The 56225-nt window shown below is 71.5% G+C and carries 51 protein-coding genes (2 of these 51 running past the window's edge); 24 read left to right on the plus strand and 27 right to left on the minus strand.

Annotated features, from left to right (window positions below; all coding sequences use genetic code 11):
• Positions 1-146: the start of a monocarboxylic acid transporter gene (locus QQ657_RS06865; RefSeq protein WP_284741207.1), read on the minus strand. 1447 nt of this gene lie to the left of the window's left edge; only the first 146 of its 1593 coding nucleotides appear in the window; it begins with the start codon at positions 144-146; its stop codon lies beyond the left edge, outside the window.
• Positions 143-580 (minus strand): DUF485 domain-containing protein, encoded by a 438-nt coding sequence (locus QQ657_RS06870; RefSeq protein WP_284741208.1) that lies wholly within the window; start codon positions 578-580, stop codon positions 143-145. The genes QQ657_RS06865 and QQ657_RS06870 overlap by 4 nt, the downstream gene beginning before the upstream one ends.
• A gap of 1017 nt (positions 581-1597) precedes the next feature.
• Here QQ657_RS06870 and QQ657_RS06875 point away from each other — a divergent pair.
• The 4 genes from QQ657_RS06875 to QQ657_RS06890 are packed head-to-tail and all read left to right on the plus strand — an operon-like array spanning position 1598 to position 7394.
• Complete coding sequence (locus QQ657_RS06875; protein ID WP_284741295.1) at positions 1598-5629, plus strand: sensor histidine kinase; 4032 nt, start codon at positions 1598-1600, stop codon at positions 5627-5629.
• Positions 5626-6078, plus strand: a complete 453-nt coding sequence (locus QQ657_RS06880) for a roadblock/LC7 domain-containing protein (protein WP_284741209.1) — start codon at positions 5626-5628, stop codon at positions 6076-6078. The genes QQ657_RS06875 and QQ657_RS06880 overlap by 4 nt, the downstream gene beginning before the upstream one ends.
• A gap of 7 nt (positions 6079-6085) precedes the next feature.
• A complete protein-coding gene (locus QQ657_RS06885) occupies positions 6086-6802 on the plus strand; it encodes a DUF742 domain-containing protein (RefSeq protein ID WP_284741210.1) in 717 nt (238 codons plus the stop codon).
• Between the two features lie 28 nt (positions 6803-6830).
• Entirely contained in the window at positions 6831-7394 is a 564-nt protein-coding gene (locus QQ657_RS06890) for a GTP-binding protein (RefSeq protein ID WP_284741211.1), read from the plus strand.
• A gap of 130 nt (positions 7395-7524) precedes the next feature.
• Here QQ657_RS06890 and QQ657_RS06895 read toward each other — a convergent pair whose 3' ends face one another.
• Genes QQ657_RS06895 through QQ657_RS06905 form a run of 3 tightly spaced genes read right to left on the minus strand, consistent with a single transcriptional unit; the run spans position 7525 to position 8925 of the window.
• Positions 7525-8175 (minus strand): DUF899 domain-containing protein, encoded by a 651-nt coding sequence (locus QQ657_RS06895; RefSeq protein WP_284741212.1) that lies wholly within the window; start codon positions 8173-8175, stop codon positions 7525-7527.
• Positions 8172-8603 carry an SRPBCC family protein gene (locus QQ657_RS06900; RefSeq protein ID WP_284741213.1) on the minus strand — a complete coding sequence of 144 codons (432 nt, stop codon included), beginning with the start codon at positions 8601-8603 and terminating at the stop codon, positions 8172-8174. Before QQ657_RS06900 ends, QQ657_RS06895 begins: the two co-directional genes overlap by 4 nt.
• Positions 8596-8925, minus strand: a complete 330-nt coding sequence (locus tag QQ657_RS06905) for an ArsR/SmtB family transcription factor (protein ID WP_284741214.1) — start codon at positions 8923-8925, stop codon at positions 8596-8598. The genes QQ657_RS06900 and QQ657_RS06905 overlap by 8 nt, the downstream gene beginning before the upstream one ends.
• Positions 8926-9062: 137 nt before the next feature.
• On the opposite strand from QQ657_RS06905, the gene icmF reads away from it, so the two are divergent.
• Entirely contained in the window at positions 9063-12296 is a 3234-nt protein-coding gene (gene icmF, locus QQ657_RS06910) for a fused isobutyryl-CoA mutase/GTPase IcmF (RefSeq protein ID WP_284741215.1), read from the plus strand.
• Here the strand turns inward: icmF and QQ657_RS06915 are convergent.
• Entirely contained in the window at positions 12293-12976 is a 684-nt protein-coding gene (locus tag QQ657_RS06915) for a class I SAM-dependent methyltransferase (protein ID WP_284741216.1), read from the minus strand. The two genes, icmF and QQ657_RS06915, sit on opposite strands and share 4 nt — an antisense overlap.
• Before the next feature lie 76 nt (positions 12977-13052).
• Between QQ657_RS06915 and QQ657_RS06920 the strand changes: the two genes are divergently transcribed.
• Positions 13053-13883, plus strand: coding sequence for an LLM class F420-dependent oxidoreductase (locus tag QQ657_RS06920; RefSeq protein ID WP_284741217.1), 831 nt, complete (start codon positions 13053-13055; stop codon positions 13881-13883).
• On the opposite strand, the gene QQ657_RS06925 is transcribed toward QQ657_RS06920, so the two are convergent.
• Both QQ657_RS06925 and kstR read right to left on the minus strand, forming a co-directional pair.
• Positions 13837-14529 carry a maleylpyruvate isomerase family mycothiol-dependent enzyme gene (locus QQ657_RS06925; protein WP_284741218.1) on the minus strand — a complete coding sequence of 231 codons (693 nt, stop codon included), beginning with the start codon at positions 14527-14529 and terminating at the stop codon, positions 13837-13839. The genes QQ657_RS06920 and QQ657_RS06925 overlap by 47 nt on opposite strands.
• Positions 14526-15164: a cholesterol catabolism transcriptional regulator KstR gene (kstR, locus tag QQ657_RS06930; protein ID WP_284741219.1), complete on the minus strand. Its 639-nt coding sequence runs from the start codon at positions 15162-15164 to the stop codon at positions 14526-14528. Before kstR ends, QQ657_RS06925 begins: the two co-directional genes overlap by 4 nt.
• A gap of 140 nt (positions 15165-15304) precedes the next feature.
• Between kstR and QQ657_RS06935 the strand changes: the two genes are divergently transcribed.
• From QQ657_RS06935 to QQ657_RS06945, 3 genes are all read left to right on the plus strand, one after another.
• Positions 15305-17347 carry an acyl-CoA dehydrogenase family protein gene (locus QQ657_RS06935; protein ID WP_284741220.1) on the plus strand — a complete coding sequence of 681 codons (2043 nt, stop codon included), beginning with the start codon at positions 15305-15307 and terminating at the stop codon, positions 17345-17347.
• Between the two features lie 197 nt (positions 17348-17544).
• Positions 17545-20592, plus strand: a complete 3048-nt coding sequence (locus QQ657_RS06940) for a DEAD/DEAH box helicase (RefSeq protein WP_284741221.1) — start codon at positions 17545-17547, stop codon at positions 20590-20592.
• Positions 20592-21752, plus strand: coding sequence for an SWIM zinc finger family protein (locus tag QQ657_RS06945; protein ID WP_284741222.1), 1161 nt, complete (start codon positions 20592-20594; stop codon positions 21750-21752). Before QQ657_RS06940 ends, QQ657_RS06945 begins: the two co-directional genes overlap by 1 nt.
• 52 nt (positions 21753-21804) lie before the next feature.
• Here the strand turns inward: QQ657_RS06945 and QQ657_RS06950 are convergent, their stop codons facing one another.
• Complete coding sequence (locus tag QQ657_RS06950; protein WP_284741223.1) at positions 21805-23040, minus strand: alpha/beta hydrolase; 1236 nt, start codon at positions 23038-23040, stop codon at positions 21805-21807.
• Between the two features lie 65 nt (positions 23041-23105).
• Between QQ657_RS06950 and QQ657_RS06955 the strand changes: the two genes are divergently transcribed.
• Positions 23106-24491, plus strand: a complete 1386-nt coding sequence (locus tag QQ657_RS06955; RefSeq protein WP_284741224.1) for a WS/DGAT/MGAT family O-acyltransferase — start codon at positions 23106-23108, stop codon at positions 24489-24491.
• Here the strand turns inward: QQ657_RS06955 and QQ657_RS06960 are convergent.
• Positions 24475-24972 carry a nitroreductase family deazaflavin-dependent oxidoreductase gene (locus tag QQ657_RS06960; protein ID WP_284741225.1) on the minus strand — a complete coding sequence of 166 codons (498 nt, stop codon included), beginning with the start codon at positions 24970-24972 and terminating at the stop codon, positions 24475-24477. The two genes, QQ657_RS06955 and QQ657_RS06960, sit on opposite strands and share 17 nt — an antisense overlap.
• Before the next feature lie 14 nt (positions 24973-24986).
• Positions 24987-25844 (minus strand): alpha/beta fold hydrolase, encoded by an 858-nt coding sequence (locus tag QQ657_RS06965; protein WP_284741226.1) that lies wholly within the window; start codon positions 25842-25844, stop codon positions 24987-24989.
• A 103-nt stretch (positions 25845-25947) separates the two neighbouring features.
• Between QQ657_RS06965 and QQ657_RS06970 the strand changes: the two genes are divergently transcribed.
• From QQ657_RS06970 to QQ657_RS06995, 6 genes are all read left to right on the plus strand, one after another.
• Positions 25948-27018, plus strand: coding sequence for an acyl-CoA dehydrogenase family protein (locus QQ657_RS06970; protein ID WP_284741227.1), 1071 nt, complete (start codon positions 25948-25950; stop codon positions 27016-27018).
• Positions 27003-28157, plus strand: coding sequence for an acyl-CoA dehydrogenase family protein (locus QQ657_RS06975; protein ID WP_284741228.1), 1155 nt, complete (start codon positions 27003-27005; stop codon positions 28155-28157). Before QQ657_RS06970 ends, QQ657_RS06975 begins: the two co-directional genes overlap by 16 nt.
• Complete coding sequence (locus tag QQ657_RS06980; RefSeq protein WP_284741229.1) at positions 28154-29062, plus strand: bifunctional MaoC family dehydratase N-terminal/OB-fold nucleic acid binding domain-containing protein; 909 nt, start codon at positions 28154-28156, stop codon at positions 29060-29062. Before QQ657_RS06975 ends, QQ657_RS06980 begins: the two co-directional genes overlap by 4 nt.
• The gene (locus QQ657_RS06985) at positions 29059-29445 is read left to right on the plus strand and encodes a MaoC family dehydratase (RefSeq protein WP_284741230.1); all 387 of its coding nucleotides are present in this window, start codon (positions 29059-29061) and stop codon (positions 29443-29445) included. Before QQ657_RS06980 ends, QQ657_RS06985 begins: the two co-directional genes overlap by 4 nt.
• Positions 29442-30611, plus strand: a complete 1170-nt coding sequence (locus QQ657_RS06990) for a lipid-transfer protein (RefSeq protein WP_284741231.1) — start codon at positions 29442-29444, stop codon at positions 30609-30611. Before QQ657_RS06985 ends, QQ657_RS06990 begins: the two co-directional genes overlap by 4 nt.
• 88 nt (positions 30612-30699) lie before the next feature.
• The gene (locus QQ657_RS06995; protein WP_284741232.1) at positions 30700-31251 is read left to right on the plus strand and encodes a DUF5134 domain-containing protein; all 552 of its coding nucleotides are present in this window, start codon (positions 30700-30702) and stop codon (positions 31249-31251) included.
• A 444-nt stretch (positions 31252-31695) separates the two neighbouring features.
• On the opposite strand, the gene QQ657_RS07000 is transcribed toward QQ657_RS06995, so the two are convergent.
• The 6 genes from QQ657_RS07000 to kstD are packed head-to-tail and all read right to left on the minus strand — an operon-like array spanning position 31696 to position 37135.
• On the minus strand, positions 31696-32151 hold the full coding sequence (locus QQ657_RS07000; protein ID WP_284741233.1) for a riboflavin kinase: 456 nt from the start codon (positions 32149-32151) through the stop codon (positions 31696-31698).
• A gap of 34 nt (positions 32152-32185) precedes the next feature.
• Positions 32186-33034, minus strand: a complete 849-nt coding sequence (locus QQ657_RS07005) for a MaoC/PaaZ C-terminal domain-containing protein (RefSeq protein ID WP_284741234.1) — start codon at positions 33032-33034, stop codon at positions 32186-32188.
• Positions 33035-33044: 10 nt separating this feature from the next.
• Complete coding sequence (locus tag QQ657_RS07010) at positions 33045-34076, minus strand: ferredoxin--NADP reductase (RefSeq protein WP_284741235.1); 1032 nt, start codon at positions 34074-34076, stop codon at positions 33045-33047.
• On the minus strand, positions 34069-34326 hold the full coding sequence (locus tag QQ657_RS07015) for a hypothetical protein (RefSeq protein ID WP_284741236.1): 258 nt from the start codon (positions 34324-34326) through the stop codon (positions 34069-34071). The genes QQ657_RS07010 and QQ657_RS07015 overlap by 8 nt, the downstream gene beginning before the upstream one ends.
• The gene (locus QQ657_RS07020; protein WP_284741237.1) at positions 34323-35474 is read right to left on the minus strand and encodes a 3-ketosteroid-9-alpha-monooxygenase, oxygenase component; all 1152 of its coding nucleotides are present in this window, start codon (positions 35472-35474) and stop codon (positions 34323-34325) included. The genes QQ657_RS07015 and QQ657_RS07020 overlap by 4 nt, the downstream gene beginning before the upstream one ends.
• Positions 35471-37135 carry a 3-oxosteroid 1-dehydrogenase gene (gene kstD / locus QQ657_RS07025; RefSeq protein ID WP_284741238.1) on the minus strand — a complete coding sequence of 555 codons (1665 nt, stop codon included), beginning with the start codon at positions 37133-37135 and terminating at the stop codon, positions 35471-35473. Before kstD ends, QQ657_RS07020 begins: the two co-directional genes overlap by 4 nt.
• Positions 37136-37235: 100 nt before the next feature.
• On the opposite strand from kstD, the gene QQ657_RS07030 reads away from it, so the two are divergent.
• From QQ657_RS07030 to QQ657_RS07060, 7 genes are all read left to right on the plus strand, one after another.
• Positions 37236-38837 carry an FAD-binding protein gene (locus tag QQ657_RS07030; RefSeq protein WP_284741239.1) on the plus strand — a complete coding sequence of 534 codons (1602 nt, stop codon included), beginning with the start codon at positions 37236-37238 and terminating at the stop codon, positions 38835-38837.
• 35 nt (positions 38838-38872) lie between these two features.
• Entirely contained in the window at positions 38873-40036 is a 1164-nt protein-coding gene (gene hsaA / locus QQ657_RS07035; RefSeq protein ID WP_284741240.1) for a 3-hydroxy-9,10-secoandrosta-1,3,5(10)-triene-9,17-dione monooxygenase oxygenase subunit, read from the plus strand.
• The gene (gene hsaD, locus QQ657_RS07040; RefSeq protein ID WP_284741241.1) at positions 40036-40881 is read left to right on the plus strand and encodes a 4,5:9,10-diseco-3-hydroxy-5,9,17-trioxoandrosta-1(10),2-diene-4-oate hydrolase; all 846 of its coding nucleotides are present in this window, start codon (positions 40036-40038) and stop codon (positions 40879-40881) included. The genes hsaA and hsaD overlap by 1 nt, the downstream gene beginning before the upstream one ends.
• A complete protein-coding gene (gene hsaC, locus QQ657_RS07045) occupies positions 40881-41792 on the plus strand; it encodes an iron-dependent extradiol dioxygenase HsaC (RefSeq protein WP_284741242.1) in 912 nt (303 codons plus the stop codon). The genes hsaD and hsaC overlap by 1 nt, the downstream gene beginning before the upstream one ends.
• The gene (gene hsaB / locus QQ657_RS07050) at positions 41789-42328 is read left to right on the plus strand and encodes a 3-hydroxy-9,10-secoandrosta-1,3,5(10)-triene-9,17-dione monooxygenase reductase subunit (RefSeq protein ID WP_284741243.1); all 540 of its coding nucleotides are present in this window, start codon (positions 41789-41791) and stop codon (positions 42326-42328) included. The genes hsaC and hsaB overlap by 4 nt, the downstream gene beginning before the upstream one ends.
• A 170-nt stretch (positions 42329-42498) precedes the next feature.
• Positions 42499-43617, plus strand: a complete 1119-nt coding sequence (locus QQ657_RS07055) for an alpha/beta fold hydrolase (RefSeq protein ID WP_284741244.1) — start codon at positions 42499-42501, stop codon at positions 43615-43617.
• 121 nt (positions 43618-43738) lie between these two features.
• Positions 43739-44338: an Rv1733c family protein gene (locus QQ657_RS07060; protein WP_284741245.1), complete on the plus strand. Its 600-nt coding sequence runs from the start codon at positions 43739-43741 to the stop codon at positions 44336-44338.
• Here the strand turns inward: QQ657_RS07060 and QQ657_RS07065 are convergent, their stop codons facing one another.
• The 8 genes from QQ657_RS07065 to QQ657_RS07100 form a co-directional block, all read right to left on the minus strand.
• Positions 44339-44593 (minus strand): Smr/MutS family protein, encoded by a 255-nt coding sequence (locus QQ657_RS07065; protein WP_284741246.1) that lies wholly within the window; start codon positions 44591-44593, stop codon positions 44339-44341.
• Positions 44594-44723: 130 nt separating this feature from the next.
• Positions 44724-45785, minus strand: coding sequence for an MBL fold metallo-hydrolase (locus QQ657_RS07070; protein WP_284741247.1), 1062 nt, complete (start codon positions 45783-45785; stop codon positions 44724-44726).
• Positions 45786-45795: 10 nt separating this feature from the next.
• Positions 45796-46818, minus strand: coding sequence for a fatty acid desaturase family protein (locus QQ657_RS07075; protein WP_284741248.1), 1023 nt, complete (start codon positions 46816-46818; stop codon positions 45796-45798).
• 96 nt (positions 46819-46914) lie between these two features.
• Entirely contained in the window at positions 46915-49290 is a 2376-nt protein-coding gene (locus tag QQ657_RS07080; protein ID WP_284741249.1) for an ATP-binding cassette domain-containing protein, read from the minus strand.
• On the minus strand, positions 49287-50780 hold the full coding sequence (locus QQ657_RS07085; RefSeq protein WP_284741250.1) for an MFS transporter: 1494 nt from the start codon (positions 50778-50780) through the stop codon (positions 49287-49289). The genes QQ657_RS07080 and QQ657_RS07085 overlap by 4 nt, the downstream gene beginning before the upstream one ends.
• A 50-nt stretch (positions 50781-50830) precedes the next feature.
• Entirely contained in the window at positions 50831-51241 is a 411-nt protein-coding gene (locus QQ657_RS07090; protein ID WP_284741251.1) for a VOC family protein, read from the minus strand.
• 10 nt (positions 51242-51251) lie between these two features.
• A complete protein-coding gene (locus QQ657_RS07095) occupies positions 51252-51692 on the minus strand; it encodes a helix-turn-helix transcriptional regulator (RefSeq protein WP_284741252.1) in 441 nt (146 codons plus the stop codon).
• Positions 51693-51822: 130 nt separating this feature from the next.
• The gene (locus QQ657_RS07100) at positions 51823-52701 is read right to left on the minus strand and encodes a LysR family transcriptional regulator (RefSeq protein WP_284741253.1); all 879 of its coding nucleotides are present in this window, start codon (positions 52699-52701) and stop codon (positions 51823-51825) included.
• Between the two features lie 111 nt (positions 52702-52812).
• On the opposite strand from QQ657_RS07100, the gene QQ657_RS07105 reads away from it, so the two are divergent.
• Positions 52813-54225 (plus strand): MFS transporter, encoded by a 1413-nt coding sequence (locus QQ657_RS07105; protein ID WP_284741296.1) that lies wholly within the window; start codon positions 52813-52815, stop codon positions 54223-54225.
• Positions 54226-54607: 382 nt separating this feature from the next.
• Here the strand turns inward: QQ657_RS07105 and QQ657_RS07110 are convergent, their stop codons facing one another.
• Positions 54608-56047 (minus strand): NAD(P)/FAD-dependent oxidoreductase, encoded by a 1440-nt coding sequence (locus QQ657_RS07110; protein ID WP_284741254.1) that lies wholly within the window; start codon positions 56045-56047, stop codon positions 54608-54610.
• On the minus strand, positions 56040-56225 hold the 3' portion of the coding sequence (locus QQ657_RS07115; RefSeq protein WP_093953060.1) for a ferredoxin. 45 nt of this gene lie beyond the right edge of the window; the window shows 186 of its 231 coding nt (coding positions 46-231); its start codon lies beyond the right edge, outside the window; its stop codon occupies positions 56040-56042. The genes QQ657_RS07110 and QQ657_RS07115 overlap by 8 nt, the downstream gene beginning before the upstream one ends.

Below are 56225 nucleotides of genomic sequence, written 5' to 3' on the forward strand. Positions count from 1 at the left end.
CCCGCGGCGTAGTAGTCGGACGTCGAGGAGTTCCGGCTGCTGGCCCGGTAGACGACGTAGAGCGTGATCGCCACGAACAGGGCGAACACGACGGTGTTGACCAGCGGGTTGCTGGCGGGCGTGCCTTCGGCGGCGAGCGCGGTCATCGGCGGGTCCCTTCGGTCAGGCCCGCGCGGGCCCGCAGCTCGGCCACGCGCGGGTCGACGTGGCGGCGCGCGTAGCGCAGGTAGAGCCAGGTGACCAGCGCGGTGCTGGCGAACTGGCCGATGCCGAGCAGGATGCCGACGTTGACCTGGCCGAACACCTTGGTGCTCATGAAGTCGTGCGCGTAGGCGGCCAGCAGCACGTAGGTCATGTACCAGGCGAAGAAGGCGAGGCTCATCGGGAAGACGAAGGCCCGGAACCGCCGCCGCAGCGAGACGAACTCGCGGCTGGCCTGGATCGCGGGGTAGTCGGGACCCGAGCGGGGAACGGGCCGGCGGTGCTGTGCGCCGGACGGGCGGTCCCCGGTGAACAGGGCCGGCATCTGGCCGGTCTCTTCGAGGGGGTTGCCCGCCGCGGGACGCGCGACGTCGTACATGGGTGCCTCCGGCAGAGTGCCTCCGTGGCGGCGGGGCTCCGGGCGCCTGCGAGCAGGGGTGCCGGGCCGCCCTTGCGGACTGCGAGGCGCACATCGTAACTAGGCCGTCCGGCGGACATCGACAGCGGCCGGTTGGCCCCGTGCGGGCGGAAGGTGTGGTATTCGATTTCCTGTCGAAAGCGTCGAATCGGCCACCGCTACAAGATCACGGGCAGATCACCCGTAATGATGAAAAGAATTGTGACGCGACGTTGTCGCATCCGGCGCAGGCTGCGGCGAACGGGGTAATCCCGGCGGAGGGCAGTTGCCGCTGGTTACTCGGTGTAGTAGAAGTGGCTGCCGTAGCGCCGGAGAGTGTCGCCCGGTTGCGGGCGCGGCGGCGAAGATCCACTGGTCAGCAGGCGGTCGCGAACGGAATCACCAGGTCGTGGCCCGGTAGGGTGCAACGCCACAACATCGGGCACATCTTGAGACTTGACCCACTCGATGGGGGTACTGAGTGTAGATCGTCCGAAGTACTATGCTGCCCCGCATGGGCTAATCGGGTGACGTCCGGATGCCTGGGTGAGGCGCATCCGGTAACCGGAATTCCCTCTTCGGGGGGTTGTGGGGTCGAATACCGGGGGTGGTTCTCGGCCCGGAAAGCCCTTTTCGCAGGTCAGCACCCGAGTGGGGAACAAAATTGACCGTCCGGGCGCCAGGGGTACGATTCTTTGGCCCAGCTGACCGCAGCGATCGATTGGCACCGATTAAGTTGATCTCGACGACCGTGCAGATCGCAACTTGCGCCGTGCACGTGCACAGTCCCTTGCACGGGACGGCGGGATGGTGCCTGCCCGGCGACGGGCGCGCGGTCGGCCGGGAGGCCGGGGACGAGCGAGGGCACCGGGGACGCGGCAGGGCGCGGGCGGCACGACCGTCCGGCGGCACGCCGCGAGCCGGGACGCCGCGCCGCCGACGCGGATCCATGACGCCGGACAGGGAGTCACTCACGTGACCGTTGCAGGAGAAGGTCAGGTGCCCGTGGGGGAGCTGCTCGGCCGAGCACCCCGGCGGTCCAAGGGAAAGGACGCCTGGCGCGCCCTCGTGCGCTGGCGCGACTGGAGCCTGCCCGTCAAGCTTTCGGCCGTCACCGTCGTGCCCATCGTGCTCGCGCTGGTCCTGGGCATCACGACGATCGCCGGCCAGGTCGGCCGCTCGGACGAGTACCAGCGGCTCGACCGGCTCGTCACGCTCGGCGGCCAGACCCGCGCGCTCACCGGCGCGCTGCAGCAGGAGCGCACGGTCACCGCGGCGATGCTGACCGAGGGCACCGTCGGCGGCACGCCGGAGCTGGCCGCCGCCCGAAAGGCCACCGACGCGGCGGTCGGGCCGTTCACCGGGGCGCAGGCCCGCGCGTCCGCGATCGAGCCCGGCGTGGCCGGGGCCGCCGGCGCGGCCACCGCGCAGGTCAACAACCTCGGCTTCCTCCGCCGCCAGGTCGACGGCGGCCAGCTCGACCCCGCCCAGGCCGTCACCGCCTACTCCGGGATCACCGGTTCGCTGATCGGCCTCGACACCGCGGCCACCGCGGGCGCGGGCGACGGCACCCTCGGCGGCACGCCCGCCGGGCTGCACGAGCTGCTCGTCGCGGGCGAGCAGGTGTCGGTCAGCCAGGCGCTGGTCTCCTACGGCATCGCCCGCTCCGCGCTGTCGCCGAGCGAGCTGGCCACGCTGCGCGCCGCCGAGCTGCGGCTGGCCGACCGGCTCGTCGACTTCCGCTCCGCGGCGGGCGACACGCTGCAGCGCGACTTCGCGGCGATCGCCGAGGGCACGCAGGCACAGAGCCGGGCCCGGATGGTCGAGTCCGTGCTGAACGCGCCGGCCAACGGGGTGGACGACGCCTTCCGCGCTCTGTCGGCGACCGACTGGGCCACCGCGTCCGCGGCGATGCGGACGCAGATCGGCCAGGTCGCCGACCGGCTCGGCGCGTCGGCGTCGGCCACCTCGGAGCAGCTGGTCGACGACGCCAGCAGCGGGGCCGGCCTGCTCGCGGTCCTGCTGTTCGCCGCGATGGTGCTCGCCGTCGCGGTCGTCTTCCTCATCACCCGGCAGCTGCTGCGTTCGCTGAAGGCACTGCGGCGCAGCGCCCTCGACGTCGCCGAGACCGCGCTGCCCGAGGCGGTCCGCAACATCCAGGAAGGCCGCATGCAGGGCACGGCCGTCGTGCCGGTGCCGGTGCAGACCGAGGACGAGGTCGGCGAGGTGGCGCGGGCCTTCGACAAGGTGCACCACCAGGCGCTGCGGCTGGCGACCGAGCAGGCCGCGATGCGCACCGGCTTCGGCAGCGTCTTCGTCAACCTGTCGCGGCGCAGCCAGAGCCTGGTCCAGCGGCAGCTGCAGCTGATCGAGCAGCTGGAGCGCGACGAGGAGGACGCCGACCAGCTCGCCACGCTGTTCCAGCTCGACCACCTCGCCACCCGGATGCGGCGCAACAACGAGAACCTGATGGTGCTCTCGGGTGCCGAGCCCGGCCGCCGGTCCGGCAAGCCGGTCGGTACCACCGACATGCTCCGCGCCGCGGTGTCGGAGATCGAGCAGTACCAGCGGGTCCAGGTCCAGTCGCCGCCCCCGGCCCGGATCGTCGGCTACGCCGCGAGCGACCTGATGCGCCTGGTCGCCGAGCTACTGGACAACGCGACGGCGTTCTCCGCGCCGGAGACCAGCGTGACCGTGGCGTCGCGGCTGGGCGAGGATGGCTCGCTCAACATCGACATCCTCGACAAGGGCATCGGCATGAACGAGGCCGAGGTCGCCGAGGCGAACACCCGGCTGACCGAAGCCGGGTCGGTCGACCTGGCCACCTCGCGCCGGATGGGCCTGTTCGTCGTCGGCCGGCTGGCCAGCCGGCACCGGATCGGGGTGTCGCTGCACGGCGGCCGGGACATCGTCGGCGTCCGCGCCACGGTCGTCGTCCCGGCGGAGCTGGTGACGGCGGTGACCGACGGGCCGCTGACCGGCCCGATCGGCGGGCCGCGGCAGCCCTTGGCGAGTCCTCCGGCGGGCAACCAGCTGCCGCGGCGCCAGGTCAACGGCAACTCCCGGCCGCGGCCGATGGTGCCGGAGCAGCCGGCGATGGGGGAGGAGCGCTGGCCGTCGGCGAGCGACCTCGCCGGGCTGACGAACGGCCACCGGCCCAACGGTGTCCGTCCGCCGTCGGACCTGGAGATCTCCGGGACGGACCTGTTCGCGCCGCTGCCGAAGGACGACCCGGCCCCGCCGCCGCGGCCGACGCTGCCGCCGGTGCCAGCGGTGCTGCCGTTGCCGGACCCGCCGCGGTCCGACGACCTGCCGGCGGGCAAGGACCTGTTCTCCGCCAACGAAACCACGCTGAGCGACTGGTGGCAGCAGGCGACCGCGAAGCCAGTCCCGGCGCCGCCCACACCCGCCCCGGACCGCTCCGAGACGACGCCGATCTTCGACGAGATGCTGTCGGCGTGGTTCCGCGAGGACAAGCCCGCCGAGAAGCCGCAGGCGGCCACGGCCACCGCCAATGCCACTGTCACGGAGAAGCCGGAGCCGGACGCCGAGGAAGAGACGGCCCCGGAGAAGCCGGCCGCTCCGGGGGAAGCGCGCAGCTGGGACTTCGCGAGCGACGAGGACTTCCGCACGGTCCAGGCGGTCACGAAGGCGGAGCCGACGGCGTTCACCGACGCGGGCCTGCCCCGCCGCCGCCGCGGCGAGCAGCTCATGCCGGGCAGCGCGACCTCGACACCGGCGATCCCCGCGGCCCCGGCCCCGGCCCCCTTGCCGGTCCGCGACCCGGCCGACGTGCGCGGGCGGTTGAGCAGCTTCCAGCAGGGCGTGACCCGCGGCCGTCAGCAGACCCGGCGGGCAGCGAACCCGCAGGCAGCGGGCGGTCAGGATGGGCAGCAGGCCGCGGCTCAGCAGCCGGGGTCGGCGTTCCAGCCGGACGCGCAGCAGACCCCGGCGGACGCGCAGCAGCAGCCCGCGGCTTCGCAGCCGGGATCGGCGTTCCAAGCGGACGCGCAGAACCCGGCGGATGCTTCGCCGGAGGCCGCCCAGCAGCCGGGATCGGCGTTCCAGCCGGGTACTCAGCGCCGGCCGTCGCCCGGTCCCCAGGCGAACGGCTTGCCGAATCGGGGCCAGCGAGGTGCTGCGCCTGCGCAGCATCCCGGCGCGGTCCCGCCGAACGGCCTGCCGCAGCCGAGCCGCCAGGCCCCGGCGGCGCCGCAACCGGCTGCCTTCCAGCCGGATGGTTCGGCGCAGCCGGGCCAGGCACCTGCAGCGCAGCCCGGGCAGTCGGCTGGCTTCCAGCCGGGTGGTTCGGCGCAATCGGGCCAGGCACCTGCAGCGCAGCCCGGGCAGCCGGCTGCCTTCCATCGGGATGGTTCGGCGCAGCCGGGCCAGGCGCCCGCAGCGCAGCCCGGGCAGCCGGCCGCCTTCCAGCCGGGTGGTTCGGCGCAATCAGGCCAGGCGCCTGCTGCTCGGCCTGGTGCCCTCCAGCAGCCCGGGCAACCGGCCGCCTTCCAGCCGGACGGTTCGGCGCAGCCTGGCGCCCTCCAGCAGCCCGGGCAGCAGGGCGACCCCCAGCCGGAGTCCGGTGAGCCCACCACTCGCCAGGAACCCGGACCGCTGCCGAACCGGCAGCCGCGGCCGGGCACCGCAGGCCGTCCCGCTGAGCCGCCCTCGGTGCTGTCGTCCCGCCGTGGCGCCGCCGCGGAAGCCCCGGCTCCGCGGTTGGAAGAGTCCGCCGTGGAGGCCACCGCCGAGTGGAACTTCGGTACCGATGAAGGCTGGCGGGCGGTGCAAGCGGTGTCCCAGTCGGCACCCGCCACCTTCACTTCGGCAGGATTGCCCCGGCGCCGTCGGGGGGAGCAGCTGCTCCCGGGCAGCGCCGGACCGCCCAGCGGGGCCACGGCCCCCCGACCACAACGGGACGCACACGACGTGCGCGGCCGCCTGCGAAGCTTCCAGCAGGGCATCGAGCGCGGACGCCACCGCACCGCGCGGGCCGAGACCAACCACGAGACACTGGAGGGTGAATGACCTCGCCGAGTAGCGCACAGCCGTCGCAGAATCAGTTCGGCTGGCTGATCAACGACTTCGCGGAGCGGGTGCCCGGCGTGGCCCACGCCGTGGTCGTCTCGGCGGACGGGCTGCTGCTGAGCGCGTCGAACCGGCTGCCGCTCGATCGGGCCGACCAGCTCGCGGCGGTCGCGTCGGGCCTGGTCAGCCTCACCCAGGGCGCCGCCCGGTGCTTCGAGGCCGGGGCGGTCAACGAGACCGTCGTCGAGATGGAGCTGGGGATCATGGTGCTGATGTCGATCAGCGACGGATCCTGCCTGGCCGTGCTCGCCGCCCCGAACTGCGACATCGGGCAGGTCGCCTACGAAATGACGATGCTCGTCGACCGGGTCGGCCAGATCCTGACCCCGGAGCTGCGCGCCCAGCTCCAGGGATCGGGCGGGTCGCTGATCGGCGAACCGGTGGGATGATGGCGCGATGAGCACGGGGTCCGGATTCGGCGGCGAACCACCCGAGGGGCAGCGACCCCCCGGGAGAGGGGACGACGGCACGTTCGCCGACGTCCTCAACGGGTTCACCCTGGATTCCGGCCGTGCCCGCCGGAAGCGCAAGAAGAGCAAGGAGTCCCCGCCACCCCCGGCCGCCGGTGCGCACGCGGCCGCGGAACCGCCGGCGCCCGCGCCGTCGGCCGACCAAGGAGATCGAATGACCTCTTTAGTCTCGCCCCCCGGCAGTACCGACGGGGACAGCCCCAGACCAGGCGGTTTGTTCGACCCGGGCCCGCCCAGCGGCGAGTTCGTCATGCCCGCGGTGTTCGAACAGCCCCTCGCACCCGAGGATCAGACGGCGATCGTCCGGCCCTACGCTTTGACCGGCGGCCGCACTCGGGCAAACTACGCCCTGGAGCTGGAGACACTGGTCTCCGCGAAGGACTACGCTGCCACGGGTGGCTTCCCCGAGGTGGCCGCGGAGCAGATCGAGTGCATCTCGATCATGGAAGAGTGCCGGACCCCCCGTTCGGTCGCCGAGCTCGTGTCGGCCTTGCGGGTGCCTTTGGGCGTGGCCCGGGTGCTGATCAGCGACGCGGCGGACGCGGGGCTGGTCACGGTGCACAAGACGATAACGGGCAATGACGGCGCCGAGGCACATCTGGTGTTGATGGAAAGGGTTTTGAGTGGACTCCGTCGGCTTTAAGGCACCGCGGGACACCGCGCCCCCGACCATGACATCCGCCAAGATCGTGGTGGCTGGCGGTTTCGGTGCGGGGAAGACGACCTTCGTCGGGTCGGTGTCGGAGATCGTGCCGCTCACCACCGAGGCGATGATGACCGACGCGAGCGTCGGGGTCGACAACCTCGACCACACGCCGGGCAAGTCCACGACCACGGTCGCGATGGACTTCGGCCGGGTGTCGCTGGACGCGGACCTCATCCTGTACCTGTTCGGCACGCCCGGGCAGCAGCGGTTCTGGTTCATGTGGGACGACCTGGTCCGCGGCGCGATCGGCGCGGTCGTGCTGGCGGACACCCGCCGGCTGGCCGACTCGTTCGCCCCGATCGACTTCTTCGAAGACCGGGGCCTGCCGTACATCGTCGGCGTCAACACGTTCGACGGCGTGCTGGAGCACGACATCAACGACGTGCGCGAGGCCCTGTCGATCGACCCGAACATCCCGATCGTCCGCTGCGACGCCCGGGACCGCGAGTCGACGAAGCAGACGCTGATCACGCTGGTCGAGTACGCGATGCGCCAGTGGATCGCACTGCGGGCGGCCAAGAACCGCTGACGGCCCCCGGGAGCGGGTGGTGCCGCCCAGGCACCAGCCGCGCCTCAGAGTGCCCGGAGCCGGGCACGCACCGAGCCGATCGATCGCGCGCGGGGAAGCGCGGGATCGCCGGCCGGTACGCCAGGGAGCCTCAGTACTCGTCGTGGCGGCGCCACCACGAGCTCGGCGCGTCGTCGCCGTGGCTGTCTTCTTCCCACGCCTCCTGACGCCCGAGCGGGGTGACGTCGAGGTAGCGGTGGGACGCCAGGAACATCTCGCCGCCGCGGCCGCTGGTGAAGTACGTCCGGTAGACGTCGTCGCCGTCGCGCAGGAACACGCTCACGCCGAACCCCATGCCGACGCCGCAGTCCTCGGTGAACCCCGTGCCGTGCGCGGACACCCACGGCACGTCCCAGCCCATCCGGGCCTTGTACCGCTCGATCTCCGCCAGGGTCGCCGGCGCGACGACCTTGAGCGTGACGTCGCGGGCGTGCAGGTGGGCCAGGTGCGGCATGTTGTCGACGAGCAGGGAACAGCCGGGGCAGCCCGCCTCGTCGCCGGGGTGCAGCATGAAGTGGTAGACGATCAGCTGGCGGCGGCCCTCGAACAGGTCGAGCAGGCTGACCGGGCCGTCCGCGCTTTCGAACGGGTACTTCGCGTCGAACCGGACCATCGGCAGCCGGCGGCGCTCGGCGGCGAGGCGGTCGGCCGCCTTCATGTGCTCCTTCTCCTTCGCCAGCAGCGCGTCGCGCGCGGCCTGCCATTCCTCCGGCGAGACGATCTGGGGCGTGGTGGCGGTCATCGTTCGTCCTTTCCTCGGATGTAGCCGGTCAGGTCGTCGAAACTGGAAGTCCAGCCGTCGTGGTGGCCGTCGCGCTCGGCGGTGGACGGGAAGCCGGTCTGGCTGAAGGTCATCTCGGTCTTGCCGTCGAGGCCGGCGAAGCCGATCGTCACGAGCGTCTCCAGCCCCTGGGCTTCCCACGCGAAGGTGAACACCAGCCGCTCGGGGGCGCTGACCTCGCGGTAGACGCCGTGCATCCAGTGGTCCTCGCCTTCGGGGGAGCGGATGCAGGCCCGCCAGCGACCGCCGGGCCGCGGGTCGACGGTGACGGCGGAGCAGGTGAAGCCGTGCGGACCGAACCAGCTCGCCAGGTGGTCCGGGTGCGTCCAGGCGGCGAACACGAGCTCGCGCGGGGCGTCGAAGACGCGCGTGATCTCCAGGTCAGGCATCGCCGGTCAGGCTCCTCAGGTGCTCCTCGAGGCGGTCGAACCCGCCGTCCCAGAACCGGCGGTAGGTCGCGACCCAGTCGGCGACGTCTTCCAGGGGTTTCGCCTCCAGCCGGCAGGGGCGCCACTGACGCGTGCGGCCACGTGTGATCAGCCCGGCCTGTTCCAGCACCTTCAGGTGCCGTGAGATCGCGGGCAGGCTCATCGTGAACGGCTCGGCGAGCTCGTTCACCGTCGCTTCGCCCGCGGACAGCCGGGCGAGGATGGCGCGCCGGGTCGGGTCGGCGAGCGCCGAGAACGTCCGGCTCAACTGGTCAGTGGTCATTTCAGCACCTTGTTAATTAACGGATAAGTTAAACATAGTGCTGAGCTGGTCGATGTCAAGTTCTCCTGGGTGGCCCTGAGATCCGCGTCACGGGTCTTCGGGTTTCCAATAGTAGGAAGTCCAAGTATTTTAAGGGGATGAGCCGTGAGCTGTACCGCCCCGTGCACCCCGTCCGGTTCGTGACGGCGTCGAGCCTCTTCGACGGTCACGACGCGTCGATCAACATCATGCGGCGGATCCTGCAGTCGCAGGGCGCGGAGGTCGTGCACCTCGGCCACAACCGGTCGGTCGACGAGGTGGCCACCTCGGCCATCGCCGAAGACGTCCAGGGCATCGCCATCTCGGCTTACCAGGGCGGGCACGTCGAGTACTTCTCCTACCTGGTCGAGCTGCTGCGCGAGCGCGGCGCCGGCCACATCAAGGTCTTCGGCGGCGGGGGCGGGGTGATCGTGCGCGAGGAGATCGACCTGCTGCACTCGCGCGGCGTCGCCCGCATCTTCTCGCCCGAGGACGGCTACGAGATGGGCCTGCCGGGCATGATCAACTCGATGATCGAGGCCTGCGACGTCGACCTCGCGGCCGAGGCCCCGGCGCTGGACAAGGTGCTCTCCGGTGACGTCGCCTCGCTCTCGCGCGTCATCACGCAGCTGCAGGCGGAGAAGCTGCCCGACGCGCTGCTGAGCGGCCTCACCGACGCCGCGGGCAAGCGGGAGGTGCCGGTGCTCGGCATCACCGGCACCGGCGGCTCGGGCAAGTCGTCGCTCACCGACGAGCTGATCCGGCGCTTCCGCCTCGACCAGGAGGACAAGCTGCGGATCGCGGTGCTCGCCGTCGACCCGTCGCGGCGCAAGGGCGGCGGCGCGCTGCTCGGTGACCGCATCCGGATGAACTGCCTCGACGGCTCCCCGGTGTACTTCCGCTCGCTCGCGACGCGCACGACGTCCGGCGAGATCCCGGCCGGGCTGAGCGAGGCGATCCTGGCGTGCAAGGCCGCCGGGTACGACCTGGTGATCGTCGAGACGCCGGGCATCGGCCAGGGCGACGCCGGCATCGTCGACTTCGTGGACGACTCGCTGTACGTGATGACGCCGGAGTTCGGCGCCGCGTCGCAGCTGGAGAAGATCGACATGCTCGACTTCGCCGACGTCGTCGCGATCAACAAGTTCGAGCGCCGCGGCGCCGAGGACGCCCGCCGCGACGTCGCGCGCCAGCTGGTGCGCAACCGCGAGGCCTTCGACTCGGGCCCGGAGGACATGCCGGTCTACGGCACGAGCGCGGCGAAGTTCAACGACGACGGCGTCACCGCGCTGTACCAGCACCTGCGCGGCCTGCTCGCCGAGCGCGGGCTGACCGTCTCGGCCGGCACCCTGCCGCAGGTCGAGGGCAAGGTCTCGACGGACGCGTCGACGATCATCCCGGGCAACCGGGCCCGCTACCTGGCCGAGATCTCCGACACCGTGCGCGGCTACCACGCCAAGACCGCGCAACAGGTCGCCGCGGTCCGCAAGCGCGAGGCGCTCGCACTGGCCGAGTCGGAACTGTCCAAGGTGGACGCGTCGACCGACGCGCTGGCCGGGCTGCTCGCCACCGCGGAGTCCGATGTGGACGGCGAGTCGACAAAGCTCCTCGAGCGCTTCCAGGCGCTGTCGGAGGAGTACCGCCAGGACGAGCTGGTCGTCAAGATCCGCGACAAGGAGCTGCGCACGCAGCTGTGGCGCGACACGCTGTCCGGCAACCGGATCCCGCGCGTCGCCCTGCCGCGCTACGCCGAGTCCGGCGAGCTGCTGTCGTTCCTGCGCCGCGAGAACCTGCCGGGCTACTTCCCGTACACCGCAGGCGTTTTCCCGTTCAAGCGCGAGGGGGAGGACCCGGCGCGGATGTTCGCCGGCGAGGGTGACGCGTTCCGCACCAACCGCCGCTTCAAGATGCTGTCGGCCGACTCGGAGGCGAAGCGGCTCTCGACCGCGTTCGACTCGGTGACGCTCTACGGCCACGACCCGCACACCCGTCCCGACATCTACGGCAAGGTCGGCACGTCGGGAGTGTCCATCGCCTCGCTCGAGGACATGAAGGTCCTCTACGACGGCTTCGACCTGACCGCGCCGAACACGTCGGTGTCGATGACGATCAACGGCCCGGCGCCGACGATCCTGGCCTTCTTCCTCAACACCGCGATCGACCAGAAGGTCACGGAGTTCAAGGCGGAGCACGGCCGTGAGCCGTCCGAAGCCGAGGCCGTCGAGCTGCGCGAGTGGGCGCTGAAGAACGTGCGCGGGACCGTCCAGGCCGACATCCTCAAGGAGGACCAGGGCCAGAACACCTGCATCTTCTCCACCGAGTTCAGCCTCCGGATGATGGCCGACATCCAGGAGTGGTTCATCGAGCACGGCGTCCGCAACTTCTACTCGGTGTCGATCTCCGGCTACCACATCGCCGAGGCCGGGGCGAACCCGATCTCTCAGCTGGCCTTCACGCTGTCGAACGGCTTCACCTACGTCGAGTCGTACCTGGCGCGCGGCATGGACATCGACGACTTCGCGCCGAACCTGTCGTTCTTCTTCTCCAACGGCATGGACGCGGAGTACACGGTGCTCGGCCGGGTCGCGCGGCGGATCTGGGCCGTGGCGATGCGCGAGCGCTACGGCGCGAACGAGCGGTCGCAGAAGCTCAAGTACCACGTGCAGACGTCCGGGCGGTCGCTGCACGCGCAGGAGATGAGCTTCAACGACATCCGCACGACGCTGCAGGCGCTCTGCGCGCTCTACGACAACGCGAACTCCTTGCACACCAACGCGTTCGACGAGGCGGTCACGACGCCGTCGGAGGCGTCGGTGCGCCGCGCGATGGCCATCCAGATGATCATCAACAAGGAGTGGGGCCTGTCGAAGAACGAGAACCCGCTGCAGGGTTCGTTCGTCGTCGACGAGCTGACCGACCTGGTCGAGGAGGCCGTGCTGACCGAGTTCGACCGGATCTCCGAGCGCGGCGGCGTGCTCGGCGCGATGGAGACGGGCTACCAGCGCGGCAAGATCCAGGACGAGTCGATCCTGTACGAGCGCAAGAAGCACGACGGCTCGCTGCCGATCATCGGCGTCAACACGTTCCGCAACCCGCGCGCGGGCGAGGACGACGTCGAGGTCGAGCTGGCCCGCGCGACGGAGGACGAGAAGAAGTCCCAGCTGGACCGGCTGGCGGACTTCCAGCACCGCCACCACGAAGAGGCCCAGCAGGCGCTGAAGGCGTTGCGCGAAGCGGCCACCCGCGGCGGCAACCTGTTCGGAGTGCTGATGGATGCCGCGCGGGTGTGCTCGCTGGGTCAGATCACGGAGGCGTTCTTCGAGGTCGGCGGGCAGTACCGCCGCAACGTCTAGCGGCGGACGGCCTTGAGCCGCCAGACGGGGACGAGCACGTGGCCGTCCTCGTCGGTGTCCATCGCGGCCAGGCCCGCCGGATCCGCGTCGAGCATCGTCCGGATGCTCTGCCGCAGCTCGTCCGGGTTCATCGACGTCGTGTAGACGGTCGGTTCGAGCTTCTCGATCGTCCAGTCCTTGCCGACCGTCTCGCGCAGGTTCGCTTCGCTGATCAGGTACGGCGCCGGGAACGCGTCCGGCACCTCCGGGGAGAACGCGAACAGGTGCAGCCGCGCTCCCGGCCGCGTCGCGCGGGTCAGCGCCGCGAGGTACTGACGCCGTTCGTCGTCGGACAGGCAGTGGTAGAGCGCGCTGTCGAGGACCGTGTCGAAGCGGCTTTCGTAGCCTTCGAGCTCGGTCGCGTCGGCGACGGCGAAGGTGACGTCCGGGGTGCGGGCGCGGGCCTGCTCGATCGCCGACGGCGCGCCGTCCAGGCCGGTGACGTGCAGGCCGCGCGAGGCCAGGAACGCCGAGTTGTCGCCGAGGCCGCAGCCGATGTCGAGCACCTCGCCGGTGAACTCGCCCGCGTCGGCCAGCGCGACGACCGCGGGCTGCGGTGCGCCGATGTCCCACGGCATCTTCCGGCCCATCGGGGTGGCGCCCTGGTACAGCTGTTCGAAGTCGACGTCTTGTACGTCCATGACTACCCCCTTATTCAACGTATGATGAGATGACTCCATCCTGCACCGCCTGTCAACCTGGTGGTAGTCGTTGAGTATGAAATTCGGGATCTCGACGTTCGTGACCGACGAGGGCATCCGGCCGGACGTGCTGGGTGCGGCGCTGGAGGAACGTGGCTTCGACTCGCTGTTCCTGGCCGAGCACTCGCACATCCCCGTCCGCCGGGAAAGCCCGTACCCGGGCGGGGGCGACCTGCCGGAGAAGTACAAGCGCACGCTCGACCCGTTCGTGGCGCTCACCGCCGCTGCGACCGCGACGTCGGAGCTGCTGCTCGGCACCGGCATCGCGCTGCTGATCCAGCGCGACCTGATCCACACCGCGAAGGAGGTCGCCTCCCTCGACCTGGTCTCCGACGGGCGCGCGCTGTTCGGCGTCGGCGTCGGCTGGAACCGCGAGGAGATGCGCAACCACGGCACCGACCCGAAGACCCGCGGCGCGCTGATCGACGAGCAGCTGGCCGCGCTCAAGGAGATCTGGACGAAGGACGAAGCCGAGTTCCACGGCAAGCACGTCGACTTCGACCCGATCTACTCCTGGCCGAAGCCGGTGCGCAAGCCGCACCCGCCGATCTACATCGGCGGCGAGAGCGAAGCGGCGCTGAACCGCCTCGTCCGCTACGGGGACGGCTGGCTGCTTCGCGGTCACACGCACTTCGACGAGGCCAAGCGCGTCCGCGGCTGGCTCGCCGACCAGGGACGTCCGGACATCGAGTTCGCGGTCTTCGGCGGTGACCCGAAGGTCAAGGTGATCGACGGCTTCCGCGAGGCGGGCGTCGAGCGCTACACGTTCCTGCTGGAGACGCTGCCGGAGGCCGAGACGCTCAAGGCGCTGGACGAGCTGGCCGAGGTGGTCGCCGCGCACCGCTGACCGGCCACGGTCCCAGGTCCGGGAGGTCGCCGGCCAGGCCGGTGCCGGCGGCCCGCCCGGACAGCCACGCGGCGAGATCGCGCAGGGATCCGGTGACTTCGGCGCCGCCGGCGCCCCAGCGGCGGTCCCCGGCGCGGGCCGCCACGCCGTCCGGCAGGCGATCCTGGAGGAAGTCCACGGCGTGGCCGCAGAAGTCGTCGGGCCAGTCGGCGAGGCCGACGCCGACGTCGAGGTCGACGGCGTGGATCCAGACCTCGCGCCAGCGCGCGAAGACCGTGCTGGAGAGCTTGCCGTCGCGGTAGTCGACGTGCTGGTCCCAGTCCGTGACGCGCGCCCACGCGTCTTCCAGGCGGACGGAGTGCCGCAGCAGGTCCCGCCGGTGCTCCTCGGCGGGCCGGCTCGCGGTCGCCTCGATGATGCCGTCCCGGTCGTGCGTCTTCGGGTCGTAGAGCGGGACGAGCACGCCGCGCAGCGCGTTCTCGACGAGGTCGGCGAGCGCGCGCCCGGCGTCGGTGACGTGGGCCAGCACGTGCCCGCGCGTCCAGCCGGGCAGTGACGACGGCTCGCGGACCTGCTCGTCGGTCAGCGGTTCGAGCGCGCGGTGCAGCCGGCTGTGCGCCTCGGCGACCGCGGCCGCCGGGATCACTTGTCCAGCAGCAGGTGCACCGACAGCTCGAGGCGGTTGGCGACGTCGGCCGCCGACGCGCGGCGGGTCACCCAGGCCACCAGGTTCGCCATCCAGACGTCCGCGACGACGTGGAAGATGTCGCGGTCGGCCTCGGCCGGGTCGTCGATCCCCATCGCCTGGGCGAACATGTTTTCCATCAGCCGCCCGACCTGCTCGACCTCGGCGGCGGCGGAGGTGTCGGCGAACATGAACGCGCGGACCATCGCTTCGGTCAGGTGCGGGTCGCGCTGCATCAGGCGGGTGTTGCGGCCGAGCACGAACATCAGCCGCTCGGCGGGCGTGTCGCCGGGGATGGCCTGGCGTTCCAGCTTCTCCTGCGCGCGCTCGAACTCGCGCGCGAGACCGGAGACGAGCAGGTGGATCTTGGACGGGAAGTACCGGTACAGCGTCCCGAGCGCGACGTCGGCCTTCTCGGCGACGGCCCGCATCTGCACGGCGTCGTAGCCGCCTTTGGAGGCCAGCGCGAGGGTGGCGTCGATGATCCGGCGGCGGCGGTCGCGCTGGGCGGCCGAGCCGAGTTCGTCGGCGCCGATCGCGCTCAGGCCGTTACCGCGTGCCTTCGCCGGCGCCTTGGCCTTGCCGGGCATCGGCATTCCCCCGTCCTTCGGAACTTGTTCCAGTTCACGACGTAGAGTACCTGTCCTGGCGAAACGTTCAACAATTGACCCACTGGCCGAAAAACTGTAACACGTTCTACACTCGCGAGTAGTGTCCCGTACCGCGAGGAGGGCCCATGCCGGTCGCGCTCACCGAGGAACAGGCCGCGCTGGCCGAGGCGATCCACGCCTGGTCCGCCGCGCACCACCCGCGAGAAGCGGTGCGAGCGGCGGAAACCGGGGTTCCCGCGAGCTTCGCGGACCTGGGCTTGTTCGGCGTCGCGTTGCCCGCGGCCGTCGGCGGCGCCGACGGCAGTGTCGCCGATCTGGCCGCCGGGCTGGCCGCGGCGGCCGAAGAACTCGTTCCCGGTCCGGTGCTCGGCACCGCTTTGGCGGGCCTGCTGCTCGCGGAGATCCCTTCGGCGAAGGAGCTGCTCGCGGCCGTCGCGGAGGGGGAGGCCACGGTCGCGGTGTTGCTGGACCGGCTCGTCGACGGCGTCTCCGGGCCGGTGCCGGGAGCCACTCCCGAGTCCTGGCTGCTGGTACCGGTCGACGGCGGCCACGTGCTGCTCGCGCCGGAGACACCCGGGCTGACCGTGGAGCCGCTGGAGCCGTTCGACTTCTCGCGCCCGCTGGCGCGCGTCCGCTTCTCGGGTGTCCCGGCCGAGGTCCTGACCCTGCCGCCGGTCGAGCCGCCGGCGGCGACGCTGGCCGCGGCCGAGGCGGCGGGAGTGGCGCGTCGCTGCCTGACCATCGCCGTCGAGTACGCCAAGGTCCGCGAGCAGTTCGGCAAGCCGATCGGCGGGTTCCAGGCGATCAAGCACCTGTGCGCGGAGATGCTGTGCCGCGCCGAAGCGGCCGAAGCGCTGGCGTGGGACGCGGCTTCCGGGCAGCACCCGCTGTCGGTGGCGAGCGCGGCCGTCGTCGCCCTCGACGCCGCCGTCGCCAACGCGAAGGACTGCATCCAGGTGCTCGGCGGGATCGGGTTCACCTGGGAGCACGACGCGCACCTCTACCTGCGGCGGGCCGTGGCGTTGCGGCAGTGGCTCGGCGGTCCGGGGCCGTGGCGGCGTGAAGCGGCTTCGCTGGCTCTCGCCGGGACCGAGCGGACGCTGGGCGTCGACGTCGGGGACGACCCTTTCTTGCGCGAAGAGGCGGCGCGGATCGCCGCGTTGCCCGTGTCTTCGCAGCGAGTCGCCTTGGCCGACGCGGGTTTGCTGACGCCGCACTGGCCGAAGCCGTTCGGGCTCGGTGCCGACGCCGCGGAACAGCTGCGGATCGACGGCGCTTTGGCGGCGGCCGGCGTCCGCCGTCCGGACCTGGTGATCGGGGCGTGGGCGGTGCCGACGATCCTCGAGCACGGCAGTGACGAGCAGCGCTCCCGGTTCGCGCGGCCGACGCTGCGCGGGGAGATCACGTGGTGCCAGTTGTTCAGCGAGCCGGGCGCGGGGTCCGACCTGGCGGCGTTGCGGACGGCCGCGCGGCGCGTCGACGGCGGCTGGCGGCTGACCGGGCAGAAGGTGTGGACGTCGCTGGCGCGCGAAGCCGACTGGGGCATTTGCCTGGCGCGCACCGACCCGGACGTGCCCAAGCACAAGGGGATCACGTACTTCCTGGTGGACATGCGCGCCGAGGGCATCACGACGCGGCCGCTGCGCGAGATCACCGGCGAGGCCGTGTTCAACGAGGTGTTCCTGGACGACGTGTTCGTCCCGGACGCCGACGTCGTCGGCACACCGGGAGGCGGCTGGCGGCTGGCGCGCACGACCCTGGCCAACGAGCGGGTGGCCCTCGGGAGCGGGTCCGCGGTGGGGGAGAGCGTGCAGTCTTTGGTGTCCACAGTGGACGCTGCTGCGCTGGACGACGTGGCTTTGGACCGGCTCGGCTCGCTGGTGGCTTTCGGCGTGGCGGGGTCCGTGCTGGACCTGCGGGCGGCGCTTCGCCGGCTGGAAGGTCAGGATCCGGGTGCGGAGTCGAGCGTGCGGAAGCTGCTCGGGGTGCAGCACCGGCAGGACGTCGCGGAGTTCGCGTTGGAGCTGGCCGGCGCGGGTGCGCTGGTCGCGGGCAGTCCGGCCCAGCACGAGTTCCTGCTGACGCGCTGCCTGTCCATCGCGGGCGGCACCACGCAGGTCCTGCGGTCCCTGACCGCGGAACGCCTCCTGGGCCTCCCGCGCGGCTGATGCCCCGCCAATCACGCGTGTCGCCCCTCCAGTCACGCGAGATGCCTCTCTGATCACGCGAGTTCCGTCTCTGATCACGCGAGATCCGGTCAGGATCACGCGAGTCACGTCCCGGAGCACGCGGATCGGGGGGCGCGAAAGGACCGTTCGTGCCGCCCGGGCCGAAACTGTCGGGGGCGTGTTCTAGCGTTGCCGTCGTGGAGTTCAGCGCAGACACCCAAGCCACCTACCTTCCCGCGGATCCCCCGCGGGACGGCGTGCTGGCCTTGTGGGGCGACGACGTGGCCGGCGGGACCACGATCGAGCTCGTGCTGCCCCGGGGCGCGAAGTTCGCGCGCACGAAGGTCGAGGCGGAGCTCGTCCCGCTCGAACGCGCGCTGCCCCGCCTGCTCGCGGTGGGGGAGGAGGCGAGCCCGGCCGTCGCGGCGTGGTCGGCGGCCGTCAACGCCGGGGTGAACCTCGTCGCGCGGGGGCGGCTGCGGCCCGCCGTCTCGCCGGCCGGGGCGGCGGCCTGGCGGATCGGGCCGCTGGACGCGGCCGACGAGGAGCTGCTGCGAGGCCTGGCCGGTGCGTTGCCACCGGAGGCGTACGCGCTGCCGCTCACCGGGCTGAAACGCATCCGCCTGCATTCACCGGATTCCCTGGTCCGCGCGCTCTGGGACGCGACGGCCGACCTGCTGGCGCGCAGCCCGGCGGCGCCGGTCGGGGCGGGCGACCCGGCGTTCGCGGCGCGCGAACCGGCGCTGCTCGGCCCGGACGGCGCGGCCTGGCTGGCCGAGCTGGAGGCCCGCGAACCCCGCGGCGTCCAGGTGCTGCTGCGGGTCGAGGGCCGCGACGACGACACGTTCGCCGGGGTGCTGGCGGTGCGCAGCATGGCGGAGGCGAGCCTGGTGATCGAGGCGTCGACGCTGTGGGACGCGCCGGACGCGGTTCTGAGCCGCCTCGGCGACCAGGTGGAGACGCAGCTGCTGCTCGGCCTGCGCCGTGGCGCGCGGGCGTGGGAGCCGCTCGGCCGGGTGCTGACGCAGGCCACGCCCGCGGAGCTGCCGCTGAACGACGAGGAAGTCGTCGACCTGCTGACCGAGGGCAGCCGCGACCTCGGCGGCGCCGGCATCGAGGTGCTGTGGTCGAAGGGGCTGTTCGCCGGCGAGGTGAAGGCGAAGGCGAGCGCGACCCAGGCACCGGCGAGCGTCACGGAGGCGGAGTTCGCGCTGAAGAGCCTCCTGGAGTTCCGCTGGCAGCTCAGCCTGGGCGGCGAGCAGCTGACCGAGGCGGAGGTCGCGGCCCTCGCGGAGGCGAAGCGCCCGCTGGTCCGGCTGCGCGGGCAATGGGTGCGGGTGGATCCACAGCTGCTCGCGCGAGTCCGGGGCCGAACCCGCAAGCTCGACGCGGGCGAGGCCCTGGCGGCGGCGCTGACGGGCGAGCTGGAACTGGACGGCGAACGCGTCGAGTTCGCGGCGCCCCCGGCGCTGGGGGACCTGGCTTCCCGGATCCGCGACCGGGAGGGCGCTTCGGTGCTCCCACCGCCGGGGTTGCAGGCGACGCTGCGGCCGTACCAGCAGGCCGGGTTGGCCTGGCTGGCGACGATGACGGGGCTGGGGTTGGGCGCGTGCCTGGCCGACGACATGGGGTTGGGCAAGACGATCCAGCTGATCGCGCTGCACCTGCACCGCCGAGCCCTGGCCGGCGCGCACCGGTCCGGGGGTGAGCTGATCGCGGACCAGGAAGCCGCGCTCCCGGTGGGGGCGGTGCTCGAGGCCGATGACCAGTCTCGCCCGGCCGAGGCTGCTGCCGAGTCCCGTGCCGGTGGCGTGCCTGGTCCGGCGGAGGTTGCGGAGTCCCGGCCCGGTGGCCGGCTTCGCCCGGTCGAGGCTGCGGAGCTTGCCGAGTCCGGTCCGGTCGACCGGCTTCGTCCGGCCGAGGCTGCCGCCGAGTCCCGTGCCGGTGGCCTGCCTGGTCCGGCGGAGCTTGCGGAGCCCCAACCTGCCTCGACCGGCGGCCCCACCCTGGTCCTCTGCCCCACCTCCCTCCTGGGCAACTGGGAACGCGAGTTCGCCCGCTTCGCCCCGGACATCCCGGTCCGCCGCTTCCACGGCGGCAGCCGCCACCTCGACGACCTCGCCCCCGACGAGGTCGTCCTGGCCACCTACGGCGTCCTCCGCCGCGACCGCGAAACACTGTCCGAAGTGGACTGGGGACTCATTGCCGCGGATGAGGCGCAGCACGTCAAGAACCCACTGTCCGCCACCGCCAAGGAACTCCGCAAGATCCCCGCCCGAGCCAAGGTCGCCCTCACCGGCACCCCGGTCGAAAACCGGCTGACCGAGCTCTGGTCCATTGTGGACTGGACCACGCCCGGGCTGCTCGGCCCGCTCGATCGCTTCCGCCGCACCGTGGCGCGCCCGATCGAGCGTGACCGCGACAAGGCCGTCACCGAACGGCTGGCCGCCACCGTCCGGCCGTTCCTGCTGCGGCGGCGCAAGTCCGACCCGGACATCGCTCCGGAACTGCCGCCCAAGACCGAGACCGACCGGTTCGTCCCGCTCACCGCCGAGCAGACCACGCTCTACGAAGCCGTCGTGCGCGAAAACCTGGACGAAATCCGCGAGAAGCAGGGCATCGAGCGGCGCGGGCAGGTCCTGCGGCTGCTCACCGAGCTCAAGCAGATCTGCAACCACCCGGCCCAGTTCCTCAAAGAACCCCACAGCGCGCTCACCGGCCGGTCCGGCAAGCTCGCCGCGTTCGAAGAGCTGCTCGACGTCATCCTCGACGAGGGCGAGAGCGTCCTCGTCTTCAGCCAGTACGTCCAGCTCTGCCGGCTGCTCGAGCGCCGGCTCAAGGACCGGGGCCTGCCCACCGAGCTGCTCTCCGGCGAAAGCTCGCCCGCGAAACGGCAGGACATGGTCGACCGGTTCCAGGCCGGCGAAATCCCCGTGTTCCTGCTCTCGCTCAAGGCGGGCGGCGTCGGGCTCAACCTGACCCGCGCCACCCACGTGATCCACTACGACCGCTGGTGGAACCCGGCGGTCGAGGACCAGGCCACCGACCGCGCGTACCGCATCGGCCAGGACCGGCCGGTCCAGGTCCACCGGCTGATCGCCGAGGGCACCCTCGAAGAGCGGATCGCGCAGGTGCTCGAAAAGAAGCGGGGGCTGGCAGAGTCGATCGTCGGCGCGGGAGAGGACTGGATCACCGAACTGTCCGACGACGAGCTCGCCGACCTGGTCCGGCTCGGGAGCGGGTGATGCCGCCGAGGCGCAACTTCGGCCGGACGTGGTGGGGCCGCGCCTGGGTCGACGCGCTCGAGCAGCGGGCGAAACTCGACCCGAACCGGCTGCCTCGCGGGCGGACGTACGCGCGCCAGGGCACGGTCAGCGAGCTGCACGTCGGCGCCGGGGAGGTGAAAGCCCGGGTGCGCGGCAGCCGGCCGCAGCCGTACAAGGTCACCATCACCATGCGCACCTTCACCGACGGCGAGTGGGACACGCTGCTCGGCGTGGTCGGCACGCAGCTCGGGCACGCGGCCGCGCTGCTCGACGGCGAGCTGCCGGGCGCGCTCACCGAGCAGGCCCGCGAGGCGGGCGCCGACCTGCTGCCCGGCCCGGGCGACCTGCGGCCGCGGTGCTCGTGCCCGGACTCGGCGAACCCGTGCAAGCACGTCGCGGCGGTGTACTACCTGGTCGCCGACGAAGTGGACCGCGACCCGTTCACGCTGTTCCTGCTGCGCGGACGTCCGCGGGCGGACGTCCTGGCCGAGCTGCGGTCCCGCCGAACCCCGGCGCGCGGCGAGAAACCGAAGCTGCCGACGCGCGTGGACGAAGGACTGACACCGCGCGCGGCCTACGCCCGGCGGCCGGGCGCGATCCCGGCCCTGCCGCCGCCACCGCGGGTGGCCGGACCACCGGCGATCCTGGACCTCGACCCGCCCCCGAGCACGGGCTGGACGGCGGACGCACTGTCCGGCTTGGCCGCGGATGCCGCCTCGCTCGCGCGCGACCTGCTGACGGGCGGAGCGACGGCGGCGGAGCTGACGTTCGAGGAGGACCTCGCGCGCCGCGCAGCGAGCCGGTCCGGTTCGGAGTTCATGGCCTTGGCCACCGCGGCCGGGGTGCCCATGCGGGATTTGGTCCACTGGGCAGAGGCCTGGCGCGAAGCCGGGCGTGGCGGCTTGGCGGTCGTGCGGGAGCCGTGGCAGCCGGGGCCCGGCCCGCTGGCCGAGGCGCAGGCAGTCGTGGCCGACGCGGGGTTGCCGGGAACGCCCAAGGTCTGGCGCAACCGCCTGACCCAGGGAGACTTGCAGCTGCGCTACGGCCGCGACGCCCGCTGGTACCGGTTCATCCGCGTGGGCACGGAGTGGCGCCTGGACGGCCCGCCCTCGGCGAGCCCGCTGGACCTCGCTTACTGACCCGGCAGCCCGCCCTCGCCGACCGGCCGCAGGTTCGGCCGAGCCCGAGCAACTACCGGTTCTCGGCCTTCCAGGCGTTGTACGTGTAGTCCAAGAACCGCGCCACGCCCCGCACCACATGCGCACTCCGCACCGACGTGAACACGTCGAACGCATGCTGGGCCCCGGCCAGCTCCGCATAAGCCACCGGCTGCCGGGACTTCTCCCGCAACCGCCGCACGAACTCCCGCGCCTCTCGCACCGGCACCAGCGAGTCGTCCCGCCCGTGGATCACGAAAAACGGCGGTGCCTCCGAGGAAATCCGGTCCAGCGGAGATGCCGCGATGTAGTCGTCGAGGTACCGCACCGGATCACGGTCGGCCGCGAACACCCGCCGCGCGATCAGGCTCTCCAGCCGGTACTGACTCGCCCGCGATCCCGACGTCGCCGCGAAGTCGTACACCCCGTAATGCGGTACGCACGCCTGGACGCTCGTGTCGACGTCCTCGAACTCCGGCTGCAACGCCGGGTCGTTCTGCGACAACGCCAGCAACGCCGACAGGTGCCCGCCCGCCGAACCGCCCGTCACCGCCACGAAACCGGGGTCGCCGCCGTACGACGCGATCTCCGCGCGGATCCACGCCAGCGCCTGCTTCGCCGCCACGATGTGCGCCGGCCAGCGGTGTGCCGGGGACAGCGGGTAGTTGATCGCCACGCACACCCAGCCGCGGCGCGCGAGGTAGCGCATCAGGGGCCGGCCCTGCTCCTCCTTGTTGCCGATCACCCACGCGCCGCCGTGGACCTGCAGCAGCACCGGCGCCCCGGTCACCGGCGAAGAGGGGCGATACACGTCCAGCAGGAACCGCTTGCCGCCCGGGGCGTACGCGATGTTGCGGTCGACCCGCACGTCCGGCGCGCCCATCCGGAACGGCAGCGCCAGCTCGCCCCACGGCAGCCCCAGGTCGGACCGGCCCAGCTCGGCCGCGTAGTCCTCGCCCAGCGCGTTGGTCAGCGCCGCCTCGATCTCATCACGAGCCCCATGACCCGTCCGGATCAGCGCGGCGAGCCCGGCAGCGGACGCGGCCGCCATCGCGAGCCCGGCCTGCGTCGAGCGGTCGCGGACGCCGTGGCGGGCCACGTGCAAGGCAGTGTCCGCGGCGGTCAAAGCCAGGAACTGGGGCGCGAGCTCCCCGGTCAGCCACCCGGCGAAGAACGCCGGGATGGTCGTGGACCGGGCTCGCAACGGGCGGAGCGCGTTCGCGGTGAGGCCGAGCTGGACCGCGCGACGGATCAGGAAATTCGGCTGCACCAGCGTGATGATACCGGCGAGTAGTGTAGCGCGCCGCTCACGGGAAGTGGCTTACGCTGATCCGCATGCAGAGACTGAGCGGCCTCGACGCGAGCTTCCTGTACCTCGAGACGCCGGCCCAGGTCCTGCACGTCTGCGGGCTGATGACCCTCGACGGCTCGACCGTCCCCGGCGGCTACACCTTCGCGAAGCTCGAAGAAAAGCTCGAAGAACGCGTCCGGATGATTCCGGCGTTCCGCCGCAAACTGCACAATCCACTCTGGAACATCGGGCACCCCGTGTGGGTCGAAGACGAGGACTTCGACCTCGACCACCACGTGCACCGCATCGGCGTACCGGCCCCCGGTGACCGCGCCGAGCTGGCCGAACTGTGCGCGCACATCGCCGGGCAGCAGCTCGACCGTGCGCACCCGCTCTGGCAGCTCTACGTCATCGAGGGTCTCGCCGACGGCCAGATCGCCGTGCTGCTGAAGATGCACCACGCGAGCGTCGACGGCGTGAGCGGCGCCAGCCTGATCACCTACCTGGCCGGACTCGAGCCGGACGCGCCGGCGCCGGAGATCGAGGAACCCCGCAACCCGGCGATGCCCTCGCCGCTGAACCTCCTGCGCACCAGCGTCGAAAGCTTCGCGAAACGCCCCGCCGAAATCGTGCGGCTGCTGCCGGACCTGCTGGGCCTGGTACCGCAGTGGCTCGGGAAAGCGTTGCGCGGCAAGGGGATGCCCATCCCGTTCACCGCGCCGCGGACGTCGCTGAACGGCACGATCACCGGCCACCGCAGCGTCGCGTTCGCCCAGCTCGACCTCGACGACGTCAAGGCGATCAAGAACGCGTTCGGGGTCACCGTCAACGACGTCGTGCTCGCGCTCGTCGCCGGCGCGCTGAGGGAGTTCCTCGACGCGCGCGGCGAACTGCCGGACGACCCGCTGGTGGCGACCGTCCCGGTCTCGGTGCACGACCGGACCGAGCGCGATCACGGCAGCAACAAGGTGTCCGCCTTCTTCGCCTCCCTGCCGACGCACCTGGCCGACCCGGCCGCGCGGGTGTTCTTCCTCGCCGAGGCCAACCGGCTCTCGAAGGACCACCACTACGACATCGACGCCGACATGCTGCAGGACTGGGCGCAGTTCTCGGCCGCGACGGCGTTCGGGCTCGCCGTGCGCGCGTACTCCGCGCTGCGCCTGGCCGAGAAGCACCCGGTGGTGCACAACCTGGTCGTCTCCAACGTGCCCGGCCCGCCGATGCCGCTCTACCTGCTCGGCGCGCGGATCACCGGGCTCTACCCGCTCGGCCCGGTCTTCCACGGCGCCGGCCTGAACGTCACGGTGCTGTCCAACGCCGGCAAGCTGCACGTCGGCCTGCTCGGCGCGCGCGAGCTGGTCAAGGACCTGTGGCCGCTCGCCGACGCGCTCCCGGAGGCCCTCGCGGAGCTGCTCAAGGCCGCGGGCTGAGCACCACGACCGGGATCTCCCGCTCGGTCCACGCCTGGTACTTCGCGAAGTCCGCATACAGCTCCACCAGCTTCGGCCAGAGATCGGCGCGCTCGTCCGGCGAGGCTTCCCGCGCGGTGACGGGCACATCGCGCCGGCCTTTGAGGTGGACGCGGGTCTCGGGGTGCGCCAGCAGGTTGCGGTACCACTGGGGGTGCCGGGGCAGCCCGCCCTGGGAGCCGACGATGACGACGTCCTCCCCGGAGCTCAGGTAGAGCAGCGGCGTCGTGAACAGCCGGCCGGACTTGCGCCCGCGGTGCTCCAGCAGCAGCGTCGGCACCGGCTTGCGGAAGCCGGCCCCGATCCGCCACGTGCCGCCGACGCGGCCGCCGGTCAGCTTGAAGACCGCCACCTGGGCTTTCGCCCCGTATTTCATGACCTTCGCCGTCACCGGCGAGTCCAGGCCGCCGGGCTTTTCGTCGGGCAGGCTGAAGCGTCCCATCGTGAGTTCCTTCCTCAAAGGGAGTGGACCGCGGCGAGCAGGGCGGGCACCCAGCGGTCGGCGGCGAGCACGCAGGCGGCGTGCCCGGCGTCGACCTCGTAGGTCGCCGCACCGGGGATGCGGCGGGCGAGGGACCGCTGGTGGTCGGGGGCGATGAACCGGTCGCGGGTGGTCACGACGACCGCCGCGGGCAGCCGCAGTGTGTGCAGCCAGCGCGTCGAGTCGAACCGGCCGATCTCGTCGACGGCCACCGCGACCTCCCACGGCGTGGTCGACCGGAACTCCCGCAGTCCCCACCGGTAGTCCTGGACGCGCTCACGCGCGACGGCGGCGGGTACGGCCGGCAGCTGTACGCGCTCGCGCAGCCGCTGCAGCGTCCGGCCGAACACGTCGAGCGCGACGCTCTGGCGCAGCCCTCGGCGGAAGTTGCCGGCGGTCGAACACAGCACCAGTCCGGTAACACGTTCTGGTTCGGCGTGGGTGACGAGCTGGGCGACCATCCCGCCCATCGAGTAGCCGGCGAGCGCGAACCGGCCGATGCCCAGCGCGTCGGCCACGGCGGTGACGTCTTCGGCGCAGTCGGCGAGCCGGAACTCCGGCGACCGGATGCCCCGGCCGTGCCACCGCTGGTCGAACACGACGACGCGGTGGTCGCGTGCCAGCCGGTCGAGCGCCGGATACCAGGTCAGCAAGCCCGTGCAGGCCACCGAATGCAGCAGGACGAGCGCGGGCGCGTCCCGCGGGCCGACGTCGGTGACGACGGTCCGGCCGCGCCCGGGCAGGTCGAGGGGGACCGGGTCGGGCACGCCCGCGGTCGGCGGCACGGTGATCCGCCGGCGCCGGCGCGCGCCGCCCGGTTCGGTCACCGCCACTGAAGGTCCTCCGCTGAAGCTCGTCCCAGAGGGGTTGCCGTACCGGCGCTTTCCGGTTAAGACTAGAACAGGTTTCAGTATTGCGCCGATCCGGAGGACAGGCGTGGATTTCACCCTTGACGATACGCAGACGGAGATCGCCGCCCTCGCCGCGAAGGTGCTCGGCGCGGTCGACGATCCGTGGCGCGCACTCGCGTCGTCGGGCCTGCTCGCCCTCGCGCTGCCGCCCGAGCTCGAGGGCGACGGCCTGGGCATCGCGGAGATCGCGCAGGTCCTCACCGAGGTCGGCCGCGCCGCCGCGCCGGTGCCCGCCTACGCCGCCCTGGCGCTGGGGGTCCTGCCGATCGAGACGCTGGGCACGCCCCAGCAGCGCGCGGAGCTCCTGCCGCCGGTCGCCGCGGGGGAGGCGCTGCTCACCGCGGCCCTGCACGAGCCGTCCGCCCCGCTCGCCGCCGAGCCCGCGACGACCGCGCGGGCCGCCGGCGGCCGCTGGGTCCTCGATGGCGTGAAGACCGCCGTCCCGTACGCGAGTGAAGCCACCAGGATCCTCACGCCGGTGTCCACTCCGCACGGCACCGCCGTCTACCTGGTCGACCCGCACGCCGACGGCGTCACGCTCGTCCGGACACCCACCTCGGCCGGCGCGCCGGAGTACACCGTGCGGCTGGACGACGTCGCCGTCGAGGAGACGGACCTCTTGTTCGACCGCGGCGCCGTCGAGGCGCTGCACCGCATCGCGGTCGCGGGCGCGCTGGCGGTCGGCGACGGCCTGCTGGCCGGCGCTCTAGCCCTGACGGTGAAGCACGTGGGCGAACGCACCCAGTTCGGCCGGCCTCTCGCGGCGTTCCAGGCGGTGGCCGGCCAGATCGCCGACGTCTACGTCGCCTCCCGGACCGTGCACCTGGCGGTGACGTCCGCGGTGTGGCGGCTCGCGGCCGGCCTGGACGCGGACGCCGAACTGGACATCGCGGCCTACTGGTTCGCCGAGGAGGCGCCCAAGGCCCTCGCGACCTGCCACCACCTGCACGGCGGGGTCGGTGTCGACGAAACCTATCCACTGCACCGGTATTCGTCGGCGGTGAAGGATCTCGGGCGGACGCTCGGCGGCGCCGCGCACCGGCTCGGCAGGCTCGGCGAACGAGTGGCGGGGGTGCGCGGATGCACGTCGAACTGACCGCGGCGCAGAAAGCACTGCGCGCCGAACTGCGCGACTACTTCGCCGGGCTGATCAGCCCGGAAGAACGCCAGGCCATGCTGCGCGAGCGGCACGGGCCGGTGTTCCGCGAGATCGTCGCCCGGATGGGCCGCGACGGCCGGCTCGGCGTCGGCTGGCCGGTCGAGTACGGCGGCCAGGGCTTCGGCGAGATCGAACAGCACCTGTTCGTCGACGAGGCCGTGCGAGCCGACGTCCAGCTGCCGTCGGTGACGCTCCAGACGGTCGGGCCGACGCTGCAGCAGTACGGCACGGACGAGCAGAAGTCCTTCTTCCTGCCCAAGATCCTGGCCGGGGAGATCCACTTCGCGATCGGCTACACCGAGCCCGAGGCCGGCACCGACCTCGCCGCGTTGCGCACGACGGCGGTGCGCGACGGCGACGAGTACGTCGTCAACGGCCAGAAGATCTTCACCACCGGCGGCCACGACGCCGACTACATCTGGCTCGCCGTGCGGACCGCGCCGGACGCGCCGCGGCACAAGGGCATCTCGATCCTCATCACGGACACCAGCGACCCCGGCTACTCCTGGACGCCGATCATCACCTGCGACGGCGCCCACCACGTCAACGCGACGTACTATTCGGACGTTCGCGTGCCGGTGAACCGCTTGGTGGGCAAGGAGAACGAGGGCTGGCGGCTGATCACGACGCAGCTCAACCACGAGCGCGTCATGCTCGGCCCGGCCGGGCGGATCGGCGGCCTGTACGACCGCGTCCGCGCCTGGGCCGCCGCCCGTGGCCTGCTCGACCTCGCCGACGTCCGGGCCGTGCTGGCCGAGGCGCTGGCGGTGACGCGGGTGAACGAGCTGCTGAACTGGCAGGTCGCGGTGTCCTCGGCGAGCGCGCCGGTGACCGTCGCCGACGCGTCGGCGACCAAGGTGTTCAGCTCCGAGGTCATCCAGCGCATCGGCCGGAACCTCGAAGAGCTGGTCGGGCGCCACGGCGACCTGGCCGATCCGGACACCGCCGAGCTGGCGGAATGGCTGGACGTCGCCGCGAAGCGCAACATCGTGCTGACGTTCGGCGGCGGCGTCAGCGAAATCCAACGGGAGCTGATCGCCTCGATCGGCCTGGGCCTGCCGAGGGTGCCGCGATGACGATCGAAGAAACCGCCGCCGAGATCGCCGCCCGCGGCGAATGCGCGCCGCGCCTGGCGCGCGACCCGGTGAACCAGGCCATGGTGAACAACTGGGTCGAGGCGATCGGGGACGACAACCCCGTGTACACCGATCCGGAGTTCGCCGCGAACAGCGTCCACAAGGGACTGGTCGCGCCGCCCGCGATGGCCCAGGTGTGGACGATGGGCGGCCTGAACGCGCCGCGCGGCTCCGACGACCCGCTCGGCCTGATGATGGAGCTGCTGGACGAAGCCGGGTTCACCTCCGTCGTCGCGACGAACTCGGAGCAGACCTACCACCGCTACCTGCGTCCCGGCGAACAGGTCGAGGTGCGGACGGCGCTGGAAAGCGTCGTCGGCCCCAAGAAGACCGCGCTGGGAGAGGGCTGGTTCGTCACCACGCGGGCGCGGTGGTACGTCGAGGACGAAGCCGTCGCGGAGATGATGTTCCGCGTCCTCAAGTTCCGGCCGCCCGCGCCGAAACCGCCGCCGGCGCCGGTGCTGCGGCCGGTGATCAGCCGCGACACCGAGTTCTTCTGGGACGGTCTTCGCGAAGGCGAGCTGCGGATCCAGCGCTGGGGCGAGACCCTGCGGCACCCGCCCGGGCCGATGCCGCCCGACGGCTCGCTGGACACGAAGCCGGACTACGTCGTCGCCAGCGGCCGCGGGACGGTGTTCTCGTACGTCGTGCACCACCACCCGCCGGTGCCGGGCAAGGATCTCCCGTTCGTGGTGGCCCTGGTGGAGCTGGAAGAAGGGGTCCGCGTGATGGCCGAGCTGCTCGACGCCCTGCCCGAGGAGGTCCACATCGGACTCCCGGTCGTGGCGGCGTTCGTCCGCGTCGACGACGACCTGACGCTGCCGGCCTGGAAGGTGGCGCGATGACTGTCGCCGAAGGGACCGAGCTGCCGCCGTTGACGATCGAGGCGACGCCGACGTTCGTCGTCAGCACCGCCCTGGCCACCCGCGACTTCCAGGACGTACACCACGACCGGGATTCGGCGGTGGCGCGCGGGTCGAAGGACATCTTCCTCAACATCCTCACCGACACCGGCCTGGTGCAGCGGTTCGTGTCGGCGTGGGCCGGGCCGGAGGCGCTGATCCGGTCGATCAAGATCCGGCTCGGCGTGCCCTGCTACGCCTACGACACGCTGACGTTCACCGGCCGCGTGGTTTCCCGTGCGGGCAACGACGTCGTCGTCTCGGTGTCCGGTGTGGACTCGCTCGGCGAGCACGTCGCCGGGACCGTGGAGGTGACGCTACCGTGACGCTCTCGGGCAAGGCGGCCATCGCCGGGATCGGCGCGACGGAGTTCTCGAAGGACTCCGGGCGCAGCGAACTGCGGCTGGCGGCCGAATGCATCTCGCACGCACTGGCGGACGCGGGGCTTTCGGCGTCCGATGTGGACGGACTCGTGTCGTTCACCATGGACGGCAACGCGGAGATCGCGGTGGCGCGGGAACTGGGCATCCCGGAGCTGAAGTTCTTCAGCCGCATCCACTACGGCGGCGGCGCGGCGGCGGCGACCGTGCAGCAGGCCGCGATGGCGGTGGCGACCGGCGTCGCGGACGTCGTCGTCGCCTACCGGGCGTTCAACGAGCGTTCGGGCATGCGCTTCGGCCAGGTGTCCTCGGCCGCGGCCGGGCAGGTCAACTCGTCCGGCGTCGACAACGCGTTCCACTACCCGATGGGCATCGCGACCCCGGCGGCGACGGTGGCCATGGTCGCGCAGCGTTACCTGCACGACTACGGCGCGACGAGCGAGGACTTCGGGCGGGTCGCGGTGGTCGACCGCAAGCACGCGGCGACCAACCCGAACGCGTGGTTCCACGAGCGGCCGATCACCCTCGAGGAGCATCAGTCGTCGCGCTGGGTGGCCGAGCCGCTGCACCTGCTCGACTGCTGCCAGGAGAGCGACGGCGGGGTGGCGCTGGTCGTCACCAGTGTCGAACGGGCTCGCGATCTGGGGCAGGCGCCGGCGGTGATCGCGGCGGCGGCGCAGGGGAGCGGGCCGGACCAGTACGTGATGACCAGCTACTACCGCGACGACCTGGCCGCGCTGCCCGAGATGGGCGTCGTCGGGCGGCAGCTGTGGGGCCAGTCCGGGCTGGGACCGTCCGATGTGGACGTCGCCGTGTTGTACGACCACTTCACGCCGTACGTGCTGATGCAGCTGGAGGAGCTGGGTTTCTGCGGTCGCGGGGAGGCGAAGGACTTCATCGCCGACGGCGCTCTGGAGCTCGACGGCGCGCTGCCGTTGAATCCGCACGGCGGCCAGCTCGGCGAGGCGTACATCCACGGCATGAACGGCATCGCGGAGGGCGTCCGGCAGATCCGCGGCACGGCGGTCAACCAGGTCGCCGGCGCGGCGCGGGTGCTGGTGACGGCGGGGACGGGCGTGCCGACGAGCGGCCTCGTCCTGACGGGTGACTGAGGCGTCACCTCATTGACGGCTGGTGCCCGGCCGTCGTGGGTGTCACGGTGGAGACACCACCCACGACGGAGAGTGAGGCCGACTCGCGATGGTCGTCGACTGGGCGCTCACCGCGGTGTTCGCGGCGCTGGCGCTGCCGTGCGTGCTGCGGCTCGTCCGTCTCGACTACGGGCGGCTGGGCCACGGCGTCCGGCACGGTGACTTGGCGGAGCTGCTGCTGGTGGTCGCGATGGTGGCGATGTTTTCGCCGGTCGGAGGCCCGATCCCGGCGGCGGGCTGGCAGGCGGTGCTGGTGCTGACGGCGGGCTGGTTCGCGGTGGCGTGGTGGAGGGGCCGGTCGGGCTGCGCGCACCACGCGCTCTCGGCGGCGGCGATGCTCTACATGGTGACGGCGATGCCCCACGGAGGCATGGCGCACGGGCCGTGGCTGACGATGGCGACGATGGACGCCCGGCTGGCGTTACCGCTGGTCGCGGTGGCGGCGGCGGGGTATTTCGTCCTCGACGCGGCGCGGACGGGGGTGCTCGTGGTGCGCGGGTCGGCGGTGGCCGCGGGTGGGCCAGGGCAGGCTTCGCGCGCGGTCTGCCGGGCTGTGATGGGGGCGGGGATGGGATACATGCTGCTGGCCTCGGCTTTGTGAGCCTGGGCCGGATGCCTTGGTGCCTGATTCGCCCGTGCCGGCGTGCCTCGGCGCGGGTCCAGATGTCTTGAATGAGTCATTCAGGGCGTGGGAGGTCCTGAATGACTCATTCAAGACCACTCGGCACGGCGGGAGGTCGCGCTCGCCGGCCTGCGGTCCGCCGGAGTTCGGGGTGGCGGGGCCGGAACTCGCGTGATCGGAGACGGAACTCGCGTGATCTCGCGCGGATCTCGCGTGATCCGGCGCGGGACTCGCGTGATCGGGACCGGTCTCGCGTGGTTAGGGCCGGCTCTTGCGTGATCGGGGACGGAACTCATGTGACTGGGGGCCGAACTCGCGTGATCCCGCGCGGATCTCGCGTGTCTGGAGGGGCATCTCGCGTGCGCCGAGGGGCATCGCGTGTGATTGGAGGGGCATCGCGCCGGGTGGAGGGCTCTGCCGCGCTTAGGGCGCTACTCGGCGGACCTCGCCCAGCGGGGGCTCGCAGGGGTCCGGGAGGGCCGATGCCGGGTGGGCGGCCGTCCACTGGGTTGCCGCCGCGATGTCGTTCTTCAGAGCCGTGATCAGGTCCTCCGCCGACGCGTACGCCTGCTGGTCGCGCAGGTGGGCGCCCAGCCACACCACCAGCGTCTCGCCGTACAGGTCGCCCGTGAAGTCCAGCAGATGGGCTTCCAGCAGCCGGTAGCCGTCCGCTCCGTAGTACGTCGGGCGGCGGCCGACCGAGATCGCCGCCGGGATGCGGGAGCCGTCCTCGCGGCCCGCCCAGCCCGCCCACACCCCGTCGCCCACCGACCCGGACTGGTCGCCCAGCGCGATGTTCGCCGTGGGAAAGCCCAGCTCACGGCCGCGCTGGTCGCCCGGCTCGACCTTGCCCCGCACCACGAAGTATTCCGAAGTCACCCCTCCACGTTAGCGGGCGACGGCCGGGACGCTCTCACGAAGTGGACACCAGCACCGTGTCCGCCAGCACCGGCGCGTCGTCGCGCTCCACCGCCGTCGTGGTCACCAAGAGCCGCTCCGCCGAGCGCCACACCCGGATCCGCAGCGTCTCGCCGGGGAACACCACCCCGGCGAACTTCGTCGCGAACGACGCCACCCGCGCCGGGTCGCCGTCCAGGAACTCGTTCACCAGCACGCGCGCCACGATCCCGTACGTGCACAGCCCGTGCAGGATCGGCCGTTCGAAACCCGCCGCGAGAGCGAACGCCGGGTCCGCGTGCAGCGGGTTCCGGTCCCCGCACAGCCGGTACAGCAGCGCCTGCTGCGGCAACGTCGGCGTCTCGAAGACGAAGTCCGGTTCACCAGGAGGCCACTCGATCCGGTCGGACGGCCCCCGAGACCCGCCGAAACCACCCTCGCCCCGGGCGAAGATGCTCGACCGGGCCGTCCACAGTGGATCGCCGGCCGACGAGGTCACCGCGACCTCCTGGACCACGACCGCCGCCTTGCCCTTGTCGAAGACGTCCGCGACCCGCGACCGGGCCACCGCCTTCCCCGACGTCGGGATCGGCCGGTGCAGGGTGATCTCCTGCTTGCCGTGCAGCACCTTCGCCAGGTCGATCTCGACCCCCGGGAACGACACCGCCGGCGGGTCGAACACGCGCAGGTTCGCCGCGACCGTCGCGAACGTCGGCAGCACCACCAGGTCCTGCTCGTACGTGTACCGCAACTCGTCCGGGCCCGCGCCGAGTGCCAGGTGGTAGAGCAGCACGTCCGACGACGTCCAGGCGAAGTTCACCTCGCCGATCTCGGCGCCGATGGCGACCTCGGGATCGATGGGCACGCGGGGACTCCTATTCGTAGCTGATCGAGACGTCGTCGGTGACCGGCAGCGACTGGCAGGCCAGCACGATGCCGTCCGCGATGTCCTCGGCGTCCAGGACCTCGTTGTGCAGCATCTTCACCTCACCCGACACGACCCGGCACGCACACGCACTGCATTGTCCCTCGCGGCACGAATACGGCGCGTCCATCCCCGCGTCCAGCAGGTGGTCCAGGAGTTTCCGCTGCCGCGGCCAGGCCATCGAGCGCGTGTCGCCGTCCAGCGAAACGGTCAGCGACGCCGGCGCTTCGTCCGACGCCGGTTCCTCCTCGACGGGGACGTCCTCGAACGGGTTCCCGGTCAGCGACGTGAACTTCTCGACGTGCACCCGGTCCCGCGGCACCCCGAGCTGCCCGAGCGCCTCGCGGGCGGCCGCCATGAAGGGCGCCGGCCCGCACAGAAAGGCCTCATGCCCCGTGTACACCGAAGCCAGCCCACGCAACTGCGAGACGTCCGGGAGGCCCTGCACGCTCTCCAGCCAGTGGACGACGACCAGGCGGTCTCCGTAGCGCTTCGCCAGTGACGCCAGTTCGCCCGCGAAGATCACCGAACTCTCGTCGCGATTCGCGTAGACGAGCACGACGCGCCCGGAGCCCTGCTCCAGCGCCGTCTTGAGGATCGCCATCACCGGCGTGATCCCGCTGCCGCCGGCGAACAGCAGGAAGTCCTCGTCCACCGACGTCGGGCAGAACACGCCCGCCGGTGCGAGCACGTCCACCGTCATCCCCGGGCGAAGCGAGGAGCAGACCCAGCTCGATCCGTACCCGCCGTCGGTCCGCTTGACCGTCACCTGCACGCGGTTCTCGTGCGGCGCGCTCGACAGCGAATAGCACCGCGCCACCGAACCGGTCCGGTCGCTGGGGATCCGCAGCGTCAGGAACTGCCCCGCCGTATAAGTGAACGCCGAAGCATGCTCGGCCGGGATCTCGAAGACCACCGACCGCGCGTCCGGTGTCTCGACGACGACGTCGGCGACCGTCAGCGTGTAGACCCGCTCACCCATCGGCCACCGCCAGCGTGCCGTCGCGCACGGCGTCGCCGATGCTGTCGGCCAGCTTCGGGCACGTGTCGAGCAACGCCGAAGGGCCGTCCGCGTCGGCGAACACCGGGCAGGTCTCCGCGGGCCGCGACGTCCACTGGATGCTCGTGTGCTGGATGCTGTTCTTCTTCACCAGCACGCACGTCCCGCAGCTGCGGCACTCGTGCGGCCGCAGCCCGCCCGACAGGAACTCGGCGGTCTCGGCGGTCGTCACACTTCCGCCTCGGTCTTCTGGCGGGCCAGGTTCTCCGCCACCTCGGCCGCCCACGCCTCGTTGGCCTTAGAAGTGTCCACTTCGAACTCGAACCGCCGGGTCATGTCCTCGGTGACGTCGGCGGCGTCGACGTAGAACTGCTGGTACCAGCGGCGAAGCTGGTAGACCGGACCGTCCTCTTCGCACAGCAGCGGGTTGTCGATCTGGGTCTTGTGCTTCCAGATCTCGACGTCCTGCAGGAATCCCGCGCCGATGCCCTTGGCCAGCTTCGCCGCGATCTTGTCGGCGTGCTCGTCGGTCAGCCCGTGCTGCTTCTTGACCTTCATCCCGTACTGCAGCACGAACGACGTCGGCGTCACGGGGTAGTGGCAGTTGATCAGCACGCTCTCGATCTCGTAGCCCTGGAACGAGTTCACCAGCTTGTTGATCATGTAGGACGGCCCGAAGTACGACGCCTCGGACCGCAGCAGGTTGTCCTCGCCGCCGTAGTTCGACGCCATGCCCATGTCCGGGCGGCCCTTGGTGTTGAGGTACTGCGTCGCGATGTGGCCCTCGAACACGTTCTTGAAGTACGTCGGGTAGGCGTAGTGGATGTAGAAGAAGTGCGCCATGTCGACGACGTTGTCGATGATCTCGCGGCAGTTGGAGCCGTCGATGAAGATCGAGTCCCACGTCCAGTTGCTCCACTCGGAGCTGTCGGCGGCTTCGATGTGCGGGATGGCCAGCTCTTCCGGCGGCGGGTTGCCTTCCGGGTCGTGCCAGACCATGAGCTGGCCGTTCTGCTCGGACGCCGTCCACGACCGCGTCCGCGCGCGCAGCGGAACCCGCTTGGCGTAGGGGATCGAGACGCACTTGCCCTTGCCGGTCCAGCGCCAGTCGTGGAACGGGCACGCGACCTCGTCGCCCTTGACGCTGCCCTGGGTGAGGTCGCCGCCCATGTGGCGGCAGTAGCCGTCGAGGACGTTCAGGCCGCCCTTCGAGTCGGCGAACACCACCAGCTTCGTGCCGAACGCCGTCACCGCGTGGGGTTTCCCGTCGCGGAAGTTCTTCGCCAGGCCGAGGCAGTGCCAGCCGCGCGCGAAGCGGGTCGGCGGCTCACCGGCGTAGATGGTGCGTACCCCTTCTTGAGTCGTCGCTGCCTGCGTCATCGCTCGCCTCCCGTGGTCCCTTGATCTTCGTGCGCCAGCCGCGTCGCCGCAAGGTAGCCGAACACCATGGCGGGGCCGATGGTCGCGCCCGGTCCGGCGTACGTCCGGCCCATCACGGCCGCGCTGACGTTGCCCGCGGCGTAGAGGCCCGGCACGACGGAGCCGTCTTCGCGCAGGACCTGCGCGTGCTCGTCGGTGCGCAGGCCGCCCTTGGTCCCCAGGTCGCCCGGGACGATCTTCACCGCGTAGTACGGCGCCTTGTCCAGCGGGCCGAGGCTGGGGTTGGGCTTGTTGCGCGGGTCGCCGTAGTAGTGGTCGTACTTGCTGACGCCGCGCTGGAAGTCTTCGTCGACGCCGGTGCGCGCGAAGCCGTTGAAGCGTTCGACGGTCGCTTCCAGGCCTTCCGGTGGGACGTCCATCTTCGCGGCCAGTCCGGCCAGTGAGCCCGACTTCACCGCGATGCCGGCCTTGAACCAGCGGCCGGGCAGCGGCTGGCGCGGCCCGACGCCGGTGAACATGTACCGGTCCTTGTAGCGCTGGTCGAACACGAGCCAGGTCGGGATGTGCTCACCCGGCCCGTCCCCGGAGCCGTACATCGCGTGCACGGCCTCGACGTAGGGCGCCGACTCATTGGCGAACCGCTCGCCGCGGGCGTCGACCATGATGCAGCGCGGCCGCGAGCGCTCGGCGAGTGCGAACCACGGCCCGCCGGTGAGCGGCAGCGACGGGCCCCACCAGGCGTCGTCCATCAGGTCGAGCGCGGCGCCGAGCTTGAGGCCGGCGGTGATGCCGTCGCCGGTGTTGGCGGCCGCGCCGACGGTCCAGTCGATGCCGATCGGCGCGCGCTGGTACTTCTCGCGCATCTCGAGGTTCTGCTCGAAGCCGCCGCTGGCGAGGATCACGCCTCGCCGGGCCTCGATGACTCCCTGCGCGGTGACGACGCCGGTGACGCGGTCGTCCTCGATGTGCAGATCGACCAGCGGCGTGTTCAGCCGGACGTCGACGCCCGCCCTGGTCAGGCCCACTCGCAGGCCGGCCGCAAGCGCTTGCCCCATGCTCAGCAGCCGTTGCCCGCGGAGCTTGCCGACCAGCCACTGGACACCGAGCGACAGCATCCGGACGGCGCCGCGTGGGTGCCGGGCCAGCAGGCTCAGCCAGCGGTAGTCCGCCTGGGTGATGGGCACGCCGAGCGGGGGAGCGCTGTACGGCGGTTCGAGGTGGGCCAGGTCGTCGCCGAGCAGCTTGCCGTCGAAGGCCATCGGCTCGACCGAGCGTCCGCCGGAGCGTCCGCCGGGGGCCTCGGGGTGGTAGTCGCTGTAGTCGCGGACCCAGCGGAACTTCAGCGGCGTGTGGTCGCACACGAACTTCAGGACCTCGGGCCCGTGGTCGAGGAACGTGTCGCGCCGGACGGCCGGGACGACGTCGCCGACGATCGAGGCCAGGTACTCGCGGGCCCGTTCGGGCGGTTCGTCGATCCCGGCGGCGCGCAGCGCGTGGTTGCCCGGCAGCCAGACCCCGCCACCGGAGCGGGCGGTCGAGCCACCGAAACAAGGGGCCTTTTCCAGGAGGACCACGCTCAAGCCGTTATGGGCCGCAGCCAGCGCGGCGGTCATCCCGGCAGCGCCGCTGCCGACCACGACGACGTCGAACTGCTCCGTCATGCCACCTCACCTATAACGTGTTCCACAAGACAAGTATCCAGTTGGGAGCCGCTTTCGCTCACCATAGACGAGAACGTGTTCCAGTTCTAGGGTAGTGCTCATGGACGAACTCGTCGCGGACGTGGTGATCGTGGGCTTCGGGGCGGCCGGCGCCTGCGCCGCCCTGGAAGCGGCCGACGCCGGTGCGGACGTCATTCTCGTCGAGCGGTTCTCCGGCGGCGGCGCCAGCGCGGTCAGTGGAGGCGTGGTCTACGCCGGCGGCGGCACCGCCCAGCAGCTCGACGCGGGTGTCGACGACTCGGTCGACGCGATGTACGCCTACCTGCGCCTCGAAGCCGGGGATGTCGTCTCCGAGGAGACCTTGCGGCGCTTCTGCGAAGGCAGCCGGGAGATGATCACCTGGCTGGAGGGCAACGGCGTGCCGTTCGAAGGCAGCCTGTGTCCCTACAAGACGTCGTACCCGAGTGATGCGCACTACCTGTACTACTCCGGCAGCGAAGCCGCGGGCGGTTTCCGCGACGCGGCGAAGCCCGCCCCGCGCGGCCACCGCGTCAAGGGGCCCGGGACCTCGGGGAAGATGCTGATGACGCGCCTCAAGGAGGCCGTCGCGAAGCGCGGGGTGCGGGTGCTGACCCAGACGAACGCCCGCGGCCTGATCCGGGACGACGACGGCCGCGTCACCGGGCTCGTCGTCGACACGCTGAAAGACGCGTCAGCGGGCGTGCGTGCTCGGCATCGCCGGCTCGCGCAGTACGCGGCCAAGCCGGGCATCTACGTGCCTTCGCTGCGCAAGTCGCTGCACCGCCGCGTCGAGCGGATCGAACGCGCGCACGGCCGTGAGCTGTGGATCACTGCCCGGCGCGGCGTCGTGCTCGCCGCGGGCGGGTTCATCGCGAACCGGGAAATGGTGCGCGAGCACGCTCCCGCGTACCGCGGCGGGCTCCCGCTCGGCACGTCCGCCGACGACGGCTCGGGCCTCCGGCTCGGCGTCGAGGCCGGGGCCGCGACCGGGGAACTGGGCCGGATCTCGGCGTGGCGGTTCATCACGCCGCCGAGTGCGTTCCTCGGCGGGATCATCGTCGACGCCGGCGGACGGCGGGTCATCGACGAGTCCCGGTACGGCGCCGCGGTCGGCGAAAAGCTCATCGAAGACCACGAGGGCAAGGGCTGGCTGCTCGTCGACGCGCCGATCGTGGCGGAAGCCCGGCGGGACACCAAGGCGCAAAGCCAGTGGTTCCAGGGGCTTCAGCTGCGCTACCTGCTGCGCCGCGGCCGCGTCACCGGCGCGACGGTCGAAGAGGCGGCACGCAAGGCCGGCGTCGATCCCCAAGGGTTGCGCGCGAGCGTCGAGGCCTACCACGGTGCCGAGGACCCGATGGGCAAGCCCGCCGAGTTCGCGCGGCGGCTGGAGCACCCGCCGTTCTCGCTCATCGACATCTCGGTGCGGCCCAACCTCGGCTACCCCACGCCGATGCTCACCCTCGGCGGCCTGGTCGTGGACGAGGACACCGGCGCGGTGCGGAGCGCGGCGGGGGAGCCGATCCCCGGCCTGTACGCCGCCGGGCGCACCGCCGTGGGAATCTGTTCCAGGTCGTACGTGAGCGGCCTGTCCCTGGCCGACTGCGTGTTTTCCGGCCGCAGGGCGGGGATCAACAGCGCGCTGGCGCAGGGTGTTCTCGACAAAAACGAGAACGTGTTCTAGTCTCTCAGGTGAGCGGAAACGAGAGAGGACTGCGCATGAGCGAGCAGGTGATCGCCGGGGTCCGGGACCTCCTGCCGGTCCTGCGGGAACGGGCCCAGGACACCGAGGACGCGCGAAACGTCCCCGAGGAGTCCGTCAAGGCCCTGCAGGAGACCGGGTTCTTCAAGATGTTGCAGCCGAAGTCGTTCGGCGGCCTCGAAACCGACCCGGTGAGCTTCTACACCGCGGTGAAGCTGATCGCGAGCGCGTGCGGGTCCACCGGCTGGGTCGCCTCCATCCTCGGCGTCCACCCGTGGCACGTGGCGCTGTTCGACGCGCAGGCCCAGCAGGAGGTGTGGGGCGAGGACCAGGACGTGCGGATTTCTTCGTCGTACGCCCCGATGGGCAAGGCCGAGGTCGTCGAAGGCGGCTACCGGCTGACCGGCCGGTGGAGCTTCTCCTCCGGCTCCGGCCACTGCACGTGGGTGCTGCTCGGGGGACCCGCGTTCAAGGACGGCAAGCCCGTCGACTTCTGCAGTTATCTGCTGCCCATCGCGGACTACTCCATTGTGGACGTCTGGGACACGATCGGCCTGCGCGGCACCGGCTCGAACGACATCGTCGTCGAGGACGTCTTCATCCCGCAGCACCGTGTGCTGAGCTTCATCGCGACGTCGAAGTGCAAGGTGCCGGGCCAGGCCGTCAACCCTGGGCCGCTGTACCGGCTCCCGTACGGTTCGGTGCACCCCAGCACCATCACCGCGCCGATCATCGGCATGGCGCAGGGCGCCTACGACGCGCACGTCGAGCACCAGCGCAAGCGCGTGCGGGCCGCGTACGCCGGCGAGCAGTCCAAAGAGGACCCGTTCGCCAAGGTGCGGATCGCCGAAGCCGCCAGCGAAATCGACGCCGCCTGGCTGCAGCTGACGCGCAACATCGACGAGCTGTACGAACTGGCCAAGCGCGAGGAGCGGCTGCCTTCCGATCTGCGCCTGCGTGTCCGGCGAGACCAGGTGCGCGGCACGGAACGCGCGATCTCCGCGATCGACCGGCTCTTCGAGAACTCCGGCGGCCGCGCGATCCAGCGCGGCACGCCGATCCAGCGCTTCTGGCGCGACGCGCACGCGGGCCGGGTCCACGCGGCCAACGACGCCGAGCGCGCGTACGTCATGTTCGGCACCGGCGCCTTCGGGCTCCCCGTCGAGAACGCGATGTACTGATGGCCGGTCCCGAAGGCAAGTACGTCCAGGCCGGCTCGCTGAACCTGCACTACCACGAGGCCGGTGCCGAACACGCCGAGACCGTGATCCTGCTGCACGGCGGCGGACCCGGCGCGTCGGCGTGGAGCAACTTCGGGCGCAACCTGCCGGAGTTCGCCAAGCACTACCGGACGATCGCCGTCGACCAGCCCGGCTTCGGGCGGTCGGACAAGCCGGTCGAGCACCCGCAGTACTTCCGCCACAGCGCCGACGCCGTCGTCGGCCTGATGGACGCGTTGGGCGTCGAGCGCGCCCACTTCATCGGCAACTCCCTGGGTGGCGGGGCCGCGGTCCGGCTCGCGCTGAACCACGGCAAGCGCGCCGGGCGGCTGGTGCTGATGGGACCGGGCGGGCTGAGCGTCAACCTCTTCGCGCCCGACCCCACCGAAGGCGTCAAGAACCTTGGTAAGTTCGCGGCGAAGCCGAGCCGCGAACGCATGGAGGCCTTCCTGCGCATCATGGTCCACGACCAGTCGCTGATCACCGACGAGCTGATCGACGACCGGTTCGCCGCGGCCAACACGCCCGAGTCGCTCGCCGCGATGCGGGCGATGGGCATGTCGTTCGCCCAGCCCGACAGCTACGAAGAAGGCATGCTCTGGCGCGAAGCCCACCGGCTCCGCCAGCGCGTGCTCCTGATCTGGGGCCGCGAGGACCGCGTCAACCCCCTCGACGGGGCACTCGTGGCGCTCAAGACGATTCCGCGCGCGCAGCTGCACGTGTTCGGCGGCTGCGGGCACTGGGCCCAGCTGGAGAAGTTCGACGAGTTCAACCGGCTGGCCCTCGACTTCCTCGGGAGTTCCTGATGGGCATCCGGTCACTGGGCTACCTCCGCATCGAAGCCACCGACATGGCCGCGTGGCGCGAATACGGGCTCAAGGTGCTCGGCATGGTCGAAGGCAAGGGCGTCGATCCGGATTCCCTTTACCTGCGGATGGACGACTTCCCGGCGCGCCTGGTCATCTCGCCCGGCTCCGCGGACCGGCTGGCGACCACCGGCTGGGAGGTCGCTCACGCCGGCGAGCTGGCCGAGCTGCGGTCGCGGTTGGACAGTGCGTCGGTGCCCTACAAGGAGGGCACGCCCGAAGAGCTGGCCGACCGGCGCGTGGTCGAGCTGATCAGCTTCGACGACCCGTCCGGCAACACCCAGGAGGTGTTCCACGGCGTCGCGTTGCAGCACCGGCGCGTCGTGAGCCCGTACGGCCACACGTTCGTCACCGGCGAGCAGGGCCTCGGCCACGTCGTCTTGTCCACAAAGGACGACGAGGCGTCGCTGCGGTTCTACCGCGACGTCCTCGGCTTCCGGCTGCGCGACTCGATGCGCCTGCCACCGCAGATGGTCGGCCGGTCGGCCGACGGCGAACCCGCGTGGCTGCGCTTCTTCGGCTGCAACCCGCGGCACCACAGCCTCGCGTTCCTGCCGATGCCGACACCGAGCGGGATCGTGCACCTGATGGTCGAGGTGGAGAACACCGACGACGTCGGCCTGTGCCTCGACCGCGCGATCCGGCGCAAGGTGCCGATGTCGGCCACGCTCGGCCGGCACGTCAACGACCTGATGCTGTCGTTCTACATGAAGACCCCCGGCGGCTTCGACGTCGAGTTCGGCTGCGAAGGCCGCCAGGTCGACGACGAAAACTGGATCGCCCGCGAGAGCACGGCGGTCTCCCTGTGGGGGCACGACTTCTCGGTCGGCGCGCGGCCGCCCGGCGCATGACCGCCGTGGTGGTCGACCAGGCCGGGTTCCGCAGTGTGCTCGGGCACTTCTGCACGGGCGTCACGGTGGTCACCGGCCGGGACGGCGACACCCTCGCCGGGTTCGCGTGCCAGTCGTTCGCCGCGCTGTCGCTCGACCCGCCGCTGGTGCTGTTCTGCCCGGCTCGCACGTCGCGCACGTGGCCGGTGCTCGCCGCGGCGGGGAGGTTCGCGGTCAACGTCCTGGCCGAAGACCAGCAGGAGGTCAGCGCGGTGTTCGGCGCCCGCGGCGAGGACAAGTTCGCCCGGGTCGGCTGGACGCCGGCGCCGTCCGGGGCCCCGCTGCTCGACGGCGCTTTGACGTGGATCGACTGTGCGCTGGAGGCGGTGCACGAGGCGGGTGACCACTACGTCGTGATCGGCCGGGTGACGGCGCTGGGCACGCCGTCGGACGCCCGGCCGCTGCTGTTCCACCGCGGCCAGTACGCCGTCACCGAGCCGGCCCGGGACGCGCTCGCGGCGCTGATGCCCTGGCCGCGCCCCGACGACTGGCTCTGAGCGGGTGCGCGGCCCGGTTCGGCGCGGGATGTGCTGCCGGCGTTGATGATCGGCTTCGGGGCTGCCGCGCGGCGCCGAGCCGTGGCCGCTACCGGACGACTACATCCGACGCGTAACGGCCGCCGGGCCGCGGGCGACTTCCCGGGAGTCGTCGCGCGAGGAGGACCGCCGTGCAGCTGGCCGGGTTCGCGGCCGCCGAGGTCGAGTTCGACCGGGCGGGCGAGCTCGTCGGCGACCGGGGCGCGGCCGTGCGGGCGCTCGCGGCCGATCCGGCCGTCACCGATCTCGTCTTCCTGTGCCACGGCTGGAACAACGACCACCTCGTCGCGCGGCTGCTCTACTCGGCGCTCGCCGGGTCGATGCGGGCGGTGCCGGATGGCGTGCCGGGGCGCCGGATCGCGTTCGCCTGCGTGCTGTGGCCGTCGCGGAAGCCCGCCGGGCTGGAACCGGACGCCGGCCTGGCCGAACGGCTCGACCAGCTGCGGGACCTGGTGCCCGGGCAGCGGCTCACCATCGACGCCGCGGCCGACCTGGTGCCGGCGCTGACCGTCCGCGCGACCGCGCGCACGGCGTTCGCCGCCGCGCTGCTCTCGGTGGCCGCTCGTGGCGCGGACGACAGCGAAGACGCGTCGACGCAGCTGTTCACCCTCCCCGGCGGCACGGTCATGGACCGCCTCGGGACGACCGGGTTCACCGACGCGGCGGCGCACCTGCTCGACTTCCTCGCCTACTACGAAATGAAAGCCCGCGCGGGCGACATCGGCGTCCGCGGCCTCGCGCCGCTGCTGGCGACGTGCGCCGGGCCGAAGCTCCACCTCGTCGGCCACAGCTTCGGCGGGCGGCTGGTGACGGCGGCGGCGAACGCGCGTCCGGCCGGGTCGGTGGCGACGCTGACCCTGCTGCAGGCGGCGTTCTCGCACCACGGCTTCGCCGCCGACTCGCCCGGCGCGTTCCGCCGGGTCTTGGAGGAGCGGGTCGTGACCGGGCCGATCCTGATCACGCACACCGCCAACGACCTCGCGGTCGGCGTCGCCTACGCGATCGCGTCCCGGATCGCCGGGCAGTCCGGGATCGGGGACGCGGCCGGCCCCTACGGCGGCATCGGCCACAACGGCGCGCAGCGGACTCCCGAAGCCGTCACGGCCGAGCTGTTACCGGTGAGCGGGACATACCGCTTCCGGCCGGGCGTCCCGCACAACTTGCTGGCCGACCGGTTCGTGCGCGGCCACACCGACGTCTGCGGCCCGCAGATCGCTCACGCGCTGTGGTCGGCGATCGCGGCCAGTTAGGGCGTCCGGGTGGTTGTGCACGGGTTCACAGGTGGGCCGCATCCCATTCACGAGAAAAAGTCGAGCCCTTGCGCGCAGACTGTTATGGAGATGACGTCTTTCTGGGAGGAGTGAGTCGCGCATGCGTGGGCCCAGCGGACGGATCGCCCGGTTCCGGCGCCGGTTGCACCCCGGCCGCAACCCGCTGACCAGGTTCGGCGACCGCGTCGAGGCCGCGCTGCTGATGCTGGTCTTCGCCGGCGCGCTGCTGGCACTGCCGTTCGCGGCGGCGTTCGGCTCGGACACGTACGCGTCGCAGACCGCCCGCGCGGAGCAGGAACGCGTGACCCGCCACCCGGCGACGGCGGTGTCGCTGGTCGCGGCACCGAGTCAGACGTACAGCACCGACGGAGCGGGAGCCCCGGCCGACCAGACAACGGTCCAGGCGGCCTGGTTCGACGCGCGAGGAGCACGCCACACGGGCGACGTCCTGGCGGACGCGGGCAGCCCGGCGGGCACCCACGTATCGGTGTGGCTGGACCAGCGCGGCGAGCTGACGAACGAGCCCCTGTCGCCCTCGACATCGGCGGCGGACGGGGTGTTCGCGGCGATCCTGCTGTGGGTCGCGATCACGGGATCCCTGGCGGGGCTGTACGGAATCGCCCGGTTCGCGGTGAGCCGCCTCCACTCGTCGGCGTGGGACCGAGCCTGGGCCGAAGCCCGCCACGACACCCGGTTCTGATCACTTCCAGCGGAAGTGCACGAACACCCGGCCGAAGTTGTCCTTGTCCTTCTCGATCCGGTGGTAGAGCGCCTTGATGTCCTTGCGCTCGAGGAACCGCAAGACGTGCTTCTTCAGCTGACCCGACCCCTTGCCGGGGATGATCTCGACGAGCGGTGCCTTCTTGGCGACGGCCTCGTCGATGATCGCTTTCAAGGCCCGGTCGATTTCGCCGCCGCGGTTGTAGATGTCGTGGAGGTCCAGCTTCAGCTTCACCCGCGCTCCCGACTTCGCCGTGCTTGAGAGGTCGACTCACGTGATTGAAGGGTCGACACGGTGGAGCTGAGCCGTGTCGTCGCCCTGATCACGCGTGTCGACTTCTCGATCACGAGTGTCGGCTCGTCCGTCACAGCGCCTGCCACCAGCCGTCGACCGGTGGGGGCTCGGTGACGTCGATGCGCTCGCCCGGGCGGGGGATCGCCAAGGCCAGGTCCGCCGCCTTCGCCTCGCGCCACACCCGGTCCGCCGGCTCGCCCCACGGGTGCATCGCCAGCTGGAACGTCGCCCAGTGGACCGGGATCAGCAGCTTCGCCCGGACGTCGATGCCCGCCGCGACGCCTTCCTCCGGGGTCATGTGGATGTCCGGCCACAGCGGGGCGTACGCGCCGATCTGGATCAACGCCGCGTCGAATGGTCCGTGGGCCTCGCCGATCGTGGCGAAACCGTCGAAATATCCCGTGTCGCCGCTGTAGAACACCCGGTGCGACGGCCCCAGCAGGGCCCACGACGTCCACAGCGTGTCGTCGTTCGTGATGCCGCGGCCCGAGAAGTGCTGGGCCGGTGTCGCCACGAACCGGACGCCCGCCACCGTGGCCTCTTCGTGCCAGTCCAGCTCGATGATCCGCGCCGCCGGGACGTGCCAGCGCTCCAGGTGCGCGCCCACGCCGAGCGGGACCAGGAAGGGCGCCGACGTCGACGCCACCAGGTCGCGGATCGTCGCCAGGTCCAAGTGGTCGTAGTGGTCGTGCGAGATCACCACCGCGTCGACCCGGCCGACCCCGGCCAGCGGCACCGGCGGCTCGTGCAGCCGCCGCGGGCCCGCGAACGCCGCGGGCGACACCCGGTCGCTCCACACCGGGTCCAGCAGCACGCGGGCGCCGTCCAGCTCGACCAGCGCCGACGCGTGGCCGTACCACGTCACGTGCAGGCCCTCGGCCGACAGCACCGGCTCCGACGTCACCAGCGGGACCGCGCCGGCCGGCTTGCGCAGCTCGCGGTGCTCGCCGAAGAACATCTCGCGGAAGATCGTCCGCATCGACGCCGCCGTCATCGGGTGCCGGGGCGCCGCGTTGCGGAACACCTTGCCGTCGAACTGCGGCGAGGTGCGGACCCGCTCGGCCCGCGAGCCGGTGGCTTTCGCGCCGAACGCCGCCGGCAGGTCGCGCAGGGCCGCGATCGTCTTCCTCATGCCTCCGAGTCTACGAACGGTTCCTGAGAGGTGCCCCAGCTTCATGCAGGTGGGTGAGGGCCTGCCGGTACGACTCGATCAGGCTCGTCTCGAGGTAGGGGATGTCCAGCTCGGCGCAGTATTCCTGGACGATCGGCTGCGCCAGCCGCAGGTGCCGCGACGGCATGCTCGGGAACAGGTGGTGCTCGATCTGGTAGTTGAGGCCGCCGAGAGCGACGTCGGTCACGCCGCCGCCGCGGACGTTGCGGGAGGTCAGCACCTGCTTGCGGAGGAAGTCGAGTTCCGGCTGCCCGGTCAGGGTCGGCATGCCCTTGTGGTTGGGCGCGAAGATCGATCCCATGTAGATGCCCCAGAGTGCTTGGTGGACCGCCAGGAACAGCAGCGCCATGCCGGGGGAGAGCACGGTGAACAGCGCGACGAGGTAGACGACGACGTGCGTGGCCAGCAGCGAGGCTTCCACCCAGCGGCGGCGCAGGCCCGGCTTGCACACCGCGCGGATCCCGGATACGTGCAGGTTGAGGCCTTCGAGCGTCAGCATCGGGAAGAACAGGAACGCCTGGTACCGCCCGATGAAGCGGGCGACGCCGCTCGCCTCCTTGGCCTGGCCCTTCGACCACACGAAGATGTCCGGGTCGACGTCGGGGTCGAGCTCCTCGTGGTTCGGGTTGGCGTGGTGGCGGGTGTGCTTGTCCATCCACCAGCCGTAGCTCATCCCGATGCCGAGGTTGCCGACCAGCATCCCGGCGATCTCGGTGGGGCGCCGGCGCCGGAAGACCTGCTTGTGCGCGAGGTCGTGCGACAGCAGCGCGATCTGCGCGAACATGACGGCCTGGAACGCGGCGACGGCCAGCTGCCACCACGAGTTCCCGAGCAGGGCGAAGGCGACCCACCCGGCGGCGAACAGCCCGCCCACGATGGCGAACCGGGCGGTGTAGTAGCCGGGGCGGCGCACCATCAGGCCGGCGGCGGAGATGCGTTGGCTCAGCCGGGCGAAGTCGCTGCCGGTGCTGACGGGGTTCTCGGTGGTGGTCACCGGCCCCAGTCTTCCTGGTAAGGGTCGCCTCCGGAACCCGGAGGGCCCCCGGCACATTCCGGGGGCCTGCCCCACCGCCGGATCTGGTATAGACGATCAGCCGACGTACTCCGCGAGGTGCTCGCCGGTCAGCGTCTTCCGGGATTTCACCAGGTCGGCGGGGGTGCCTTCGAACACCACGCGGCCGCCGTCGTGGCCCGCGCCCGGGCCGAGGTCGATGATCCAGTCCGCATGGGCCATCACTGCCTGGTGGTGCTCGATGACGATCACCGACTTCCCCGCGTCGACCAGCCGGTCCAGCAGGCCCAGCAGCTGCTCGACGTCGGCCAGGTGCAGGCCCGCCGTCGGCTCGTCGAGGACGTAGACGCCGCCCTTCTCCGCCATGTGCGTCGCCAGCTTGATCCGCTGCCGCTCGCCGCCGGACAGCGTCGTGAGCGGCTGGCCGAGCGTCAGGTAGCCGAGGCCGACGTCGGACAGGTGCGTCAGGATCTTGTGCGCCGCCGGCAGCTGGGCCTCGCCGTCGGCGAAGAACTCGCGCGCCTCGGCCACCGACATCCCGAGGACCTCGCTGATGTCACGGCCGCCGAAGGTGTACTCGAGCACCTCGGCGTTGAACCGCTTGCCCTCGCAGACCTCGCACGGTGTCGCGGTGCCGGCCATGATCCCCAGGTCGGTGTAGATGACGCCCGCGCCGTTGCAGTTCGGGCACGCGCCTTCGGAGTTCGCGCTGAACAGCGCCGGCTTGACGCCGTTGACCTTGGCGAACGCCTTGCGGATCGGCTCCAGCAACCCGGTGTAGGTCGCCGGGTTGCTCCGGCGCGAACCGCGGATCCCGGTCTGGTCGACCGTCACCACACCCTCGCCGCCGGACACCGAGCCGTGGATCAGCGAGCTCTTGCCCGAACCCGCCACCCCGGTCACGACGGTCAGCACGCCGAGCGGGACGTCGACGTCGACGTCCTGGAGGTTGTGCGTCGAAGCGCCCCGCACCTCCAGGAAGCCCGACGGCGACCGCACCGACGACTTCAGCGACGCGCGGTCGTCCAGGTGCCGCCCGGTGATCGTGTCACTCTTCCGCAGTCCGTCCACAGTGCCTTCGAACATCACCTCGCCGCCTTCGGAGCCGGCGCGCGGCCCGAGGTCGACGACGTGGTCGGCGATCGCGATCGCCTCCGGCTTGTGCTCGACGACCAGCACCGTGTTGCCCTTGTCCCGCAGCTGCAGCAACAGCTCGTTCATGCGCTGGATGTCGTGCGGGTGCAGCCCGATCGTCGGCTCGTCGAAGACGTAGGTGACGTCGGTGAGCGACGACCCTAGGTGGCGGATCATCTTGGTGCGCTGGGCTTCCCCACCCGAGAGCGTGCCCGACGGCCGGTCGAGCGAGAGGTAGCCGAGCCCGATCTCGACGAACGAGTCGAGCGTGTGCTTCAGCGCGTCCAGCAGCGGCGCGACCGTCGGCTCGGCCAGCTTGCCCACCCAGCCGGCCAGGTCGCTGATCTGCATCGCGCACGCGTCGGCGATGCTGATCCCGTCGATCTTCGACGACCGGGCCTCTTCGGACAGCCGCGTCCCGTCGCAGTCGGGGCACGTGGTGAACGTGACGGCCCGCTCGACGAAAGCGCGGATGTGCGGCTGCATCGAGTCGACGTCCTTGGACAGCATGGACTTCTGGATCGCCGGGACCAGCCCCGAGAAGGTCAGGTTGATGCCCTCGACCTTGATCTTGGTCGGTTCCTTGTACACCAGGTCGTTGAACTGCTTCTTGGTGAACTTCTTGATCGGCTTGTCCGGGTCGAAGAAGCCGGAGCCGCGGAAGATGCGGCCGAACCAGCCCTCCATGCTGTAGCCCGGGATCGTGATCGCGCCTTCGTTGAGCGACTTGTTCTCGTCGAACAGGGCGGTGAGGTCGATGTCGTTGACCTTGCCGCGGCCCTCGCAGCGCGGGCACATGCCGCCGGTGATACTGAAGCTGCGCCGCTCCTTGATCTGCCGCCCGGCCTTCTCGATGGTGACCGCGCCGGCGCCGCTGATCGAGGCGACGTTGAACGAGAACGCCTGCGGCGAGCCGATGTGCGGCTGCCCGAGCCGGCTGAAGAGGATCCGCAGCATCGCGTTGGCGTCGGTGGCGGTGCCGACCGTGGAGTGCGTATTGGCGCCCATCCGCTCCTGGTCCACGATGATCGCCGTCGTGATCCCGTCGAGGACGTCGACGTCGGGCCGGGCCAGTGTCGGCATGAACCCCTGCACGAAGGTGCTGTAGGTCTCGTTGATCAGCCGCTGCGACTCCGCGGCGATCGTGCTGAACACCAGCGAGCTCTTGCCGGAGCCGGAGACGCCGGTGAACACCGTCAGACGCCGTTTCGGCAGCTCGACGCTGACGTCCTTGAGGTTGTTCACGCGCGCGCCGTGGACGCGGATCAGGCCGTGGCTGTCGGCGACGTGCGGCGCGGGCTTCCTCGTGGGCTTGGTCATCGGGGTTCTCCAGGACGATCGGGTCGGCGACGGGCTCGGACGTGGACTGGCTCGGTGGCGATCACGCTACGGCGGGCTCGGGCCCCCGCGCTTCTCGATTCCTGACCGCCATGGCCAGCCGCTGGTACCCGTGTGGCGAGCAGCCGTAGGCGAGCTGGAACCGGCGGGTCAGGTGCTCGGCCGTCATCCCGGCGTCGTGGGCGAGCGCCTCGAGGTCGACGGTCCCTTCGCGGCCGATGCGGTCGCGGACGCGGCGCAGCAGGGCCAGTTCGCGCAGGTGCTCCCGCGCCGCGATCTGGAGGCTCAGGCACATGAGAGTTCCCCTTCGGTGTGCGGCCGAGCACTGCCCGGGCCGCGATCGGGAGCAGCAGGAGCGTCAGCACCCCGGAGAGCACGAGCCCGCCGGTGGTGCCGGTCAGTTCGATCAGCGGGCCGCCGAGGGCGAGGCCCAGCGGGGCGGCCACGGTGGCGCCGGTCGTCCAGAGCGTCACGACCTGCTGCTGCTCCCCGGGTTCGAGCCCCGACTGCAGGAAGCTGTACGCGACCGGCGTGAACGGCGCGTACACCAGGCCGCCGAGGGCGAAGACGACCAGCGCGGCCGTGAGGTCGCCGACGACCGCGAGCCCGATCGGGCACAGCGCCCACAGCCCGATGATCGCGACCAGCAGCGGCCGTTGCGGGAGGGTCCGCAGCCGGCTGACGAGCGCCGCGCCGACGAACGCGCCGGCCCCGAGCGCGCCCCACAGCAGGCCCAGGCCGGACGGGCCGGCGTGCAGCGTCCCGCTCACGTACAGCGGGAGCGCCACCTCGATGGGCATGTAGAGGAAGTTGAAGAAGAACTCGACGACGAGCAGCCGTGCGGCCACCGGGCGGCGGCGCAGGATCCGCCAGCCCGAGGTCTTCGGCTCGCGCAGCGCGTCCCGGCCCCCGGCCGAGCGCGGCACGAACAGGAGGGTCGCCACGAGCAGGATCAGCGCCCCGCCCGCGTCGAAGAAGAGCGCGTAGCCGGCGCCCGCGGTCGCGACGATCAGCCCGCCCAGCACCGGCCCGGCGATGTAGAGCGCGAACGTGGTGTTCAGCCCGAGCAGCCCGTTGACGGAGAACCGCCCGGTTTCGCCCGCGGCCGACGTCGCCAGGAGCCGGCGGCTGCTCGACCCGGCGAGCCGGAAGGTCGCGCCGAAGAGCAGCCCGGCGATCAGCACCGGCAGGGTGAGCGTGCCGGTGACGGCCAGGACGCCGAGGGCGGCGAAGGTCAGCGAGCGCAGCACGCAGTCGGCGACGAGCAGGGCCCGCGGCGGCACCCGCACCCGGCCGAGCCCGATGGCCAGCGCGAGGACGGTGGACAGCACGAACGGCGCGGCCTCCACCAGCCCGATCGCGATCGCCTTCGGCACGCCACCGTGCAGGGACAGCGTCTGCACCGGCATGGCGACGATGATCATGCCGGTGCCGACGTTGGCCAGGAGGTCACCCAGCAGGAGGCCGGCCACGCGCCGGTCGCGCAGGACGTCGCGGTAACCGGCGGGGGCCGCGACCTCGGTCAGCGCAGCTCCTGGATGCGCAGGAGGTTGCCGGCCGGGTCGCGGAAGGAGCAGTCGCGGACGCCGTAGGGCTGGTCGACCGGCTCCTGGACGACCTCGGCGTTGCCCGCTTCGAGCTTCGCGAAGAGGGCGTCGAGGTCCTTGGTGGCCAGGTTGACCGAGGCGTAGGTGCCCTTGGCCATCATCTCGGCGATCATCCGGCGCTCGTCGTCGGTCAGGCCCGGCGTCGCGGACGCCGGCGACAGCACGATCGCGGTGTCGGGCTGGTTCGGCGGGCCGACGGTGATCCAGTTCAGGTCGCCGTACTTGACGTTCTGGCGGACCTCGAAGCCGAGCAGGTCGCGGTAGAAGGCGAGGGATGCCTCCGCGTCGGTGTGGGGGAGGAAGCTCGCGTGAATGGTGACGTCCATGGCGGTCACATTATGTGTGCGCCTGCGGTCGCGCTTCTCGATTCCTGATCGGTCTGGTGACCTGCTTGGCCACGCACGGCGGCATCCCGACGGTGGCCTCGGCCTGCTCCTCGCGGTAGACGCTCGGCGGCACGCCCACCAGCTCGGCGAACCGGGTGCTGAAGGTGCCCAGCGACGAGAAGCCGACGGTGAAGCAGACCTCGGTGACGCTCAGCTCGCCCTTGCGCAGCAGGGCCATCGCCCGCTCGATCCGCCGCGTCATGAGGTACGAGTACGGTGACTCTCCGTAGGCCTTCCGGAACTGCCGGCTGAGGTGCCCGGCGGACATGTTGACGCCCCGCGCGAGCGCCTCGACGTCGAGCGGCTGGGCGTACTCCCGGTCGATCCGGTCCCGGACCCGGCGCAGTAGCGCGAGGTCGCGCAGGTACTGGGCCGTGGCGGTGCTGGTCACGGGACCGATCGTCCCACACCGGACCGTCCCCGAGGGACGCTTCAGCGGCTCCCGAAACGTCTTGAATGAGTCATTCAGGACCTCCCACGACCTGAATGACTCATTCAAGACACTGGAAGCGGGGACACGGTCAGCGGAGGGCGGCGGTGATCGTGTCGCGGAGCCAGCGCTGGGCCGGGTCCGCGTCCAGGCGCGCGTGCCAGGACAGGCGGACCTCCACCTCCGGCAGCTCGGCCGGGACCGGGAACCAGCGGAGTCCCAGTGCCGGACCGTGCTGCTCGGCCAGGCGCTGGGGGAGCAGCCCCACGTAGTCGCTGGACGAGACCACCAGCGCGGCCACCGCGGACGTCGGCACGACCGCCGCCACCCGCCGCTGCAGGCCCGCCGCGGCGAGGACGTCGTCCAGTGGCCCGCGCGCCCGGCCGCGCCGGGACGCCGACACGTGCGGGTAACGGCACAGCTGCGCCAGCGTCGGACGGCGGTGCTTGCCCAGCGGGCTGTCCACGCGCACCGCCGCGACCAGGCGTTCGCGGTAGAGCACGGTGCTGTGGATGTCCGGCGCCGCGTGCTCGCCCACGCCGATGTCCAGGTCGATCGAGCCGTCGCGAAGCGCTTCGGCGCTCTCGGTGCCCTCCGCGACGAAGCGCAGCGTGACGCCGGGGGCGGCCGCGGCCGTCGCTTCGGCCGCCGCCGTGGCCAGGGTCGCCGCCACGCCGTCGTTGATGCGGATCGTGAACGTGCGCTCGAGGTCGGCGATCGCCACCTCGGTGCTGATCAGCGCCGACGCCTCCTCCAGCAGCGACCGCACGCGCGGGGCGGTGCGCAGCGCGAACGGCGTCGGGGCCATCCCACGGCCCGCGCGGACCAGGATCGGGTCGTTCATCGCCCGCCGCAGCCGGCCGAGCGCGCGGCTCGTCGCCGGGATGGACAGGTTCAGGCGCTCGGCCGCGGCCGTGACGCTCCCTTCCCGCAACAGCGCGTCGAACACCCGCAGCAGGTTCAGGTCCATGGTTGCATCCTACGCAAGAAGACCTTGCCGAAGTTGCGTGGCACGACAGGCGACGCCGTCCTTACCGTCGGGCTCATGCACCTCGAGAAACGAACCGGCCTGCTCACGCTCATGTGTGCCTGCGTGGTGCTCGTCGTCGGCATGGTCGCGGCGGTCAACCTCGCCGTCCCGATGCTCGCGGCGGGCGCCCTGCACCCGTCCGCGTCCGCGCTGGTCTGGATCGTCGACACCTACGTCATCGTGTTCGCCTGCCTGGTGATCCCGGGCGGGGCGGCGGGCGACCGGTTCGGCCGCAAGGGCGTCCTGCTCGCCGGGCTCGGGCTGTTCGCCGCCGGCGCGCTGCTGTCGGCGGTGGCCCCGGACGTCGTCTTCCTGCTCGCCGGCCGGGCGCTCACCGGGGTCGGCGCCGCCGCGGTGCTGCCCAACTCGCTCGCCGTCCTGCTGCACGCCGTGCCGCCGGAGAAGAAGGCCTCGACCATCGCCACCTGGGCGTCGATGACCGGCATCGGCGGCGTCCTCGGCAACGTCGGTGGCGGGCTGGTCCTGACCGCCGGCTCGTGGCGCTGGCTGTTCGCCGCCGTCGTACCGCTCGCCCTCGGCACCGCCGCCCTGGTGGCGCGCACCGCGCCGGTGTCGTCGCGCCACGACCGCCGGCTCGACCCCGTGTCCGCGGTGCTGCTCGTCGGCGCGTCGGTCGCCCTGCTCGTCGGGATCGTCCAGGGCCCGGAAGCGGGCTGGGGGAGCGCGGTGGTCGTGACCGGGTTCGCCGGCGCCGCCGTGCTGTTCGCCGCGTGGACGTTCGCCGAACTCCGGGCCGAGCACCCGCTGCTGGATCCGCGGCTGTTCCGGATCGCGGGCCTGCGCAGCGCCTGCCTCGGGATGACGACGATCTTCTTCGGCATGTTCGCGCTGTTCTACGTCAACGCGTCGTTCCTGCAGTACGCCAAGGGGTTCGGCGTGCTGGGCACCGGGCTGGGGATCATCCCGCTGACCGTCCCGATCATCCTCGGCGGCCGCCACGCCGGCCCGCTCGCCCGGCGGATCGGCCTCGACACGACCGTGGCGCTGGCCTTCGCGTTCGTCGTCGGCGGCCTGCTCGGACTGTCCACGAGCGACGCGGAGACGCCGTACGCGGGCTACGCGGCCTGGCTGGTGGTGACCGGGATCGGCGTGACATTGGCGCTGCCGACGCTGTCGGGCGTCATCGCCGGCTCGCTGCCGCCGGACCGGGCGGGCGTCGGCACCGGGCTGCAGGCCACCACCCGGGAGTTCGGCAGCGCGCTCGGCGTTGCCGTGATCGGGACGGTCATGACCGCGAAGTTCGCCGCCGCGCTCCCTCCGGACGTCCGCGGCGCGCACACGGTGGCCGAAGCGCTGGCCAAGACGAGCCGCGCACACGACGTCGTCACGGCCTTCGTCGAAGGTGCGGACGCCGGGCTGCGGGTGGTCGGGATCGCGGTCCTCGTGCTCGGGGTGCTCGTCGTGGCCGAATCGAAGGTCTCCCAAGGGGCCCGGACGAGGTGAAGGCCGTCTCGAGGGCTCCCGTTTCCCTCGAGACGGCCTTCACCGGTGCAACCCCGACCCGACTTTCGACCGTGACGGCCTTTCCGGCGGCATACCCTTCCCCCGGAAAGGCCGTCACGGACGTGCACGCCGCGGCGGCAGTGACGCCGCCGTGACGCTCGACCCCGGGCCCCCGCCCGGTGCGCCGGAAGAAGGCCACCCCGGGGGCGTCGGGTTCCCTCGGGGTGGCCCTCTCCTGGCCCGCCGGGCGCTCGTTCCATCACAGGCGCGAGGCGGGCAGGGGGACGTTGGGGGCCGGTCACCACACCGCCCAGCCGCGGAGGGGATGTGGTGACCGGCGAAGGGACGATGGCCGCCGCGCGCAGCCACGTCCCGGCTTCTTCTACCTCCCCATCGGAATGGCCATCGTCGGCGGCGCCGCGCCACCGGGCTGGGCGGCGAACGCCGTGGTCGGCGGGGCCGCCAGCGCGGGGAACGCCGTCGTGGGGATGTTGTTGGCGAACTCGCTCTCGAACTCGCGCTCGAAGGCCTGCTGGTCGAAGCCGCTTTCGAACTCCGTCGGCACCTCGGCCGCCAGCGCCGCGACGGCCGGTTCGACCGTCGGGACCTCCGCCACCTCGGGGGCGGGAGCGGGCTCCGGCTCCGGCACGAAGTCGGGTGCGGGCAGCCGGCGGTCGAGCTCGGCCATCCAGTCGAGCATCGCCCGCGGCTTGTCCCACGAGGAGATGCCGACGAGCCTGCCGTCGCGGATGAAGCCGGTGATGCCGTCCGCCAAGGTCACGGTGTCCTCGGCCAGGCCGGGCATCCCGCACATCTGCAGCCGCGTGTCGTACAGCGTCGACCAGGCCCGGGGGAGCGGGGTGAACGGCTTCGCGCTGGACTGGCCCATCAGCAGGTTGTCCGCCGCGTGCCGGGCCGACTCGACGGCGTTGATCCAGTGCTCGATCCGCCGCGGGGTCTCGTCGAAGCGCAGGTTCGGCCAGCGCGCGATGTCCCCGGCGATGACGACGTCGGACGCGCCCTCGGCGAACAGCTTCGAGTCGCAGAGCACGCCGTCGCTGATGTCGAGGCCGGAGCCGCGCATCCAGTCGACCGACGGGACGCTGCCGATGGCGAGCACGACGACGCTGGCGACCAGCAGCTGGTTGTTCGTCAGGTGCAGCCCGACGGTGTCCTTCGTGCTGATCCAGTGCCGGACCTCGCTCTTCATCGCGAGTTTCGCCCGGTGCTCGTGGTGCGCCTCGATGACGCCGCTCGAGACGCGGTCGCCGAAGCGGTGCAGCGGCGCCTTCGCGTGGCCGACCAGGGTGACGTCGCGGCCGATGTGCCGCATGCTCGCGGCGAACTCGTTGCCGATCAGGCCGGCGCCGATCACGACGGCCGGCTTCTTGCTGGCGTTGAGGCAGCGCCGCACCGCCATCGAGTCCTCGACCGTGCGCAGGATCCGCACGCGCGGGTCGTGCCGCGGCGACCCGGGCAGGTGCCGCGGGTAGACGCCGGTCGCGGCGATCAGGCCGTCGTACCAGAGGGATTCGCCGCCGGGCAGGTGCACGACCCGCTCGGTGGTGTCCAGGTGCGTGACCCGCGCGCCGAGGCGCCAGTGCACGTCGAGGTCGGGCAGGTAGTGCGAAAGGCCCACGTCGCTGGGCCGTTCGGTCCCCATCACCAATGCCTTCGAGACCATCGGCCGGTGGTAGGGGCGCCTGGCCTCGTCGCCGATCAGGACGATCTCGCCGTCGAAGTTCTGTTCCCGCAGGCGTTCCGCGGCACGCAGTCCGGCGACGCCCGCACCGACGATGATGATCCGGTCGCCGTCAGCCATCGAGGTCCCCTCTCATGACGACCGCCTGCATCGGGCAGCAGCGGGCCGCCATCTTCGCCTGTTCCATGGTGGTTTCGTCCAGCAGCCGCGTGTGGAAGCGCAGGCGGCCGTCCTGGCCGAGGTCGAACACGTCCGGCGCCTCCATGGCGCAGATGCCGTAGAGCTCGCACCGGTCGTT

The organism is Amycolatopsis ponsaeliensis (genome assembly GCF_030182635.1).
GTDB classification, from domain to species: Bacteria; Actinomycetota; Actinomycetes; order Mycobacteriales; family Pseudonocardiaceae; genus Amycolatopsis; species Amycolatopsis ponsaeliensis.

Bases quoted from the DNA above. Each gene is read 5' to 3' on its own strand.
- QQ657_RS06960 (WP_284741225.1), bottom strand. From the start codon at position 24,972: ATGGGACGCTTCAGCCTGCCCGACGAAAAGCCCGGCGGCCTGGACTCG.
- QQ657_RS06870 (WP_284741208.1), bottom strand. From the start codon at position 580: ATGTACGACGTCGCGCGTCCCGCGGCGGGCAACCCCCTCGAAGAGACC.
- QQ657_RS07080 (WP_284741249.1), bottom strand. From the start codon at position 49,290: ATGACCAAGCCCACGAGGAAGCCCGCGCCGCACGTCGCCGACAGCCAC.
- hsaA (WP_284741240.1), top strand. From the start codon at position 38,873: ATGAGCGAGCAGGTGATCGCCGGGGTCCGGGACCTCCTGCCGGTCCTG.
- QQ657_RS07060 (WP_284741245.1), top strand. From the start codon at position 43,739: ATGCGTGGGCCCAGCGGACGGATCGCCCGGTTCCGGCGCCGGTTGCAC.
- kstD (WP_284741238.1), bottom strand. From the start codon at position 37,135: ATGACGGAGCAGTTCGACGTCGTCGTGGTCGGCAGCGGCGCTGCCGGG.
- QQ657_RS06920 (WP_284741217.1), top strand. From the start codon at position 13,053: ATGAAATTCGGGATCTCGACGTTCGTGACCGACGAGGGCATCCGGCCG.
- hsaC (WP_284741242.1), top strand. From the start codon at position 40,881: ATGGGCATCCGGTCACTGGGCTACCTCCGCATCGAAGCCACCGACATG.
- QQ657_RS07030 (WP_284741239.1), top strand. From the start codon at position 37,236: ATGGACGAACTCGTCGCGGACGTGGTGATCGTGGGCTTCGGGGCGGCC.
- QQ657_RS06885 (WP_284741210.1), top strand. From the start codon at position 6,086: ATGAGCACGGGGTCCGGATTCGGCGGCGAACCACCCGAGGGGCAGCGA.
- QQ657_RS06915 (WP_284741216.1), bottom strand. From the start codon at position 12,976: ATGGACGTACAAGACGTCGACTTCGAACAGCTGTACCAGGGCGCCACC.
- hsaB (WP_284741243.1), top strand. From the start codon at position 41,789: ATGACCGCCGTGGTGGTCGACCAGGCCGGGTTCCGCAGTGTGCTCGGG.
- QQ657_RS06905 (WP_284741214.1), bottom strand. From the start codon at position 8,925: ATGACCACTGACCAGTTGAGCCGGACGTTCTCGGCGCTCGCCGACCCG.
- QQ657_RS07020 (WP_284741237.1), bottom strand. From the start codon at position 35,474: ATGACGCAGGCAGCGACGACTCAAGAAGGGGTACGCACCATCTACGCC.
- QQ657_RS07090 (WP_284741251.1), bottom strand. From the start codon at position 51,241: ATGGACGTCACCATTCACGCGAGCTTCCTCCCCCACACCGACGCGGAG.
- QQ657_RS06985 (WP_284741230.1), top strand. From the start codon at position 29,059: ATGACTGTCGCCGAAGGGACCGAGCTGCCGCCGTTGACGATCGAGGCG.
- QQ657_RS06975 (WP_284741228.1), top strand. From the start codon at position 27,003: ATGCACGTCGAACTGACCGCGGCGCAGAAAGCACTGCGCGCCGAACTG.
- icmF (WP_284741215.1), top strand. From the start codon at position 9,063: ATGAGCCGTGAGCTGTACCGCCCCGTGCACCCCGTCCGGTTCGTGACG.
- QQ657_RS06945 (WP_284741222.1), top strand. From the start codon at position 20,592: ATGCCGCCGAGGCGCAACTTCGGCCGGACGTGGTGGGGCCGCGCCTGG.
- hsaD (WP_284741241.1), top strand. From the start codon at position 40,036: ATGGCCGGTCCCGAAGGCAAGTACGTCCAGGCCGGCTCGCTGAACCTG.
- kstR (WP_284741219.1), bottom strand. From the start codon at position 15,164: ATGCCGATGCCCGGCAAGGCCAAGGCGCCGGCGAAGGCACGCGGTAAC.
- QQ657_RS06995 (WP_284741232.1), top strand. From the start codon at position 30,700: ATGGTCGTCGACTGGGCGCTCACCGCGGTGTTCGCGGCGCTGGCGCTG.
- QQ657_RS07010 (WP_284741235.1), bottom strand. From the start codon at position 34,076: ATGGGTGAGCGGGTCTACACGCTGACGGTCGCCGACGTCGTCGTCGAG.
- QQ657_RS06880 (WP_284741209.1), top strand. From the start codon at position 5,626: ATGACCTCGCCGAGTAGCGCACAGCCGTCGCAGAATCAGTTCGGCTGG.
- QQ657_RS06895 (WP_284741212.1), bottom strand. From the start codon at position 8,175: ATGACCGCCACCACGCCCCAGATCGTCTCGCCGGAGGAATGGCAGGCC.
- QQ657_RS07105 (WP_284741296.1), top strand. From the start codon at position 52,813: ATGTGTGCCTGCGTGGTGCTCGTCGTCGGCATGGTCGCGGCGGTCAAC.
- QQ657_RS06955 (WP_284741224.1), top strand. From the start codon at position 23,106: ATGCAGAGACTGAGCGGCCTCGACGCGAGCTTCCTGTACCTCGAGACG.
- QQ657_RS06890 (WP_284741211.1), top strand. From the start codon at position 6,831: ATGACATCCGCCAAGATCGTGGTGGCTGGCGGTTTCGGTGCGGGGAAG.
- QQ657_RS06935 (WP_284741220.1), top strand. From the start codon at position 15,305: ATGCCGGTCGCGCTCACCGAGGAACAGGCCGCGCTGGCCGAGGCGATC.
- QQ657_RS06900 (WP_284741213.1), bottom strand. From the start codon at position 8,603: ATGCCTGACCTGGAGATCACGCGCGTCTTCGACGCCCCGCGCGAGCTC.
- QQ657_RS07070 (WP_284741247.1), bottom strand. From the start codon at position 45,785: ATGAGGAAGACGATCGCGGCCCTGCGCGACCTGCCGGCGGCGTTCGGC.
- QQ657_RS06980 (WP_284741229.1), top strand. From the start codon at position 28,154: ATGACGATCGAAGAAACCGCCGCCGAGATCGCCGCCCGCGGCGAATGC.
- QQ657_RS07100 (WP_284741253.1), bottom strand. From the start codon at position 52,701: ATGGACCTGAACCTGCTGCGGGTGTTCGACGCGCTGTTGCGGGAAGGG.
- QQ657_RS07110 (WP_284741254.1), bottom strand. From the start codon at position 56,047: ATGGCTGACGGCGACCGGATCATCATCGTCGGTGCGGGCGTCGCCGGA.